The 56,172-nt window shown below is 69.7% G+C and carries 50 protein-coding genes (2 of these 50 only partly in view); 26 read left to right on the forward strand and 24 right to left on the reverse strand.

Annotation, left to right across the window (positions count from 1 at the left end; genetic code table 11):
- Together EPO51_RS12195 and EPO51_RS12200 are read left to right on the forward strand one after the other, a co-directional pair.
- A protein-coding gene (locus tag EPO51_RS12195) for a CaiB/BaiF CoA transferase family protein (RefSeq protein WP_293350745.1) crosses the window boundary here: on the forward strand, positions 1-368 show its 3' portion. 817 nt of this gene lie to the left of the window's left edge; 368 of the gene's 1,185 nt are visible here — the last part of the coding sequence; its start codon lies beyond the left edge, outside the window; it ends in the stop codon at positions 366-368.
- Positions 369-460: 92 nt separating this feature from the next.
- Positions 461-1,678: a TetR family transcriptional regulator gene (locus tag EPO51_RS12200; protein ID WP_293350748.1), complete on the forward strand. Its 1,218-nt coding sequence runs from the start codon at positions 461-463 to the stop codon at positions 1,676-1,678.
- A 9-nt stretch (positions 1,679-1,687) separates the two neighbouring features.
- Here EPO51_RS12200 and EPO51_RS12205 read toward each other — a convergent pair whose 3' ends face one another.
- The 3 genes from EPO51_RS12205 to EPO51_RS12215 are packed head-to-tail and all read right to left on the reverse strand — an operon-like array spanning position 1,688 to position 6,616.
- Positions 1,688-3,340, reverse strand: a complete 1,653-nt coding sequence (locus EPO51_RS12205) for an alkaline phosphatase D family protein (protein WP_293350751.1) — start codon at positions 3,338-3,340, stop codon at positions 1,688-1,690.
- Between the two features lie 34 nt (positions 3,341-3,374).
- On the reverse strand, positions 3,375-4,406 hold the full coding sequence (locus tag EPO51_RS12210; protein ID WP_293350754.1) for an alpha/beta hydrolase: 1,032 nt from the start codon (positions 4,404-4,406) through the stop codon (positions 3,375-3,377).
- Positions 4,406-6,616 (reverse strand): TonB-dependent receptor, encoded by a 2,211-nt coding sequence (locus tag EPO51_RS12215; RefSeq protein WP_293350757.1) that lies wholly within the window; start codon positions 6,614-6,616, stop codon positions 4,406-4,408. Before EPO51_RS12215 ends, EPO51_RS12210 begins: the two co-directional genes overlap by 1 nt.
- Positions 6,617-6,882: 266 nt before the next feature.
- On the opposite strand from EPO51_RS12215, the gene EPO51_RS12220 reads away from it, so the two are divergent.
- On the forward strand, positions 6,883-8,178 hold the full coding sequence (locus EPO51_RS12220) for a TetR/AcrR family transcriptional regulator (RefSeq protein ID WP_293350760.1): 1,296 nt from the start codon (positions 6,883-6,885) through the stop codon (positions 8,176-8,178).
- A 78-nt stretch (positions 8,179-8,256) separates the two neighbouring features.
- Here the strand turns inward: EPO51_RS12220 and EPO51_RS12225 are convergent, their stop codons facing one another.
- Positions 8,257-9,012, reverse strand: a complete 756-nt coding sequence (locus EPO51_RS12225; protein ID WP_293350763.1) for an SDR family NAD(P)-dependent oxidoreductase — start codon at positions 9,010-9,012, stop codon at positions 8,257-8,259.
- Between the two features lie 153 nt (positions 9,013-9,165).
- On the opposite strand from EPO51_RS12225, the gene EPO51_RS12230 reads away from it, so the two are divergent.
- Positions 9,166-10,068, forward strand: a complete 903-nt coding sequence (locus EPO51_RS12230; protein ID WP_293350766.1) for a LysR substrate-binding domain-containing protein — start codon at positions 9,166-9,168, stop codon at positions 10,066-10,068.
- A 121-nt stretch (positions 10,069-10,189) separates the two neighbouring features.
- Entirely contained in the window at positions 10,190-11,200 is a 1,011-nt protein-coding gene (locus tag EPO51_RS12235) for an AraC family transcriptional regulator (protein ID WP_293350769.1), read from the forward strand.
- Here the strand turns inward: EPO51_RS12235 and EPO51_RS12240 are convergent.
- Together EPO51_RS12240 and EPO51_RS12245 are read right to left on the reverse strand one after the other, a co-directional pair.
- On the reverse strand, positions 11,187-12,719 hold the full coding sequence (locus EPO51_RS12240; protein ID WP_293350772.1) for a tannase/feruloyl esterase family alpha/beta hydrolase: 1,533 nt from the start codon (positions 12,717-12,719) through the stop codon (positions 11,187-11,189). The genes EPO51_RS12235 and EPO51_RS12240 overlap by 14 nt on opposite strands.
- 125 nt (positions 12,720-12,844) lie before the next feature.
- On the reverse strand, positions 12,845-15,046 hold the full coding sequence (locus tag EPO51_RS12245) for a TonB-dependent receptor (RefSeq protein WP_293350774.1): 2,202 nt from the start codon (positions 15,044-15,046) through the stop codon (positions 12,845-12,847).
- A 335-nt stretch (positions 15,047-15,381) separates the two neighbouring features.
- Between EPO51_RS12245 and EPO51_RS12250 the strand changes: the two genes are divergently transcribed.
- From EPO51_RS12250 to EPO51_RS12280, 7 genes are all read left to right on the forward strand, one after another.
- Complete coding sequence (locus tag EPO51_RS12250; RefSeq protein ID WP_293350777.1) at positions 15,382-15,615, forward strand: hypothetical protein; 234 nt, start codon at positions 15,382-15,384, stop codon at positions 15,613-15,615.
- Positions 15,612-16,907 carry a TetR/AcrR family transcriptional regulator gene (locus EPO51_RS12255; RefSeq protein WP_293350779.1) on the forward strand — a complete coding sequence of 432 codons (1,296 nt, stop codon included), beginning with the start codon at positions 15,612-15,614 and terminating at the stop codon, positions 16,905-16,907. Before EPO51_RS12250 ends, EPO51_RS12255 begins: the two co-directional genes overlap by 4 nt.
- 269 nt (positions 16,908-17,176) lie before the next feature.
- Positions 17,177-18,013 carry a glutathione-dependent disulfide-bond oxidoreductase gene (gene yghU / locus EPO51_RS12260; RefSeq protein ID WP_293350781.1) on the forward strand — a complete coding sequence of 279 codons (837 nt, stop codon included), beginning with the start codon at positions 17,177-17,179 and terminating at the stop codon, positions 18,011-18,013.
- Between the two features lie 23 nt (positions 18,014-18,036).
- On the forward strand, positions 18,037-18,801 hold the full coding sequence (locus tag EPO51_RS12265) for an SDR family oxidoreductase (RefSeq protein WP_293350783.1): 765 nt from the start codon (positions 18,037-18,039) through the stop codon (positions 18,799-18,801).
- Between the two features lie 131 nt (positions 18,802-18,932).
- The gene (locus EPO51_RS12270; protein ID WP_293350785.1) at positions 18,933-20,150 is read left to right on the forward strand and encodes a serine hydrolase domain-containing protein; all 1,218 of its coding nucleotides are present in this window, start codon (positions 18,933-18,935) and stop codon (positions 20,148-20,150) included.
- A gap of 61 nt (positions 20,151-20,211) precedes the next feature.
- Entirely contained in the window at positions 20,212-20,826 is a 615-nt protein-coding gene (locus tag EPO51_RS12275) for a glutathione S-transferase family protein (RefSeq protein ID WP_293350788.1), read from the forward strand.
- A 138-nt stretch (positions 20,827-20,964) separates the two neighbouring features.
- Positions 20,965-23,190 (forward strand): TonB-dependent receptor, encoded by a 2,226-nt coding sequence (locus EPO51_RS12280; RefSeq protein ID WP_293350791.1) that lies wholly within the window; start codon positions 20,965-20,967, stop codon positions 23,188-23,190.
- Positions 23,191-23,272: 82 nt separating this feature from the next.
- Here the strand turns inward: EPO51_RS12280 and EPO51_RS12285 are convergent, their stop codons facing one another.
- Together EPO51_RS12285 and EPO51_RS12290 are read right to left on the reverse strand one after the other, a co-directional pair.
- On the reverse strand, positions 23,273-24,481 hold the full coding sequence (locus tag EPO51_RS12285; RefSeq protein ID WP_293350794.1) for an AraC family transcriptional regulator ligand-binding domain-containing protein: 1,209 nt from the start codon (positions 24,479-24,481) through the stop codon (positions 23,273-23,275).
- A 268-nt stretch (positions 24,482-24,749) separates the two neighbouring features.
- Positions 24,750-24,989: a hypothetical protein gene (locus tag EPO51_RS12290; RefSeq protein ID WP_293350797.1), complete on the reverse strand. Its 240-nt coding sequence runs from the start codon at positions 24,987-24,989 to the stop codon at positions 24,750-24,752.
- A 269-nt stretch (positions 24,990-25,258) separates the two neighbouring features.
- On the opposite strand from EPO51_RS12290, the gene EPO51_RS12295 reads away from it, so the two are divergent.
- Positions 25,259-25,462, forward strand: coding sequence for a hypothetical protein (locus EPO51_RS12295; RefSeq protein WP_293350800.1), 204 nt, complete (start codon positions 25,259-25,261; stop codon positions 25,460-25,462).
- Between the two features lie 25 nt (positions 25,463-25,487).
- Here EPO51_RS12295 and EPO51_RS12300 read toward each other — a convergent pair whose 3' ends face one another.
- Positions 25,488-26,309 carry a CBS domain-containing protein gene (locus tag EPO51_RS12300; protein WP_293350803.1) on the reverse strand — a complete coding sequence of 274 codons (822 nt, stop codon included), beginning with the start codon at positions 26,307-26,309 and terminating at the stop codon, positions 25,488-25,490.
- A gap of 217 nt (positions 26,310-26,526) precedes the next feature.
- Between EPO51_RS12300 and EPO51_RS12305 the strand changes: the two genes are divergently transcribed.
- Positions 26,527-27,489: an NAD-dependent epimerase/dehydratase family protein gene (locus EPO51_RS12305; protein WP_293350805.1), complete on the forward strand. Its 963-nt coding sequence runs from the start codon at positions 26,527-26,529 to the stop codon at positions 27,487-27,489.
- Positions 27,490-27,568: 79 nt separating this feature from the next.
- Positions 27,569-28,099 (forward strand): hemerythrin domain-containing protein, encoded by a 531-nt coding sequence (locus EPO51_RS12310; protein ID WP_293350808.1) that lies wholly within the window; start codon positions 27,569-27,571, stop codon positions 28,097-28,099.
- 38 nt (positions 28,100-28,137) lie between these two features.
- On the opposite strand, the gene EPO51_RS12315 is transcribed toward EPO51_RS12310, so the two are convergent.
- From EPO51_RS12315 to EPO51_RS12330, 4 genes are all read right to left on the reverse strand, one after another.
- On the reverse strand, positions 28,138-28,536 hold the full coding sequence (locus tag EPO51_RS12315) for a response regulator (protein WP_293350811.1): 399 nt from the start codon (positions 28,534-28,536) through the stop codon (positions 28,138-28,140).
- A 214-nt stretch (positions 28,537-28,750) separates the two neighbouring features.
- On the reverse strand, positions 28,751-30,640 hold the full coding sequence (locus tag EPO51_RS12320) for a PAS domain-containing protein (protein WP_293350814.1): 1,890 nt from the start codon (positions 30,638-30,640) through the stop codon (positions 28,751-28,753).
- Positions 30,641-30,872: 232 nt separating this feature from the next.
- The gene (locus EPO51_RS12325; protein WP_293350817.1) at positions 30,873-31,676 is read right to left on the reverse strand and encodes a potassium channel family protein; all 804 of its coding nucleotides are present in this window, start codon (positions 31,674-31,676) and stop codon (positions 30,873-30,875) included.
- A 27-nt stretch (positions 31,677-31,703) separates the two neighbouring features.
- Positions 31,704-33,071, reverse strand: coding sequence for an FAD/NAD(P)-binding protein (locus EPO51_RS12330; protein WP_293350820.1), 1,368 nt, complete (start codon positions 33,069-33,071; stop codon positions 31,704-31,706).
- 99 nt (positions 33,072-33,170) lie between these two features.
- Between EPO51_RS12330 and EPO51_RS12335 the strand changes: the two genes are divergently transcribed.
- Positions 33,171-33,353 (forward strand): DUF3008 family protein, encoded by a 183-nt coding sequence (locus EPO51_RS12335; RefSeq protein WP_293350823.1) that lies wholly within the window; start codon positions 33,171-33,173, stop codon positions 33,351-33,353.
- 11 nt (positions 33,354-33,364) lie between these two features.
- Here the strand turns inward: EPO51_RS12335 and EPO51_RS12340 are convergent, their stop codons facing one another.
- The 3 genes from EPO51_RS12340 to EPO51_RS12350 are packed head-to-tail and all read right to left on the reverse strand — an operon-like array spanning position 33,365 to position 36,762.
- Positions 33,365-34,501, reverse strand: a complete 1,137-nt coding sequence (locus EPO51_RS12340) for a serine hydrolase domain-containing protein (RefSeq protein WP_293350826.1) — start codon at positions 34,499-34,501, stop codon at positions 33,365-33,367.
- A 17-nt stretch (positions 34,502-34,518) separates the two neighbouring features.
- Positions 34,519-35,595, reverse strand: coding sequence for an acyl-CoA dehydrogenase family protein (locus EPO51_RS12345; RefSeq protein WP_293350828.1), 1,077 nt, complete (start codon positions 35,593-35,595; stop codon positions 34,519-34,521).
- Positions 35,596-36,762, reverse strand: a complete 1,167-nt coding sequence (locus EPO51_RS12350; RefSeq protein WP_293350830.1) for an acyl-CoA dehydrogenase family protein — start codon at positions 36,760-36,762, stop codon at positions 35,596-35,598. It lies immediately after the preceding gene.
- 113 nt (positions 36,763-36,875) lie between these two features.
- Between EPO51_RS12350 and EPO51_RS12355 the strand changes: the two genes are divergently transcribed.
- Positions 36,876-38,189: a PQQ-dependent sugar dehydrogenase gene (locus tag EPO51_RS12355; protein WP_293350832.1), complete on the forward strand. Its 1,314-nt coding sequence runs from the start codon at positions 36,876-36,878 to the stop codon at positions 38,187-38,189.
- Positions 38,186-38,743 (forward strand): hypothetical protein, encoded by a 558-nt coding sequence (locus EPO51_RS12360; protein ID WP_293350834.1) that lies wholly within the window; start codon positions 38,186-38,188, stop codon positions 38,741-38,743. The genes EPO51_RS12355 and EPO51_RS12360 overlap by 4 nt, the downstream gene beginning before the upstream one ends.
- A 4-nt stretch (positions 38,744-38,747) precedes the next feature.
- Here EPO51_RS12360 and EPO51_RS12365 read toward each other — a convergent pair whose 3' ends face one another.
- Both EPO51_RS12365 and EPO51_RS12370 read right to left on the reverse strand, forming a co-directional pair.
- Positions 38,748-39,314 (reverse strand): GNAT family N-acetyltransferase, encoded by a 567-nt coding sequence (locus EPO51_RS12365; protein WP_293350836.1) that lies wholly within the window; start codon positions 39,312-39,314, stop codon positions 38,748-38,750.
- Positions 39,315-39,686 (reverse strand): VOC family protein, encoded by a 372-nt coding sequence (locus EPO51_RS12370; protein ID WP_293350838.1) that lies wholly within the window; start codon positions 39,684-39,686, stop codon positions 39,315-39,317.
- A 119-nt stretch (positions 39,687-39,805) separates the two neighbouring features.
- On the opposite strand from EPO51_RS12370, the gene EPO51_RS12375 reads away from it, so the two are divergent.
- The gene (locus EPO51_RS12375) at positions 39,806-42,166 is read left to right on the forward strand and encodes a penicillin acylase family protein (RefSeq protein ID WP_293350841.1); all 2,361 of its coding nucleotides are present in this window, start codon (positions 39,806-39,808) and stop codon (positions 42,164-42,166) included.
- Positions 42,167-42,205: 39 nt separating this feature from the next.
- On the opposite strand, the gene EPO51_RS12380 is transcribed toward EPO51_RS12375, so the two are convergent.
- Positions 42,206-42,601, reverse strand: a complete 396-nt coding sequence (locus tag EPO51_RS12380) for a nuclear transport factor 2 family protein (protein WP_293350844.1) — start codon at positions 42,599-42,601, stop codon at positions 42,206-42,208.
- A 90-nt stretch (positions 42,602-42,691) separates the two neighbouring features.
- On the reverse strand, positions 42,692-45,232 hold the full coding sequence (locus EPO51_RS12385) for a TonB-dependent receptor (RefSeq protein ID WP_293350847.1): 2,541 nt from the start codon (positions 45,230-45,232) through the stop codon (positions 42,692-42,694).
- Between the two features lie 199 nt (positions 45,233-45,431).
- On the opposite strand from EPO51_RS12385, the gene EPO51_RS12390 reads away from it, so the two are divergent.
- Together EPO51_RS12390 and plsY are read left to right on the forward strand one after the other, a co-directional pair.
- Positions 45,432-46,037, forward strand: a complete 606-nt coding sequence (locus EPO51_RS12390; protein WP_293350850.1) for a DUF2087 domain-containing protein — start codon at positions 45,432-45,434, stop codon at positions 46,035-46,037.
- Positions 46,038-46,060: 23 nt separating this feature from the next.
- Positions 46,061-46,702: a glycerol-3-phosphate 1-O-acyltransferase PlsY gene (plsY, locus tag EPO51_RS12395; RefSeq protein WP_293350853.1), complete on the forward strand. Its 642-nt coding sequence runs from the start codon at positions 46,061-46,063 to the stop codon at positions 46,700-46,702.
- Here plsY and EPO51_RS12400 read toward each other — a convergent pair.
- Both EPO51_RS12400 and EPO51_RS12405 read right to left on the reverse strand, forming a co-directional pair.
- The gene (locus EPO51_RS12400) at positions 46,699-47,391 is read right to left on the reverse strand and encodes an SDR family NAD(P)-dependent oxidoreductase (protein ID WP_293350856.1); all 693 of its coding nucleotides are present in this window, start codon (positions 47,389-47,391) and stop codon (positions 46,699-46,701) included. The genes plsY and EPO51_RS12400 overlap by 4 nt on opposite strands.
- 75 nt (positions 47,392-47,466) lie before the next feature.
- Complete coding sequence (locus tag EPO51_RS12405) at positions 47,467-48,639, reverse strand: acetyl-CoA C-acetyltransferase (protein ID WP_293350859.1); 1,173 nt, start codon at positions 48,637-48,639, stop codon at positions 47,467-47,469.
- A gap of 209 nt (positions 48,640-48,848) precedes the next feature.
- Between EPO51_RS12405 and EPO51_RS12410 the strand changes: the two genes are divergently transcribed.
- A complete protein-coding gene (locus EPO51_RS12410; protein ID WP_293350862.1) occupies positions 48,849-49,055 on the forward strand; it encodes a hypothetical protein in 207 nt (68 codons plus the stop codon).
- Positions 49,056-49,100: 45 nt separating this feature from the next.
- Here EPO51_RS12410 and EPO51_RS12415 read toward each other — a convergent pair whose 3' ends face one another.
- Both EPO51_RS12415 and EPO51_RS12420 read right to left on the reverse strand, forming a co-directional pair.
- Positions 49,101-49,607, reverse strand: a complete 507-nt coding sequence (locus EPO51_RS12415) for a GAF domain-containing protein (RefSeq protein ID WP_293350865.1) — start codon at positions 49,605-49,607, stop codon at positions 49,101-49,103.
- A 52-nt stretch (positions 49,608-49,659) separates the two neighbouring features.
- Positions 49,660-50,076: a hypothetical protein gene (locus EPO51_RS12420; protein WP_293350868.1), complete on the reverse strand. Its 417-nt coding sequence runs from the start codon at positions 50,074-50,076 to the stop codon at positions 49,660-49,662.
- Between the two features lie 252 nt (positions 50,077-50,328).
- Here EPO51_RS12420 and EPO51_RS12425 point away from each other — a divergent pair, with 252 nt between their 5' ends.
- The 4 genes from EPO51_RS12425 to EPO51_RS12440 form a co-directional block, all read left to right on the forward strand.
- Positions 50,329-52,602 carry a TonB-dependent receptor gene (locus EPO51_RS12425; protein ID WP_465246604.1) on the forward strand — a complete coding sequence of 758 codons (2,274 nt, stop codon included), beginning with the start codon at positions 50,329-50,331 and terminating at the stop codon, positions 52,600-52,602.
- 174 nt (positions 52,603-52,776) lie between these two features.
- A complete protein-coding gene (locus tag EPO51_RS12430; RefSeq protein WP_293350874.1) occupies positions 52,777-54,816 on the forward strand; it encodes an alpha/beta hydrolase family protein in 2,040 nt (679 codons plus the stop codon).
- Positions 54,817-54,905: 89 nt separating this feature from the next.
- Positions 54,906-55,868: a hypothetical protein gene (locus EPO51_RS12435; RefSeq protein WP_293350876.1), complete on the forward strand. Its 963-nt coding sequence runs from the start codon at positions 54,906-54,908 to the stop codon at positions 55,866-55,868.
- Between the two features lie 159 nt (positions 55,869-56,027).
- On the forward strand, positions 56,028-56,172 hold the 5' portion of the coding sequence (locus tag EPO51_RS12440) for a helix-turn-helix domain-containing protein (RefSeq protein WP_293350878.1). Its footprint extends 299 nt past the window's final position; only the first 145 of its 444 coding nucleotides appear in the window; it begins with the start codon at positions 56,028-56,030; its stop codon lies off the right edge, out of view.

Here is a 56,172-nt window from a genome sequence, read left to right on the forward strand (position 1 = left end):
AGATCCGTTTGCGGCGCGCCGCCATCGCCGCCTTCCTCGCGGCCCTGCCCGATTGGGCCACGGTCACGACCGCCATGGACCGCATGAACCTCGCCTGGGGCGAGGTGCGCGAGGCCCGCGATCTCGAACGGCACCCCACGGTGCGGGCGCGCGGCGCGATCGCGCAGGTGGATGACGGCGCCGGCGGACGCCGCCCCATCCCGCAATCGCCCTACCGCTTCAGCGACGCGACCAGCGAGGTCCGAGGTCCCGCCGCCCGTCGGGGCCAGCACAACGGCGACGTCCTCGAAGACTGGTTGGGCCTGGGCGCCGCGGATGTGCGTCGGCTCGCGGACGCCGGGGTCCTGCTCTCGGGAGCGCCGCCATAGGGCGCCCGCACGATACCGAGGCCGCTCGTCACGGACGCGCCGAACCGCTAGGCTCGCCGCCGGTTTCGCACCCACGAGGAATGTCGTTGTCGGTGAGCGCAGTGGCTGATCCCGCGACAGGGCGGGAACGGGAGATCCTCACCGTCGCGTCCGCCCACCTCAACACCATGGGCGTGTCGGTGGAGTGGTTCTCCGATATCGCCGACACCCTCGGGCTGACCCGGCCGGCCCTCTACAACTATTTCGCGGATCGCGAGGACCTGCAGTTCCGCTGCTATTTGATGGCCTGCGACGAGCTCGGGCAGCGCTTCGACGTGGCCCAGGCGAGCCATGAGGATCCGGTCGACACCCTTACCGGCTTCCTCGCCATCAACCTCACCGCCGCCCCCGAACTGGCGGTGATGAGCGAGCTCGCGGCGCTGCGTCCGGAGCAGCGCGACGCGGTCACCGCCCGGCAGGACGGGCTCGTGACCCGGATCGCCGGCGAGATCCGGCGGGGGATCGACGCGGGCCGCATCCGCGACCTCGACGCGCGTCTGCTGGCGCGGACCCTGCTGGGCCTGGCGAGCTGGCCCTCGCTGCTCAGCCGCTGGGGCTCGCCCGCCGACCGCACGCTCCTGACGCGCGGCGTCCACAGTTTCCTGCTGCGGGGCCTGGCCACGCGGCCCGCGGAGGCGGCGCCGTTGCCGGAACGCCTCGCGCCGCTGGCGCCGGTGAGACCCGACCTCTTCTCCCGGGCGGACATCAGCGCGGCCCGGCGCGAGAGCGTCCTGATCGCGGCGTCCGCCCTGTTCAACACCCGCGGCATCGGCGCCACCCGCGTCGATGACGTCGCCGAGCGCCTGGGTCTGAGCAAGCGCATCGTCTACCACCACGTCGGCCAGAAGCAGGACCTGGTCGACGCCTGCGTCGAGCGGGCCTACCGCTACTCTGCGGCCCTGATGTCCGCCGCCGAGGCCTTCGAGGGTCCGCGGATCCAGGCGCTGACGACGGCGATCCGCGACATCGTCCTGGCCAACAGCGATCCGGCCGCCTGCATCATGGTCCCCTACGTGGGCTACGGCCAGGTCGGCGCCGCCGAGCAGGCGGCGGTCCGCGGCCACGTCGCCCGCATGATCGGCGGCTATCGCACCCTGATCACAGCCGGCATCGCCGAGGGCAGCCTGCGGCCCATCGACGTCGAGGCCGTCCTGCTCGCCTTGCCCGGCCTGTTCTGCTGGAGCGCCAACGCCCCCGACCAGTCCGCCGACGATGTCGCGAGCCGTGCGGAGCTCCTGGCCAGCATAGCCGCGCGAGGGATCCTGGCCTGACCGCCGGCGTCAGCCGGCCAGCGCCAGCCCGCCATTTCGGCGGACCACCCGGGCCCTCCGCAGGGTGACCGTCGCGTCCGCGGCGGACCGGGAGGTGTCGACCCCGATGAAGTCCGCGGTGGCCGCATCCGGTCCCAGCACCACCCGAACGTAGCCGCAGTGGTTGCTGTCGGTCCATTGGACCTCCGAATTGTGCCGTGTGTAGAGCCCGTCCAGCGTCCGGATCAGCTCGGGCTTGAACCGCGCCATGGCGAAGGAGGACGGCATGGTCACCCCCGCGGTCCCGAGCTCGACGCCCATCGCGACGCCCGCGTCGTCCGCCAGTCGGTTGCACCAGAACGCGTGGCTGTCGCCGGTGAGGACCAGCAGGTCCTTCGCTCCCGCGCCCTGGCAGAGTTCGTAGAAGGCTTGCCGTGCGCCGGCGTATCCGTCCCAGGCGCCGGTGGTGTCCGGCAGGTCGTTCTCCGCCAGCCAGAGGATGTCGGTGTACCGGTCAAGAAAGGCCAGTTCCGGATGGTCCTCCGGCCGCAGGCCACCTCGCCGCAGGTTCGGGACGAAGTTGCGGCCCAGCAAGGTCCCGTTGCCGATGATCCGCCAGGGCTGCTTCTCGGCCACGGACGCCTCTAGCCCGGCCTTCAGCGCCGCCTTGCCGCGCTGGGACATCATCTCGCGACTGCGGTCCCCCAGCACGTCGCGCAGGAAGGCCGCCCGCTCCGGCACGGTCCGCAGCCTGTCCTTCCACAACCTGTAGTCCACCGGCTGGCTACGGGCGGTCAGGCGCGTCTCCAGCGTGCACATCGTCGCCAGATCCCCGAACCGGTAGGTCCGCCAGGCCTCCAGCGGGTCACCGCCCGCCGCGGGATCGCGCACCGGCATCCACTCGTAATACGCCTGAATCGCAGCATCGCGACGCGCCGCCCAGGCGCCTTCGGTTCCCGGCTGGTGGTTCTCGGCGCCGCCCACCCAGCTGTCGTTGGCGACCTCGTGGTCGTCCCAGAGGGCGATCAGGGGATGGGCTGCGTGCAGGGCCTGTGACTGGGGATCGGCCTTGTGGCTCGCATGGCGGCGCCGGTAGTCTTCCAGTGTCACGGTCTCATGCGGCGGGTCCGCCGACTGCAGGAAGCGGTCCGACTGCTTCAGCAGGTCGTCGCCATATTCATAGATGTAGTCCCCGGTGTGGAGGACGAAGTCGATGGCCGGGTCCTTCGCGGCCGCGCCATAGGTATTGAAGTATCCCAGCGAGCGGCTGGCGCAGGACATCAGCGCGATCCCCAGACGATCCAGCCGTCCGGCGGGCAGCGTTCGCGACCGTCCGACGGCCGAGGCCTGCCCTGCGGCCCGGAACCGGTAATGATAGCGATCGCCCGGCGCCAGGCCGTCCGCGACCACCTTCACGGTGTGGTCGCGATCCCGGCGCGCGACGACGGTGCCCGAGCGCACCACGGACCGGAACCCAGGATCGCGCGCCACCTCCCATGCCACCGGCAGCGACGGCTCCGTGGTCGTCACCCGCGTCCAGAGGACCACGGAGTCCGGCGTGGGATCGCCGCTCGCGACCCCGTGGGCGAACAGCGTCCCGGCCGCTTCGGCGGCCCCTGTGGCGGCCAGGGCGGCGGCGCCCACGATCAGGCCCATCCCGGCGCGGCGCGTGACCTCGGTCATCTGGCATACCCTTCGTGGTCGGCGCCTGGTCTGCTCATGCGCGGCAGAAGCGGGCGAGGTCGGCGGCGGTGTCGCGGCTGATGTCGGGGCAGCAGAGGAAGATCTCCGTCCCGTGGGCCGTGCCCATCACCTGGCGGCAGCGCGCCGGCACGCCGGCCTTGAGCAGCAGGCGGTAGAACCCGACGCCCTCGTCGCGGAGCGGATCGCACTCGTTCACGCTGATGATCGTTTCGGGCAGCCCCTCGACGTCCGACACCGATGCGAAGCCCGGCCAGGCCAAGGGATCACGCGCCGCGAAGGCGTCGATCCCGTAGCCCACCCGGCCGCGATTGCTGTGCAGGTCGAGGACCAGGCCGTTGTTGGCGACCGAGGAGGGCAAGTGGTCCTGCGGCCAGAGCCCGGCGATGTAGGGGCACAGGGCATAGAGCCCGCGGACCAGCCCGGCGTCCCCCTCGCGCGCCAGCCGCATTCCGGTCGCCAGGGTCAGGTTGCCGCCGCCGCTCTCGCCCGCCACCACGATGCGGTCCGCGTCGATCCGCAGACGCTCCGCGTTGATCCGCAGCCAGCGCACACCCGAGACGCAGTCGTTGAGACCGGCCGGATAGGGCGCGACCTCCGGCGCCGAAGACGGCCGGACGCAGTTGCGGAAATCGACCATGACCACGGCCACGCCCTGGGCGGCGATGATCTTGCCCCAGCCCCGGTACATCCCGTTGAAGCACGACATGATCTCCATGCCGCCGCCGTGGATGTAGTAGACGCAGGGCAGGATGTCGTCGCCCTCGGGCCGGATCACCTGGACCTGGATTTCATTCCCATCCGGCGAGGAGACGAAGCGCTCCCGCGAGATCGACAATCCCTCCGAGGGAGCCACATCCTCGGTGTCCAGGGCGTCCCCCCAGGCCGCCTGGCCGGCGGCGATCATCTGCCCCATCTCGCTGGCCTCGAACGCCAGGATCTCGACGCGGCTCCCAACGTCCGCCGCCGGTGGAACCGGCGGCATCTGGGCGAACAGCGCCTTGATCCGCGGGTCGATGCGCGGATCTTCGGCCAGCTTGGACGCCATCAGAACCGCGCCCGCAGCTCGACGCCCATCTGCCGCGGCGGGGCGTAGGTGGAGAACCGCGCCCCATAGGCGTCGGTCGCCCCCAACTGGGCGAGGTAGTGTTCGTCGCCGGCGTTCGACACGAACCCGCGGGCCGTGTAGCGGCCATCGGGGCTGTCCCAGACCACGTTCAGGTTGATCACCTCATAGGCCTTCTGGCTGTCCAGGGCGGTGTTGAACTCCCGGAAGTAGATCCGCGACGAGGCGTAGATGTCCGCGCGCAGCGTCAGCCGGCCCAGGTCCGACATCGAGGTCCGGTACTGGGCGCCCAGGCTGCCGGAGGTCTTCGGCGCCCGGTTCAGCCGCTTGCCGTTCAGGTCCTGCACCCCGGCGGCCAGGTTCAGGGTGTCCGTATTTGTGAAGCCCGCGCCGTACTGGGCGTCCAGAGCGGTGAACGTCGCGTCGAAGGAGATGTGCTCGCTCGCCTGCCAGGCAGCCTGGATTTCCAGACCCTTCACCCGCGCCTTGGGCGCATTCACCACCGGGGAGCTCAGGCCTCGGATCTGGGTCACCTGGAAGTCGGTGTAGTCGTAGTAGAAGAGGGTCGGGTTGAAGGTCACCGAGCCGCCCAGGGCGCGCACCCGCAGGCCCGTCTCATAGGCGGTGATCTTCTCCGGCTGGTAGATGGTGTCGCAGCCGTTGACTCCGCCGTCCTTGAAGCCGCGCGAGACCGTGGCATAGGTCCCGACGTCGTCGCTGACGTCGTACTGCACCCCGCCGCGCGGGGTGAACGAATGGAACGTGGGGTCCGTCTCCACCACGTTGCAGCTGACGATGCTGGGGAGGATGACGCCCGGCGCGACCTGCACGCGGTTGATGATGGTCGTCGAGCGCGAGGTGACCTTGTCCTCCGAATACCGCGCCCCCGCCAGGAGACGCAGGCGGTCGGTGACGTTGAAGACGTTGTCGGTGAAGACCGCAGCCGACTTCACCCGATAGGGGAAGGACGCGCTGGTCAGGCGGGCGGCGGGCGCCAAGCCCGCGGCCGGGTAGCCCACCGGGAAGTCGAACTGGGTGAAGGCCTTGAGGTTGTCATTCATGTAGAAGGCGCCGACCAGCCAATCCAGACGCCCGGCGTCGCCGCTCAGGTTGAACTCCTGGGAGACCGTCGTGGACTTGGCGACGTCCAGCAGCGGCGAGAACGCGATGTTGGTGCCGTCCGAGTCGTAGAGCCCCTCATATGAGTACCAGGACCAGGCGGTGATCGACTTCAGCTTGGCGCCGGCGAAGTCCACCGTGGCCGTCGCCGATCCGCCGTAGGTTTCCAGCGTCGAGGACGGCTTCAGATCGGCGCTGAACCGCAGTGGTTTCAGCGGCGCGATCGCGCCCGCGAAAAAGGGATTGCCGGCGATCGCGCCGGCGCTCGGCGGCGAGTTCAGCTGCAGCCACGGGAACCCCCCTTCCCGCCGCAGGTAGTAGGCCGCCAGCTCGACCTCGGCATTCTCTGCAAGATCCGCCGCCACCTTGAAGCGCGCGCTGAGGGCCGATCCCTTGTCGGCCTCCGGGCCGCCCGGGACCACGTTCTTCACGAAGCCCTTGTTGCGGTCCGTGTAGTCGAGCACCAGCCGCGTGCGGACCTTGTCGCTCAGCGGCACGTTCAGCACGCCGTTCAGATGGTAGTCGTCGTAGCTGGCGTAACCGGCCAGCACCGAGCCCTCGAATTCGCTCGACGGCGAAGCGGTGACGAAGTTCACCGCGCCGCCGGTGGCGTTGCGCCCGTAGAGGGTTCCCTGCGGACCCCGCAGCACTTCGATCCGCGCCAGATCGATCTGGCCGAGCCCGCCGGTCAAGGTCCGCGACTGATAGACCCCGTCCACGTGAACCGCGACGCCCGGCTGGGCGGTCGCGCCATATTGGTTGAGGCCGACGCCGCGGATGCTCACGGCCGTCACCCCCGCCAGCTTCCCGGCGACCAGGCTGGGCACATGGAACTGCAGGTTGGTGGCGTCGGTGATCCCCTGGCGCTGGATCGCCTCGGCCCCCAGCGCCGAGATCGCGCCGGGCACGTCCTGCACCGACTGCTCGCGCTTCTGCGCCGTGACGATCAGTTCCTCGAGTTGCGCGCCGCCCTCAGCCCCGCCTCCAGCCTGGGCGAGCGCCATAGAGGGCGCGGCCAGGATCAACGCCATCCAGGACGCGGTGGCGGTCAGGCGATTCTGCGGCGTCGTCATGATCATCTCCCCAAAGACCGGCCCGCGGCCCTTCGTTGCTACATCGCCGCCTCTGCGGGTGGCTTATTTACGTATGCGTACATCTTGTACGTACGACGACGAATTTCTGTCAAGCCGCACTATTTCCGAGGCGCGGACACAGACCGGAGCCCTCGATCGCCGCTCGGAGCTAGGAGATCCGAGACTTCGCCTACGGATGCGTACCCAACGTCCTGCGGATGCCGAATGGCTTGGCGAAGGGCGCGCTTCGCCGTTATGTGGCCGGCATGGGGCGACGCACTGTCTCGGAAGATGACCTGGCCCGTCCGCCGGAGGCGCCGCCGCTGCGCGCGCGGTTCGAGGCCCTGCTCGACGAGGCGGCGCGCCAGTTCAACGACCATGGCGTCCTCCTGACCTCGCTCCCCGACATCGCCGACGGACTCGAGCTCTCCCGGGCGGCGCTCTACTACTACGTCGATGACCGGGAGGACCTCGTCTTCAAGGTCTACCGGCGGTCCGTCGAGGTGCTGGCCCGCAACCTCGAAGCGTCGGCGCAGACCGGCCAGACCGTGCTTGAGTCGATCAACGCCTTCGTCGCCGCGACCCTGTCGCCGGCAGCGCCCGAGATCGCCGCCCTGAACGAGATCGGCCTGCTGCGCGAGCCGGAACGGGCCACGATCCTGGCGCTCCACGCCGGGGTGATCGCGCGGCTCGGCGGCATCCTCGAGGGCGGGATCCGCGCGGGCGAGATACGGCGCTGCGACACCGACGTCGCGGCCCGCTGCATCGTCAGCATGGTCTACTGGCTGCCCCTCGCCCACCGATGGCGGGCTTGGCAGGCCCTGGACCGCCAGCGCCTCATCGCCTTGATCTGCGACCTCGTGGCCAACGGTGTCGCGGCGGATCGGCGCGAGATCCGCTCGCCGGTCCGCATGGACCTCACGCCGCTCCGGGCGGGCGAGACCGTCGCACTCGACCCGGCCGGGCTGCGCGAGGCGCGCCGGGAGACCATCCTCCGGACCGCATCGAGGCTGTTCGACGCCAAGGGCATCGACACCACCTCGCTCGAGGAGATCGCCGCGGCGCTCGGCACCAGCACGCGGACCCTCTACCGCAACGTGGGCGACAAGCCCTCCATCGTGAAGGCATGCTACGAGCGGGCCTTCCGCATCGCCCTCTACATCTCCGACGCCGCGGGGCTCCTCGACCTCTCGGCGGCCGAGGCCCTGGACGCGCAGCAACGGGCCCACGCGATCGCCCAGCAAGACCCCGCGATCGCCCCGCTTCGGCATGGCAGCGGGCTTGACGCCCTCGCGCCAGACGCCCGGGCCGTGGTCGACGACATGGCTGACCAACTGACGGTCGCGGCCCGCACGCGCATCCACCAGGCGCAGGCCGAGAACGAGATCCGCCGCCTGGACGCCGAGGAGTTTCTCGTGCTCGCCACCGGCCCCTCAGCCTGGCTCGCCAAGCCGTTCATCGAGACGACGCCCCAGCGCCGCATCGAGATCGCCGACGCCGTCGCAGACTTTGTGCGCCTTGGACTGACGGCGTTGGACGCCGGTTCCGAGCGCGGCCGCTGAACCAGGTTGATCTGTCCGCGGTGCGCCCGGAACGGTCGTCGGCCCACCGGGCCTCCATCGCCTGGCCGGGGCGCGCCGTCAGATGTTCTGGCCGCCCGAGACTTCGATCCGCTGCGCGTTGACCCAGCGGCTGTCCGGGCCCAGCAGGGTTGCGACCATCGGGCCGATGTCGTCAGGGGTCCCGACGCGGCCCAAGGCCGTCATGGCGGCGAAGGCGTCGTTGTAGGCCGGCGTGTCGCGCACCGCCCCGCCCAGGAAGTCGGTCTCTATGGCCCCCGGCGCGATGGCGTTCGCGGTGATGCCGCGCCCGCCCAGTTCCTTCGCCATATAGAGCGTCAGGACTTCGATGGCGCCCTTGGCGGCGGAGTAGGCCGAGAAGCCCGGATAGGTGACGCGGGTCAGGCCCGAAGAGAAGTTCACGATCCGCCCGCCGTCGGCCAGCAGCGGCAGCAGCGCCTGGGTGAGGAAGAACACGCCCTTCACATGAACGTCGAACAGCAGGTCGAACTGAGCCTCCGTTGTCTCCGCGAAGGCGGTCATCTCACCGTGGCCGGCGTTGTTCACGAGGTGGTCGAAGCGGTCGCGCCCCCACGTCCCCGTCAACACTGAGCGCACACGGTCGACGAACGCTGGGAATTCCGTGAGGTCCCCGACATCCAGCTGCAGCGCCACGGCCTTCCGGCCGAGCGCCTGGATCTCGGAGACGACGGCCTGCGCGCCGTCGGCGCCGCTCCGGTAGGTGAGGATGACGTCGCCGCCGTGGCGCGCGATGCTGAGGGCGGTGTTGCGGCCGAGTCCGCGGCTGGCGCCGGTCACGATCGAGATGGTGGTCATGGTGTGCTCCTTTGGTCACGAAGGCCTCCGCCACCGGGCGCCATGCCCGCGCGGCAGACATTCGTCTTCGACGCCCGTCTAGCTACAGAGGGGTGTGGGCCCGAAGAACGACCTTGTTTCTTTGGCAGCCATGCCTCACAGGCATGGATCGCCATGGAACTTCGCCATCTCAGGTACTTCGTTGCGGTCGCTGAGGAGGGCAGCCTCACCGTCGCGGCCGAGAAGCGGCTGCACACCGCCCAACCCTCGCTGAGCCGGCAGCTCCGCGATCTGGAGCACGAGGTGGGCGCCCAGCTTTTCGTCCGTAACTCCCGCGGCGTCGAACTCACGCCGGCGGGGCAGGCCTTCCTTGAGCACGCCCGGCTGTCGCTGCATCAGGCGGGCGAGGCGGTGGCCGCCGCCCGGCGCGCGGCGCGGCCTCCGAAGACCAGCTTCTCGGTGGGCTTCCTGACGGGCCAGGAGGTGGAGTGGCTGCGGCGCCTGACGGACCTGCTGCAGGACCAGCTGAAGGACATCGACCTCCGGGTCTCGAGCGACTTCTCGCCGCATGTGGCCGACGCGGTGGCGCGGGGCGACATCGATCTCGGATTCTCGCGGATCGAGCCCAAGCCCGAGGTCAGCTACAAGGTCATCGCCCACGAGCCGATCGTCGCGATCCTGCCTCGCGATCATCCGCTGGCCGCCCAGGCCGCGATCGATCCACGCGACCTCGATCCGCGCGCCTTCATCGGGTACTCGGACACGCCGCACGTACTGCGGGACGTCGTCGACCGATACCTGCGCGACCGCGGCGTCGCCGTCTCACCCACGCATTTCCTGGATGGGTTCGCGACGGGCATATCGCTCGTGGCCTCGACCGGAGGGGTCACCCTGCTGCCGGCCTATGTGGAGCCTCTGCTGCCGACGTCGGTCGTCAGCCGGCAGCTCACCGGCAACGCGCCCGTCATCGAGGTGGCGGCAGGCTATCGCGCCGACAACCCCTCGCCGGTCCTGAAGTTCTTCCTGGAAAACATCGACCAGCTCATCGCCGCCCGATCCGCGGGCGCTCCGCGCTGACCTTTGCTGCGCACAGCATGGAGGTCCGCGGCGGGCTATGACGGGTCGGGGCGCCCCAACGTGGCGCCCATCGCGTTGACGCGGCGCATCCGATTCTGTCCTGTGGTGCGCGGAGGCGCGAATGACCATCCCGATCGAATGGGTGCACAGGCGCTTTGAGTCGCAGAATGGAGGTCTGTTCGACGATCTCCTGCGGCGGACTGGCGTCGCGCCCGGGGCCGAGTTCCTCACGCGGGCGGAAAACACGCTCCTGATGCTTCACAGCATCATGGCGCTTCGCGATGAGGGCCATGCCCTCGGCAGCCGCCGCTTGCCGCCGGGTTTCGCCTCGGTCGGGCTTCGGGTGATGGGCAGCGCGCGCACGCTGGGCGCGGGCCTGGAGGCGCTCAGCCGATATTTCGCGGTGGCGAACGCGACCTTCCAACTCGACCTGAGCATCCACGGGGACGAGGCGGAAATCATCCTCCGTGCGACGGGCCCCGACCGGGTCCAGGCCGCCTTGCTGGAGGACATTTGGCTGGCGCCCCTCAACGCGTTCATGGCCTGGCACATCCGTGACCGGACGCCGGTGATTTCCATCACGACCGCGTGCCCGGACCATCCCAGCCTCGGCGGACGCCATTTCTGGGACAGCACGCCGGTCGTCGCGAACGGACGCACGGCGCTGCGCCTGCCGACCGCGTGCCTGGCCCTCGAGCGTCGCGCCGCCTCGTTCGAGGAACCGTTGTGGGACGCCTTACGGTTTTCGCTAAGCGACGATCGCGAGCCCGCCACGCTCTTGGATGGCGCGCCGATCGACGCCCACACGCCACGACAGGCCTTCATGATCCTGCCGCATCTCGGCGCGCGCCAGGCCCGCCGGCGGGTGCGAAAAGCCACCGGCGCCAGCTTCCGCGACCTGCGGGCCGAAGCGATCGTCGGGCGGGCCCGTGACCTCCTGTCGGAGACCGATCGCTCGGTGTCGGACATCGCCGCGGAGCTCGGCTACGCCGAGGAGCGCAGCTTCCGCCGCTTCCTGCGCGGGCGCACCGGCCTGTCCCCGAGCGCCATCCGAGCCGAGGGCAAGTCCGACGCACGCCTGACCGCTGTGCATCGTCAGATCCACGACCTCACGCGCATCATGGACGCGTAGGCGGAACTGCCCCGCGCCCCTGCCGCGACACGGCCGGGGCCGCACATGTGAAGCTCCCGGCCTGGCGGGGGTCGCCGATCCCGCGATACTGGATCCAGGTCGGAAAGGCGCAAAGCGGGCGTTGGCCCCGGGCCGTCGGAGATCCATCCTCGATGGTCAGGCCGTCCGGCGCCGTCCCGGCTTCGCGCCAGACATCGAGCGCCGCCAGCGGGTCCCAGATCGGCTCAAAGGCGCTGAGTCCCCCCGGTCCATGACCATAGCCCGGGATCGTGAAGAACCGCGCCGAGCGCACCAGGCGCGCCTTGCCGTTCAGGGCCTCGAGCCGGCGCCAGTACTCGTCGGTGGACCAGGGACTGACGATGGCGTCGGCGAGACCGTGGACGACGATCAGCTTGCCGCCGTGGGCGGTGAAGTCCGACAGGTCGATGGGCGGCGCGTCGAGGCTGCGAGCCGCGGCATCGAGAGCCGGAGCCAGGTCGCCGGGCGCCGTCGGATCGACCTTCAGCGCGTTCAGAGCAGGATCGCGCGCCGCGACGAAGCGCAGGAAGCCGTCCCAGAAGTGGCCGATGATCGGCATCTCGGGCACGGGCGGCGACACCGGCGCGGTCTGCCCAAGTTGCTGCGCGCCCCGAAGGTCGGCGCCCTGCAGGACGGGCCAGCCCGGATAGGCGCGCTCGCCCGACCGGCGATAGGCGAAGCGGACTGGCGAGGCGTAGCGGCGAAGGGCGGCGATCTGCGGCGGACTCAGACACGGGTGGGTCGCCGCGGCGGGCCCGCAGGCGATCGGCGCCAGGTCCGCCCGGCATGCGTCGGGATTGGAAACCAGCCGATCGGCGAGACCATCGAGCGCGTCGCACTGCGTCATCACCGTCTCGAAGAGCAGCGCCTGCAGGTCTGGCCCCACATAGGCGCCGGGCTTGGCAAAGCCGTGCATGACATGGCCGAACGCCAGGGCCGCTGTCCCTCCGTTCCAGAAGGGATACAGGGCGATGGCGCCGTCGAAGTCGCGCGGCCAGCGCGAGACGGCCACCAGGGCTTCGCGACCGCCGTTCGAGCCGCCTGCGAAATAGACGCTCTCCGCCTCGCGCCCATAGTAGGCCCGCGTGAGCGCCAGGCTGGCGTCGCGGGTCTTCTTGATCGCATCCCCGGCATAGTTCCGGAACGCCTCCTCGTTCAGCGCGAACTCGGCGTCGACGGCCGGGATCGGCGCGGAGGCGCTGTTCGACTGGTGACCGCTATCGCTGCCGAACACCACATAGCCGCGCTGCAGCGGGGTTGGCACCTTGTCGGCGGGCAGATCGAAGAGCGGGCCATCGGTGACCGGCATGACGCCATCGAAGCCGCCCCCGCCCAGCATGAGCGCCTTGCCGTTCCACGCGCTTGGCAGCGAGAGCGAGACGCGGATTTCAGGCGCATCTCCGATCGGCCGGATCGCCGCCTCGACCTTGCAATGGCCAGCGTCGCCGCCAGGCCGCCCCTCGACCGCTGCGGTGACGACGTAAGCACCGCGCGTCGGCAAGCCGATCGCCGAGGCCGGCGCGTTCCACCCCTTCAAGGCCGAACAGGCAGCGACGCCGGGCGTCTCCGCACATGCGGCCGAGGCGGCCAAAAGCCCCGCCACGGCGCCCAACACCCATGCTCGCATCAGAAGCGCGCCTTGAGCTCGGCGCCCACCTGCCGCGGCGCCCCGAACGAGCCGTCGCGGCTGCCGAAGCCATCCACCGCGAGCATGGACGTCCAGTAGCCCTTGTTGAACAGATTGGTCGCGAACAGGCGGACGCTGTAGGCGTCGTCCGGAGCGTCCCAGATGACGTTGGCGTCCACGACGGCGAAGGCGGACTGGCTCTCGGCCGGATCGTTGAACTCCCGGAAATAGAGCTTGGACCGATAGGCCACGTCGCCCCGCACCGTGAGCTGACCCCAGTCCTCGCGGCCCGTCATGTACTGCGCGCCGACGCCGCCCGAATACTTCGGGGCGTTCGGCAGGCGGTTGCCCCGCACATTCTGGGCGCCGAGGCTCGGGTTCAATGAGTCGACGCTGGTGAAGTCCAGGAACTTGGCGTCCAGGATCGACGCGTTGGCGTTGAAGCTCCAGTGCTCGACCGGAGCCCAGTTCGCTTCGACCTCGACGCCCTTCAGCCGGGCGGACGCCGCATTGGTGATGCGGCCGGCGATGCCCACCACCTGGGTGAGCTGGAAGTCGCTGTAGTCGTACCAGAAGGCCGAGGCGTTCAGGCGCAGGGTGCGGCCCAGCAGCTCGCTCTTGAAGCCCGCCTCATACGACTTGATGTACTCCGGCGCGAAGGCGTTGTTGCACCCGGAGTTGTTCACACCGCCAGCCTTGAAGCCCTTCGACACCGTCGCGAAGGTGTTGACGTTGCCGCTGACCTCGTACTGCGCGCCGGCCCGATAGGTGACGCCGTCGTACATCAGGTCGTCCACCTGCCGCGGGCAGGTGTTGAGCGTGGTGGCTCCCGTCACAAGGCTGCCGATGTAGTTGCGATGCACGACATCGATGTCGTCGCGCGAGTAGCGCAGGCCGCCGATCAGCTTCAGGCGCTCGGTGATTTTCACGGTCGCGTCGGCGAACGCGGCCCGCGACACCGTCTTGGCTTCCGGCATGTCCTGCACCAGGAACGAGTTCCGCGGCAGCGGGGCGAAACCGAGCGGGAAAGCGTAGAAGGTGACGATCGAGAGCTTGTCGCGCGCGTAGTAGGCTCCGGCCACCCAGTCGACCGGACCCGTCGCGCCGCCCAGGTTGAACTCCTGGGAGAAAGTCGTCGCGTGCTCGTCGGCGTGGGACTCCACGATCGTCAGGTCCACCCCGTCGCGGTCCATGTCGAACTGGTTGTCGTAGCGCTGGAAGGCGGTGATCGACTTCACCTGTAGCGCCTCCCCCTGCCAGGTCAGGGTGTTGCTGATCTGCTCGATGTTGCGCGCGCTACCGGTGACGCCAAGGGCGCTGGTCCGCAGCTTCTTGGTCGGCACGATCGCCGCCGCGATGAACGGGTTGAGCGCCAAGCCGGTGGCGTTGGGCCGGGTCGACGGCACATAGTAGTCGGCCGCCCCGCTGGCATGGATCGCGCTGAAGGCCAGATCGTTGGTCAGGCCCGGCGCGATGTCGACGCTGACCCGCAGGCGCGCCGCCGTCGTCGACAGCGTGTCGAGGTCCGGTCCGCCGGCGATATTCTTCACGAAGCCGTCGCTCCGCTTGTTGCGGTCGATGACCAGGCGGGCGCGGACGCGATCTCCCACCGGCGCGTTCAGCACCCCCTGGAGGTGGTATTCGTCGTAGGTCGCATAGCTGGCCAGCACCTGGCCGCCGAAGTCGGACTTCGGCGCGACGCTGAGGAAGTTGATGGCTCCGGCGTTGGCGTTGCGGCCATACAGCGTACCCTGTGGCCCGCGCAGCAGCTCGACCCGGTCCAGGTCGGCCTGGGCCAGCACCATGCTGGGGCTGCGCGGCTGGTAGACGCCATCGATGTTCACCGCCACCGAGGGCGCGCCGGTGGTCGTCGAGCGGCCGACGCCGCGGATCGCGATCTGGGTGGTGCCCAGACTGCGGCCGAACGTGACGTTGGGCACTGCGAACTGCAGGGTGGAGACGTCGTCGATGCCGCGGTTGGCCAGCGCCGCGCCACTCAGGGCGGTGATGGCGGCGGGCACGTCCTGGACCGATTCCGACCGTCGCTGCGCCGTCACGACCAACTCTTCGAGCTGGGCCCCCTGGTTGGGCTGAGAAGGTTCGGCGCCCTGTTGCGCCAGAGCGGCGCCGGAAAGGGCGCTGCTTCCGAACAGGACCGCGAGGCCAGGGATCACACACTGGCGGCGCTGCTTATGAATCATCTGAATTTCCCCCTCGGTATTGTTTGTTGAGGGGGACATCTGCGGAGAAACTGCGGACGCGGGGAGGTCCGGTTCGGACATCCGCGGGCGCCGTTCCGGTCGCAGGCGAATGTCGCGCGCGCCCGCCCTCCACGCGCCGGGCTGCCGGCGCCTCGCACCGGCGACCACGCGGCGGCGGGTGTGAAAGGAAGCAAGGCACGCACACCGGCCCTTGTCACCCAAGCGGAAGGCCTCTATCCGGCCCTTCGGCATAAACGGTACAGAAACACAAAAACTGGCGCCGGTGGCGGCCGCGGGCTGTCCGCCACCGAGGCTCATCGAGAAGGCCTAAGTCCATGATCAACCTGAACGACCGCGTCGCGCTGATGATGAGCCGCGCCCATGCGGAACGCCTGGCCCTGGTGGCGGAGGCCGAAGAGATCGCGGCGCGTTGGGCCGACTTGGCCGACACCACGGACCAGATCTTACCCCGGCAGGGCTGGGAGCAGAGCGCGCTCGAGCTCCGGAAGGCGGGCCTGTCCGGTCCGGCGTCGGCAGTTGTCGCAGGCTGGCGGCTGGGGGAGATGTGAAGAGCGTCGCGATCGAAAGACCTGTCCGCGGTCGTGCGCCGAAGCAGATGCGCTCGGAGCGCACGCGGCGCGCCATTACCGACGCGGTCATCGAGATCCTGGCGACGTCCGGTGCCGCGAACCTCACCCACCGGCAGGTCGCGAAGGCCTCCGGCGCGAGCCTGTCCGCCACAACCTATTACTTCGCCACCAAGGACGACCTCATCGCGGCGGCGTCAAACGACCTGCTTGCGGGGTACCTCGGCGACTTCGACCGCGTCATCCGCGCCCTCCGCGACGGTGGTCCGGACAGCCTGCCTCAGCGCGTCGTCCAGGTCATCGCCCTCGGCGTGAGCCGGCGCCGGACACGGACGCTGGCGTGGTGTGAGATCATGCTCGAAGGCGCACGCCACGTGCAGGCGCGCGTCCATGTGCGAGCCTGGTTCGAGCGACTGCATGAGCTTTGGGCGCAAGTCGCGCGTCTCTGCGGCGTGAGATCGGACGACGCCGCGACGGTGGCCACGGGGGCGATCGACCTCATCGTCGGCGGGCTGTTCTACGGATTGGCCCTGGATCTGGACGCCACCCAGGCCCGCAGCGCCTTCATCGGCGGCCTCGCGCCCCACCTGGACCTGGCGCGGGTGTCCGCCGCCGCCCCCGAACCCGCCCTCTCGCGGAAATCCGCCCAGACGCGCGAGCGCCTGCTCGCCGCCGCCGCCCGACTCGTCTCGACGTCTGGCGTGGGCGCCCTGACGTTGCGCGCGGTGGCTGCGGAGGCGGGGCTCTCGCCGGCGGCGCCGTCCTACCATTTCGCGTCGCCGCAGGCCTTGGCCGTGGCCGCGCAGCAGGCGCTTCTCCTGCGGTCACGCGAACGCTACCGGGCGGCCATGTCGCGCCCGCGCGATATCGTCGGCCATGCCGATCTCGCCGACCTCACCTCCATCATCCATGAGCGCGAGTTGACGGAGTTTGGGACGGAGAACATCGCGGGACTGTCGACCTGGCTCGAGACGGCGCGGCGTCCGGAGTTGCGGTCACCGCTCGTTCGCGCCGTGGATGTCCTGTCGGCAGGTTGGGCCCGCGCCTTCACACGTCTCCCCCCCGAGGCAGGCGCCGCCGCCGGGGCCATGGCGCAGTACCTCTTCGTCGGTTCGATGGTGCGCACCCTGGCGTGCGGCGCGACCGCCGCCGACCTGGCGGCGCTGCGGTCCGCCATGCGTGCGGACGTGGCCGCCCTGGCCCACGGTCGCCATTGGATGCAGACACCCGGCCTCCAAGGCGCCCCCGTCTCCCCCGGGCCGCGGCGCGTTTAACGGCTCTGCCACGAGGGGAGGCAGCGGGGTCGAAGCCAAGGGCCAGCCCGTTGCCGCTCTGCCGGCGCCTATCGTGCGCCGGGTACGCGGAAGCCCGCGTCGATGACGAGGCGCGGTCCGGTGGCGTCGCGCGCCCTTGCCGCGTGGGCTCTGCGAATCCGTCCCCGTCCCATGGCGAACCTGTCCTCCCCCGAACGTCCGACAGCGGCGATAGACGCCGACTTGCGACGCCGGCCAGCGCGCCGCCGGGCGCGGGAGGAGCGAGACAGATGTCCGATGGATCCGACTACACCCCGCCCAAGGTGTGGCGATGGGAAAGGCAGAATGGCGGACGCTTCGCCAGCATCAACCGGCCGCTCGCTGGCTCGACCCACGAGCAGGCCCTTCCCCTCGGCACGCACCCGTTCCAGCTGTATTCACGCGGCACGCCCAACGGCATCAAGGTGACGGTGCTGTTCGAGGAGCTGCTCGCCCTTGGAAAGCCCGCCGAATATGACGCCTGGATGATCGACATCGGCCAGGGCGAGCAGTTCGGTTCGGGCTTCGTCGATCTCAACCCCAACTCGAAGATTCCGGCGCTGCTGGACCGCTCGGACCCTGCCAGACCGATCCGCGTCTTCGAGAGCGGATCGATCCTGCTCCACCTGGCCGAAAGGTTCGACGCCTTCCTGCCTGCTTATCAGCCGATGCGGGCCGAGACCCTCTCGTGGCTGATGTGGCAGATGGGCGCCACGCCCTATCTGGGCGGCGGCTTCGGCCACTTCTACGCCTACGCGCCGACCAAGATCGAATACGCCATCGACCGCTTCGCCATGGAGGTGAAACGGCAGCTGGACGTCCTGGACCGCCGGTTGGCCGAGAGCGAGTACCTGGCCGGCGATGAATACACCATCGCCGACATCGCGGTCTGGCCCTGGCACGGCCTGCTGACCACGGACGGCGGCTACGACTCCTACGTGTTCCTGGACGTCGAGAGCTACAAACATGTGCGGCGCTGGACGCACCAGATCGCCGGACGGCCGGCGGTGCGGCGCGGCCGCGTGGTGAACAAGGATCTGGCCGAGCGCCACGCGGCGGGCGATATCGATGCCTTGCTCTGCGGTTGAGCAGGTGAGGGCGCGAACGAAAAATGAACCTTGAAGACAAGATCGTCGTGGTCACCGGCGCGGCCAGCGGGATCGGGCGGGCGCTTTGCGTGCGTTTCGAGGCGGAAGGGGCAAAGGCCATCGTCTGTGCCGACCGCGACCACGCGGGCGCGAAGGCGACGGCGGAGATGTGCGGCGGCCGGGCCTTTATGACCGATGTCTCCAGGGAAGCCGACATCCGGGCGTTGATCGAGACGGTGGAAGCCGAGATCGGGCCGATCGACCTGTTCTGTTCCAACGCCGGTATCGGTGTGGGCGGCGGGACCGAGACGCCCGACGTCGACTGGCAGCGGATATGGGACATCAACGTCATGGCCCACGTCTGGGCTGCGCGGCATCTGACGCCCCTGATGGCCGCCCGCGGCGGCGGCTATCTGATGAACACGTCCTCCGCGGCGGGCCTGCTCAGCCAGATCGGCTCGGCGCCCTACGCGGTGACCAAGCACGCCGCGGTGGGTCTGGCGGAGTGGCTGGCCATCACTCACGGCGACCAAGGCATCAAGGTCAGCGTGCTGTGCCCGCAGGCGGTGAAGACGGCGATGACCGCCGGCAACCCGGACGGCGTCGCCGCGATCGACGGGATGATGGAGCCGGAGTTCCTGGCGGACGTGGTCGTGCAGTCGCTGGAGAAGGAGGAGTTCCTGATCCTGCCGCACCCCGAGGTGCTGACATACATGCGCAACAAGACCGCCGACTACGACCGCTGGATCGGCGGCATGCGCAAGCTGAACCGCCGGTTCGCGGGCTAGGTCCGCGCGGACCCGCGCCCGAAGGTGCGAGCCCCGGGACGGGAAAAGCGGTCCCCCCTGACGCCGGAGGTGTCCTCGACGGCCTACGGAGGCGTCCCTAGGCCATCCTCTCAAATCAAGGGAGGGAAGCGATGGCGGCTCAGGGCATCACGATCCACGGGACCTGCGCGCCCCAGTTCGCCGAGGTGAGGGCGGAGTTCGAGCGCAACTTCACGGACCGCGGCGAGCTCGGCGCGTCGGTCGCCATCTGCCTCGACGGCGCGCCGGTGGTCGACCTTTGGGCCGGCCAGGCGGATGAGGGCGGCGAATGCCCCTGGGAGGAGGACACCCTCGCGGTCGTCTTCTCGACCAGCAAGGGCCTGGCGGCGATGTGCCTGCACGTCCTGGCCGATCGCGGAGCCGTGGATTTCGACGCACCCGTGGCCAAGTACTGGCCGCAGTTCGCCGCCAACGGAAAGGCCGGCGTCACCGTCGGAATGGTGATGAGCCATCAGGCGGGCCTGCCCTTCTGGATGGAGCCGCTCCCGGACGGCGCGCTGCTGGACTGGGAGCCGCCGACCGAGATGCTCGCCCGGTCGACGCCGATCTGGGAGCCGGGAACCGCCCATGGCTATCATGCGATGACGCTCGGCAATCTCGAGGGGGAGATCGTCCGGCGCGTCACCGGCATGTCCCTGGGTCGGTTCTTCCGCCAGGAGGTCGCCGAACCGCTGGGCGCCGACGCCTGGTTCGGCCTGCCGCCGTCAGAGGAACCGCGGGTCGCCACTCTGTACCTGCCGGACGCCAGCCCGAACTCGCCGATGGGCAAGAAGCTGGAGGTCGAACCGGACTGGGTGGGTCACATGCTGTGGAACAATGGCGGCGACACCGCCCCGGCGATGATCAATTCGGTCGAACGTCACGCCGCGGAAATCCCGGCGGCCGGCGCGATCACCAACGCGCGGGCCCTGGCGCGGCTCTACGCTCCCCTGTCGCGCGACGGCTCGGTGGACGGTGTGAAGCTGGTCTCTCCACAGGCCCTGCCCTACATGCGCCGAGTCCGGTCCGCCTCGGGTTGCGACACGGTCCTGAGGATCCCCACAGCCTTCACCCTGGGCTTCTCGAAATCGTGGGGCGATCGCCGCCTGGGCCCGGGCGAGCACGTGATCATCGGCGAGCAGGCCTTCGGCACGCCGGGCTTCGGCGGCAGCATCGGCTTCGCCGACGGCGAGGCCAAGATGTCGTTCGGCTACGTCATGAACCGTCTCGGCGGCGGCGTGGGCCTGAACGACCGCGCCCAGAGCATGATCGACGCCGCCTATCGCGCCTGCGGATACCGGGACTCCGCGCCCGGCATGTGGGTGCGCTGAGCCTCGACGCGCCCGCCGCGGATCCGCCCACCCTCCCCTCCCGCCGTCATGAGGTGACGAGATGCATCTGTACGATTCCCCGATGCCCGCCCCCAATCCGCGTCGCGTACGCACCTACCTGGCGGAGAAGGGATTGAGCCTTCCGACCACCATCATCGACCTCGCCAAGGGCGAGCATCGGACGGCCGAATACCGCGCCATCAATCCGCTCGGCCGATCGCCGGCGCTCCGGCTGGACGATGGTCGCGTCGTCGTCGAAAGCGTGGCGATCTGCCGGTACATCGAACACTTCCACCCGGACCCCCCGATGTTCGGCGTCGACCCTTTCAATACGGCGGAGATCGAGGCGCTGATCCGGCGCATCGAACTGCGCCTGCAGCGCGCCATCACCATGGTCTGGCTGCACACCCACGAGTGGAACGCCCCCCATGTGAAGCCGCAGTTCAAGGCGTTCGGCGAGAGCCAGAAGGGCGAGGCCCTGATCGTCATGAGGGAATTCGACGAACTCCTGGCCGGGCGCGAGTGGCTCGACGGCCAGCGCTACACCATGGCCGACGTCGTACTGCTGTCCTACATCGACTGGGCGGCGTTCGTGGGCGTCGCGTACCCCGCCGACTTCCGCAATCTACGGGCTTGGCACGCCCGCGCCTCCGCGCGCCCCAGCGCCGCGGCCTGAACCGCCGGAAAGAACTGTCCCTCCGGTCGGCCCAAGGTGTCCTCGACCCGATCCGCCGACTTTGAGAGTCAGGGCGACAATAGCCGAAGCCTCACGCGATCGGCCAAGCGGGCGCACAAGCCCTAGGGGAGGGGAAAGATGAAGTCCAAGCTAGAGGTTGGGGTTTCGCTGTCCGCGCTTGCCGGGGTGATCGCCTCGTTCACGGCGGCGGCTCCGGCCCGGGCCGAGGAGACTCCGCAGGCCACGACGACGGCGCAGGTCGAAGAGGTCATCGTCACGGCGGTTCGTCGGGAAACCTCGCTGCAGCGGACGGCCGAAGCGGTGTCCGTGCTGAATGGCGCGACGCAGCGGGAGCGCGGCGAGCAGCGGCTCGAGAACCTGCAGACCAACGTGCCGAACGTCAGCTTCAGCTCGACCAGCAACACGTCGCAGCTCTACGTCCGCGGCATCGGCAACACGTTCATCATCGCCGGCGGCGACCCTGGCGTGGCCATGTACCAGGACGGCGCCTATGTGTCGGACACCACCTCGAACAACACCAGCATGTTCGACGTGGCGCGGGTCGAGGTGCTGCGGGGACCACAGGGCGCCCTCTATGGGCGGAACGCCGTGGGCGGCGCGATCAACATCATCTCCGCGGCGCCGACAAGCAGCTGGCAGGGTCGGATCGACGGCGTGGTCGGTGACGACGGTCGCCGCGAAAGCGAGGGATACGTCTCCGGACCGCTCGGCGTCGCCGACACGGACGTACGGCTCTCCTATCAGCTGCGCGCTCTGGACGGCTACACGAAGAACCTCCTGAAAGGCCAGCCGGGAGCGCCGGGCCGGCTCGACGACCTCAAGTCCCAGGCCATCCGCTTCCAGACCCTCACCAGGCTGCCGACCGCGGGCGAACTCCGCGTCATCGCAAGCTACTTCCACGAGTCCGACAACGGCGCCGCGCTTGGGGTCAAGCCGACGCCGGGCTTCCTGTATCCGGCCGAGGCCATCTTCGGGGCCACGCCGGCGGCCGATCCGCGCCGGACCCAGGCCAATGTCGGCTCCAACAAGCTCGAGGTGGCGTCCTTCAACGCGTCATACGTCCAGCCGGTGGGAGACAACGTCCTGACGGTCCTCGGCGCCTACCGTGACGCCGAGCAGACCTACCTCAACGACTGCGACGGGACGAGCGCCCTGGCCTGCAGCTACTACCGGCACACAACCAGCCAGGACTACTATGGCGACATCCATCTCGCCTCTTCCGACGACAGCCGCCTGCGCTGGCTCGTCGGCGCGACCTACCTGCAGTTCAATCAATCTCAGCTGAACCAGGTGAGCTTCCTGAGCCGCCTGCCCTACTTCGTACCAGGGGCGGCGGCCAATCTGCCGTTCCCGGTCAACACCGCGGTCGGCGGACGGGTCCGCACCGAGGCGTTGGCCGCCTACGCCGATGTTCGTTACGCGCTCAACGACATCTGGGCGGTGACCGGCCAGATCCGGTATGGCGAGACCGACAAGCGCGCGCTCGAGAATTCGGTCTTCCCGGAGTTCGGGGTCTTCCTCTACGGCGTCCCGACCAACGCGGACACCAACAGCACCCCGTTCCGCGTCGGGATCGAGGGTCAGCTCAAGCCGAACCTCTTCGTCTACGCAAAGTACGGCACCGCCGTGAAGGACGCCGCCATCAACCTGGGGGCGGCGCAGGCCGCCCCGGTGCGGTCGGAGGAGGTGAAGAGCGCGGAGTTCGGTTGGAAGTCGTCCTGGCTGGAACAGCGTCTGCAGATCAACGGGGCTCTCTTCCACAGCAACTACACCCAGCTTCAGATCTCCCAGCTCGTCGACATCCAGGTCGGCCTGGCGAACGCCCCCAAGGCGCGCATCCAGGGGGCCGAGCTGGAGATCGTCGCGGCGCCCGCAGCGGGCCTGCGCCTAACCCTGAACGGCGGCTACCTGAAGCCCACGTTCCGGAAGTTCACCAATGGCCGCACCATCCCCGGGCCGGTCGGATCACCGGTTGAGAACCTGCGCGGCAACGACCTGCCCTACGTACCGCGTTGGACTGTGAACCTCGGCTTCAACTACAGCGCCCCGCCCATCGCGGGCCTCACGCCGGGCTTCGACGTGCAGTACGCATGGCGCGACCGCGTCTACTTCAGCGAGTTCAACGACAAGGGCAACTCGCAGAAGCCGGTCGGCCTGCTGAACATCGCCGCCTCTCTGGCTCCGGAAAACGGCCCGTGGCGGGTCTACGGCTTCGTGCACAACGTAACGGACGAGACCGTCATCAGCGGGACCACCGTGTACGCCGGCATCCTCGGCGCGGAAAAGGCCGTGAGCTACACACCGCCGCGCAACTTCGGAATCGGCGTCGCCCTGACCTTCTAGCGCGGGCGCCTCCCCGTCGTGCTCGCGCCTCGGCCCCTTCGCCGGAAGGGGCCGTTCCTTGTGCGGGCCGGCCGCGGGCCGACTACGCCATCAGGGCCATTTCGCTGCGCAGGTTCTGCACAAGGGCCGCGTTTACGGGAGAGGTCGGGCAGGCCACAGGCCTTCTCATCTCACCCAGGCTCATGCCGGTCGCGCCCTTGAGGGCTCGGCGAAGGCTGCGCGCGTCCGAGTAGCCGAGGCCGAAGGCCATATCGTCGGCCGTGACCTGAGCCTCGATATAGGGGCGTACCCGCTCGACGAGGGCGCCGCGCCGAAGGCGCCGATACGACGATCCCTCGGCGAACAGCGCGGCGCGGAGCGCCCGCGGCTGCAGGCCGATCACGGCGCAACAGTCCTGCAAGGCGAGGTCCTCGGAGAGCAGGGCCTCGTAGACGAGCGCGCTGATCTCCCCCTTAAGCGTGGGGTCGACCTCGCCTCCGAGGCCAGGCCCGAAACAGCCGAGCCAATGCAGCGCCGCGTCCAGAGGCCCCTTCTCCGAGAACACGGCCTTGGAGGGCAGATCGAGATAGGAGGCCGGGAAGGTCATCTGAGTGATCCGCCCCAGCACCACAGGCGCGCCGAGGTAGGGGTGGCGGGCCCCGAGACGGGGATGGTGGACCGACGTGGTGCTGAACTCGCTCAGCGGCAGGAAGAAGTCGAGGTAGCAGGAGAACAGCATGTGGAGATGGGTCGCCATCATCTCCTCGACCACCGTGGTGAGGTCGCTGAGCTCGCTGTCCGCCCGAATGCGAATGATCGCCTTGCGTTCGTCCCGCGCCAGTTCGGCGTGGCAGAACCCGCCGGCGATCTCATAGAAGCGGAACAGAGAGCCGATGGCCGTCCCCAGATTCGCCCCTGTGCCCAGAAGCTTGACGCCCAGGGCGGCGGTGCCCCGGCGCATGCGCGCCTGGGTGGCGCCATGCATCTCGTCATCCACCGCGTTGATGACGCGTACGCACATCAAGAGGTACTCTGCTGGGCTGATGGGCGTTTCCGGCCCGATCGACGCTCCACCGGCGTTAATGCCAAGCTGCAGGAGCTGACCCTCGATGTCGATGCCGCGTGAAGCGGATGCGAGGGCGGTCTGCCCAATCCACCCGAATGGAATGCTGGTCAGCGGGCGCTCCTCCGCGCCGAGGCAACGCAACATGGCTTCCTCCAAATTTTGAGCATTAGTACTGATTTTTTGCCAATGGAGTCCAGCGCTGGCGCCGCCGCGTCGCACCCACGTGCCGGAACGCCGGATCGACATCAGGGCGATCCAGGTGCTGCGGTCCGGCCTTAGGGCTTCGGGGCGATCCGATCAGGGATGGGCATTGGCCATGGCGGTCGAGGCCTGCCCGCCCAGGTCAACGTGGATGTTGGGCGCGCGCAGGTGACGATCGGGAATGGCCCCCCGGCGGGACGCCGGACGCCCGCGAACCAGGACCGCGCTCAAGCTGCCGGGGCGGGGTCCGCCGTTACACCGGCCCATGGCGTCTCGCGACCCGCTTCGCCAGGCCTTGAGTTCACGGCCCGGTCTAGGCGCCCAGCCGCGAGAGCAGCAGGCGGAGGCGAGCTTCGAGGCTGTCGGCCGGCGGGCTGCCCCGCAGCCAGGCGTCGGCGGCCTCGATCTCGCGTCGGGCCGCCGGTGGCCAGTCGTCGGCGTGCCGAAGCTCGGAGAGCACCGCCTGGGCGCGGCGCCGGGGATCGGGCGCCGACGCGAAGGTTCGGACCAGCTTGCGCGCATCGACAAGGGCCTGCTGGCGGCTACCGGACATCATGTCTTTCTGGCTTTGCTTGAGATGCGGGCGCCGCGCCTCGGGCAGAGGCATACTGTCCCGCAAGCTCCCTGCACAAGAGCTGCCGCCCCCCAAAGGGGAGCCGCAACGGATTTGCGATGACGATCAAACGAGGCGCCCGCGGAGAAGCACGATCCGCTGGAGGGACATTTGCGCCGCCGGAAAGTCCATGGGGGATCGCGAATTGAGCTGGGGATCAACCGAGACTGCAGCTTGGCGGATGGGGCATCCTCGCGCATGCTGCCGCGATGACCGCTCGCTTCGTCATCAGGCCCGACCCCGCAGGCCATAGCGTCATCGACATCTGGACGGGCGACGTGGCGGTGGTTGCGATGGCCGCCCAGTCGGGCCTCCCCGCGACCGACGCCGAACACATCGCCCAGCTGCTCAATCAACGTGCAGCCGCCGCGGACCGGCGGGGCGTCGCGGAACCTCCCGCAGCGCACCGCTGATTCGCGGCGAAGGTCCGGGCGCGGGTCAGTGCGCCGTCTGCGAATGCTGCCCGCCGGGCCGCGAGATGCCGCTCAGGGCCTCACCCGCAGGCCTGGCATGGCTGTCGGCCAGGTCGCCCAGCGAGACGATTCCCACCAACCGCTTCTCGTGGTTGAGCACCGGCATCCGGCGCAACTGGAGGTCGCCCATGTTGCTCAGGACGTCGTCGACCTCCTGGTCGTCGAAGCAGTATTTCACCTCGGCGTTCATCACCTCCGAGACCTTGGCGTCGGGCCCCTTGCCCTCGGCCACGGCGCGGATGGCGATGTCGCGGTCGGTGATCATCCCGACCAGCCGGTCGTTCGAGCTGACCGGCAGGACGCCGGCGTCCAGCCGCGCCATGAGGCGGGCGGCGTGGGCGATGGTGTCGTCGGGATCCGCGAGCTGGACGTCGCGGGTCATGCATTCGCTGATCTTCATCTGATCCTCCGCTGCAGGGGTTTCAGGTTCGGGGCCCGGCCGGCCGGGCCCTGCCGCGCCGGCGATCGGGAAAAGGGTCGGCCACAGCTGGTTGGCGTCGAGCCGCGCGGCGGCGCTGGCCGCCTCGAGGGCCTGGCGGACCTGGCCGCGCACCAGCGTGAGCTGGGCCTGGATGAGGTCGTCCAGGGCCTTGGAATCCGCCAGGGTGGCGACGGCCTTTCCCGCCACCTCGGCCCAGCCGAGCGCGAGCTGCGCCTGCTGCGCACAGAGGGTGACGATGCTCCAGGCGGTCTCCGAAGCGGCCTGCTGCGCCGGGACCAGGGCGGCGAAGTCGGCGCGGAACGGCGCCACGGCTCCATCCGGCGGCGGATCGTTGCTGACGGACATCTCCGTGCCTTCCATGGCTGGCGAAGCCCCCTCGGAACGCGTCCGGGCGCGCCCTCCCGCGGAGCGCGTGGACCCGACTGGTGAACCCTTCGCCGGCCGGGCGGGTTCACGGTCGCGCAAGCACATTGCGGTGAGCGGGCCACTCCCGGACCGGCCCATGGCGCGGAGCCCGTTGCTCGTCTAGATAGCGGCCACGTCCGCCCGACTCGAGGGTCCCATGCGCGTCCTTCTCACCGGATCGTCAGGCTGGCTCGGCCGCTTTCTCGCCCCGCGGCTCCGGGCGGCCGGGCACGCCGTGATCGGGCTGGATATCGCGCCCGGGGTCGACACCCACGTCGTGGGCTCGGTCGCCCATCGATCGACCGTCGAGCGGGTGTTTCAAGATCACGGCGTCGAGGCCGTCGTCCACGCGGGCGCGCTGCACAAGCCGGACATCGCCAGGTTTCCAACCCAGGCCTTCGTCGACGTCAACGTGACCGGCACGCTCAACCTGCTGGAGGCGGCCGTCGCGGCGAGGCACGACCGCTTCGTCTTCACCTCGACCACGTCGCTGATGATCTCGCAGGTCATCCGGGCCGAAGCCGGCGCCACGGCCGCCTGGCTGGACGAGACGACCGGCCCGCTGGCGCCACGCAACATCTACGGCGTCACAAAGCTCGCCGCCGAGGGCCTGTGCCGCCTGCATCACTTGGAGCACGGACTGAACCTCGTCGTGCTCCGCACCGCGCGCTTCTTCCCGGAAGAGGACGATACGCACCGTGACCTGTCCGGGGCGAACCTCAAGGCGAACGAGTTCCTGAACCGACGTCTCACGGTGGAGGACGCGGCCGACGCCCATGTGGTCGCGCTCGAGCGCGCGCCGTCGGTCGGCTTCGGCCTGTACGTCCTCGCGGCCCCGACCCCCTTCGCGCGGTCGGACGCCGAGGCGCTCAAGCGGGATGCGGCCGGGGTGGTGGCCCGCTACTTCCCCGAGGCCCCGGAGCTCTATGCCCGGCAGGGCTGGCGGCTGCCGGTCAGCCTCGGGCGCGTGTACGACGCCAGCTTGGCCGAACAGGCGCTCGGCTTCCGCTGCCGGACCGATTTCCGCACGGTGCTGGACGCGCTCCACACGGGCGATCCGCTGCCGTTCGCGCACGACCCGGCCTATGAGTCCCCTTCGGCCACGGCGGCGTCGGGCTAGCCGCCACTGTCGTCCCTCCGACTCAGGAACCGCCTTCGTTCCACGGTGTTTGCAGCAGCTGATCACCCTGGAGGGACACATGGCCACGACCGCGAAATCCACATCCACGAAGTCCGCCAAGGCGCGCCGCACGCGCCGCACCGGCCGCCGCGACCCGCTGGCGGTGAGCCTGCTGAAGAAGGACCACCGCGAGGTGGAAGGCTGGTTCGACGAGTACGAACAGCTTGAGGACGAGCGCGAAAAGCTGGCCCTCTTCAACCAGATCGCGCTGGCCCTGAAGGTCCACACCACGATCGAGGAAGAGATCTTCTATCCGGAGGAGCGCGGCGACGTGGAGGACGACATGCTCGACGAGGCCTACGTCGAACATGACGGAGCCAAGAAGCTGATCGCCGAGATCGAGGCGATGAAGCCCTCGGACGAGTACTACGACGCCAAGGTCAAGGTGCTGGGCGAGTACATCAAGCACCACGTGAAGGAAGAGGAGCAGCCGGGCGGCATCTTCGCCCAGGCCAAGAAGGGCGACGAGGACCTCGACGCCATGGGCGAGCGCATGAAGGCCCGCAAGGAAGAGCTGATGGCGCAGATGGGCGCGGCCAAGCCGAACTGATCGTGCGGGCGGCGCTTCGGCGCCGCCGGCCATCATCGTCAGGCGGGTGGCGAACCGCCTCGTCCGGCCGCGGATAGCGCGGCCGTAAGCATCCGCTCCAGCGCGCCCGCCTCATAGGGCTTGGCCAGCACGGGGACGTGCGAGAAGGCCTCGGCGACGCCGGCCACGCCATAGCCGGTGGCGAAGATGAAGGGGATGCCGCGGTCCGCCAGCACCTGGGCCACGGGAAAGACCTTCTCCCCGCCCAGGTTGACGTCGAGAATCGCGCCGTCGAGGGCCAGGGCGTCGTCGGCGGCCAGCGCCAGGCCGCGCGAAACGCTGCCGGCCACGTCGGCGACGACACAGCCGAACTCGGCCAGCATATCCTCCACCATCATGGCGACCAGCGTCTCATCCTCGACGAGCAAAAGGCGCAATCCGGACAGGGCGGCGATCATCGGGTCAGGCGGCGAACTGGATCGGGGAGGAAGGCGAAAGGTACATGTGGCGATTTAACCCGCCAGGGGTGAACGCCAGTTCAATGCGGCCGTCGAATTCCCAGGCCAGACCCTGAAATTCAAGCGCTCGCCATCTCGGCGACCTTGGCCCATTCATCCTGGGCGGATGGGCCTTCGCGGCCACGCCTCGCGCGGGCGAACGCCGGCCGGACGATCAGCCGGTCGCGGCGTCGAAGGACTCGGCGTCATCGATGGCCAGCACCTCGTTCATCGCCTCCAGCAGGCCGGCCAGGGTGACGGGCTTCTCCAGGTGGCGGTCGGCGCCGGCCGCGTGGCTGGCGGCCACATGTTCGGGCAGGGCGTTGGCGGTGAGCATGATCAGCGGGACCGGCCGTCGGCCGGCGGCGGCCTGGGTCTCGCGGATGCGGCGGGTGGCCTCCAGGCCGTCCATCACCGGCATCTGCATGTCCATCAGCACGATGTCGAAGATGTCGTTCCCCAGCGCCATCAGCGCCTCGGCCCCGTTCTCGACGCTGACCACCTCGGCCAGGTCCTCCAGCATCAGCTCGATGACCTTGCGGTTGGTGGGGTGGTCGTCGGCCAGCAGCACGCGCAGGGAGCGGTCCGGCGTCTCGGCCAGCGCAGGTTCCTCGGCCTCTTCCGTCATCTCGGCCGGGACCAGGGGCAGGTCGAACCAGAACGTGGCGCCCTCGCCTTCGCGCCCTTCGGCGTCCAGGCTGCCGCCCATCAGCTGAGTCAGCTCCCGGCTGATGGTCATCCCCAGGCCCGTGCCGCCGAACCGCCGGGTGATCGAGCCGTCCGCCTGGTGGAAACGGCCGAACAGCTGCTCCTTCATCTCCGGCTTGAAGCCGATACCGGTGTCACGGACGGTCACCCGCACGCCGCCGTCGGGCCGCATTTCGACCGCCACCGTGACCGAGCCGCGCTCGGTGAACTTCACCGCGTTCGACAACAGGTTCAGCAGCACCTGGCGGATCCGATAAGGATCGCCGTGGAAGGCGCGGTCGACGTCGGCCGCGATCTCCACCTTGACCGCCACGCCCTTCTCGTCGGCCTGCAGCTTGGCCAGGGCCGCGGTGGTGCGGACCAGCTCGCCGAGCTGGAAGTTCGTGGCCTCGATCGCGATCCGGCCGGCCTCGATGCGGGCCAGGTCCAGGATGTCGGTGAGCAGGCGCTCCAGCGTCGCGCCGGACGAGGCGATGATCTTCACCAACTCGCGGGCCCGGGGGTCCAGGTCGGCGCGAGCCAGCATGTCCGCCCCGGCGACGATGCCGTTCAGCGGGGTGCGGATCTCGTGGCTCATGTTGGCCAGGAATTCGCTCTTGGCGCGGTTGGCCTGCTCGGCCTCGGCAAGCGCGCTTCGCAGCGCCACGCCGGCCTCGCGCCGCTCGGTGACGTCCTCGCCCAGAGTCACCAGGTGCAGCGGCTGGTCGCCGTCGTAGGTGGCGAACTTCTTGGTGGTGAAATAGCGCACGCCGTCACGGGTGGTGATCGGCTCTTCCTCGGAGATGCGGGTGGCGCGCGAGGCGATCACCGCGGCGTCCTCCTCGGCGAAGCCACGCGCCTCGTTCTGTGGGAACAGCTGGTAGGCGTCCTTGCCGATCGTCTCTGCGCTGGAGAGCCCGAACGCCGCTTCGGCCGCCTCGTTGATCAGGACATAGCGTCCGTCGCGGGCGCTCTTGGCCAGGATCGGGTTGGGCAGCAGTCGGACCAGCGTCTCGAGGAAGGCCTCGGACTCCATGGCGCTGGAAATGTCCCGCGAGACCGCCAGCAGCCGGACCACCTGGCCCGCGCCGTCGCGAACCGGCGTGACGACGGTGTCGAGCCACAGGCGCTTGCCACCGTGGGAGAGGCAGACGCCGCGGAACTTGCCGACCTTGCCCGCCGCGGCCTGGGCGATGGCGTCCTGCATCGGGGCCCGGGTCTCGGGCGGCCACATGAGCGCCCACGAACGGCCGCGGACACGGTCCAGGTCCAGTTCGACGAGCGCCAGGCCCGCCGGATTGACATGAAGGATCTCGCCCGAGACGGAGAGCACGCGGGCGCACTCCGGCCACGCGTCCAGAACGGACGTCAGGTCCACCGACCCGCCCAACGCCGATGGTTGCGCCGCTTCCCCCGCCACCAATTGCCCCCTGCCCCCGCAGATGCGTGTCTAGGTTGTGATTGGGGCATGAAATTCTAAAGGCTTTGACAAAATTCTGTCGTACTCGCGCCCGCAGGGCCTCAACCCGGCAGGACATTACCTATTTCGGGCCAGCAGCGGGCCGGGCTGGCCGCGCAGCGTCGACAACCCGACGCCCCCTCGTTCGGGCCTACTCCTCGTTCGGGATGTTCAGCAGCCCGCCGCAAGCTTTGCAGTGTACGGCGTCCGGATCGTGGCGCATCAGGCCGCAGGCCTCGCAGGTGAAGCGCACCTTGTACGGCCGGATCAGGGTCTGGGCGAACCGCACGAAGAGGGTGATGCCGCTGATCATGATCACGATCGTCAGCAGGCGGCCCCAGACGCCCGGCAGGGTGATGTCGCCGAACCCGGTCGTCGTCAGCGTCGTCACCGTGAAGTAGAGCGCATCCACATAGCCGTCGATGCCGGGATGGTTGCGCGCGAAGCCGGCGTAGACGAAGCCCGTGGTGACGAAGACGAAGGTGACCAGGGTCGCCAGGGCCTTGGAGATGTCCTCCACCCGGGTGTCGTCATATCGCCGCCCGACGGTCGCCCAGAAGATCTCGCTGTGAAACAGCGACCAAAGCCGCAGCACCCGCAGGAACGCCAGGTTGAACAGCCACAGCGGAAACAGCAGGGTCATGAGGACGAAGAGGTCGATCCAGACGCTGAAGCGCCGGAAGAACGTCTTCACGCTGGTGTCGGCCAACGCCTTCGCGCCCAGCTCCAGCGCCAGGACGAAGGCCACCGCGTAGTCCACGAACAGATAGGCCGGGAAGCCGCGCAGGAACGGCGCGGCGATGAAGAACGCGATCAGCAGCAGGTCGATGGCGATGACCCACAGGCGGAAGCGGACCGCTTGCGGCGAATCGCCGTGATAGAGCTCCCGCAGGCGCACGCGCAGCCGAGGCAGCTTACGCCGCCGGGCCAGGTCCTCGCTCACCGGGTTCGCCACGCCGTCTCCTGCACCTTGGAAGACAGGCTATCCGGCGGCGGCGAGATTGGACAGGACCGCGCGGGCCGCCTGCGCCGTCTGGTTGCGCAGGTCGGGGACGGCCAGCGCCTCCCAGACCGCGGCGCGGGTCAACGGCCCCACCGCGAACAGGCCGGCGGTCGGCTTGCCGTCGGCGCCCACCACCTGCAGCTCGTCGGTGACGTCGAGGCCCAGGCCCAGCGGATCGCGCCGGATCGCGCGCCGCCGGCGCAGGTCCGCCAGCAGGCCGGCCGCCGCGGTCTCCGGATCGCCGCGAGGGCCGGTGCAGTTGATCACCACGTCGAACCGCCAGTCGTGCGGCTTGGTCTCGCCGCGGCCGCGGATGCGGGCGTGGAAGCCCGCGCCGTCCCAGGACAGGCGTTCCAGCTTCCCCGCCGCCACGGTGAGCTCGCCCGACGCCGCCAGGCTCGCCACCCGCGTCGCCACGGCGGGCGCCATCCGGTGGCGATGCACCTCCCACCAGGGTCGCGCGTGGCGCAGGAACCGCCGCCGCTCGGCGGGCGGCCAGCCCCGCCAGATGTCCGCGGTGATCGGCCGGATGGCGTCGACCGCACCGCGCCAATCCGCGGATCTGGCCAGGCGGCGCAGTGTGCGCAGCGCCTCGACGGGCGTGGCGAAGCCGCCCTGCGGCGCCGCGGCCGGCCGCACGGCGCCGTGGCCACGCGACACCAGGCCGTGGCGGGAGACGGCCAGCAGCCGGCGTCCCTGCCCAGCCAGGCTCAGCGCCACGTCCACCATGGTCAGGCCCGAGCCCAGCAGCAGCACGTCGCCCTCGGGCGCGGTCGCCGGATCCAGCCGCCAGGGCTCGGCCACATAGCCGGCGGCGGCGTCCACGGTCTCGTCGGCGCCGGGCAGGGGCGCGGGCGGCAGCAGTCCCACGGCCAGCACGCAGGCGTCGGCCCGGAAAGCCCGCCCCAGCGCCAGCTCCACCCGCCAGCCGCCGTCCTGCGAGATCAGCGACACCGCCTCGTCGGCCTCCAGCAGGAGCCGGCCGGCCGCGTCCGGATCGACGATCTCCTCCCGCAGCAGGGCCTGCAGATAGTCGCCATACCGCGACCGGCTCACGAAGGCGTCGGGCCCGGCGGCCTCGCCCTCGGCCGCCAGCCATTCGACGAAATGGCCGGGCCGGTCGGGGAACGCGCTCATGTTGGCGGCGCGCACGTTCAGCACATGGTCGGCGTGCAAGGCGCTGTAGGCCCGGCCGCGGCCGAACCGCGGCGCACGCTCCACCAGCCGCACGACCACCGACGGGTCGCCCTGCAACAGATGGATCGCCGTCAGCAGGCCGCTGAAGCCTCCGCCGATCACCGCCACCACCGGCCGGCGGCCGGCGTCGTCCTTCTTGCGAGAAGCCATGCGGCCTTATGTCTACAAGAACACTAGGAATTCAACTCTTGAAACCCGCGCGCGCCTCGCGGGTTGCGTCAGCGCAGTCCGGAAAGAGGAGTTGACCCGATGCCTGCCAAGTCCGCCGCCCAACAGAAGGCCGCCGGCGCGGCCCTGTCCGCCAAGCGGGGAGACACGCCCAAGAGCAAGCTCCAGGGCGCCTCGAAGTCGATGATGTCGATGTCCGAGAAGGAGTTGGAGAAGATGGCCCACACCAAGCGCAAGGGTAAGCCCGAGCACGTGAAGCAATAGGCCGGCGGCGCCTAAATCGCCCCCATCGCCGTCCACATCGCCATGGCCAGGCCCAGGGCGCGCATGTCGCCCTGGGTCGTCGCCGCCATCTTGTTCATGGCGTAGGCGAAGGTGGTCCTCGCATCCATGTCGATGATCACCAGCGAGCCGCCGTAGCCACCCCAGTAGATGGTGTTCGGGTTCGGGAATGGGACCGCGCCCCCCGCCAGGCCGAAGCCCATGCCGAACCGGGCCGGCATGCCCAAGACCAGATCCTGACCCTCGACCTGAAGTTCCAGCGCCTTGCGGCAGCCGGCCTCCGACAGAAAGCGCCGCCCCTTGGCGACGCCCCCGTTGGCCAGGATCGCGTGGATCTCGGCCACCGAGCGGGCGTTGCCGGTTCCGCCTGCCGCCGGGATCTCGGCGCCGCGCCAGGCCCGGGTCTTCGTGGCCGAGACGTCGATGCCGGGGTTGTCCCACATGTTGATCATCAGCGCGCTGGCGTTCGGGTCGCGCGGTCCCGGCGGCGGCGGGAGCAGCTCGGCCACGCGACCGTCCTGCGAGGCCGGCAGGCCGATCCAGAAGTCGGCGCCCAGTGGCTCGGCGATCTCCTCGCGGAACACCGTCCCGAGCGACTTGCCGGTGATCCGCCGCACCACCTCGCCCACCAGGTAGCCCTGGGTCAGCGCATGGTAGCCCGACGCGGTCCCTGGCTCCCAGTACGGCGCCTGGGCCGCCAGCAGGGTGGTGACCTTGTCCCAGTCGTACAGGTCCTGCGCGGTGATGGGCTCCTTCCAGCCCGACAGCCCGGCCGAATGGCTCATCAGGTGGCTGACCTTCACGTCCGCCTTCCCGTTGGCCGCGAACTCCGGCCAGTAGCGGGCCACCGGCGCGTCGAAGTCGAGCTCGCCGCGGTCGGCGATCAAGAGCGCGGTCAGGGCCGTCATCGTCTTGGTGGTCGAGTAGACGTTGACGATGGTGTCCTTCTCCCAGGGCCGGGTGCGCGCCGGATCGGCGAAGCCGCCCCAGAGGTCGACCACCGTCTCGCCTTCGACCGTGGCGCAGTACGAGGCCCCGATGTCCTCACCGCTCGCCAGGCCGGCCTCGAACGTCGTGCGCACGTCCGCGTAGCGGTCGTGGGCGTGTCCCTGCACCGAGCCGTCAGCCATGGTCGTGGTCCTTCCCGTCAGGCCGCCAGGCCCTGCATCCGCGCCGCGATCTCGCGCACCTTTTCCGGCCCGCCCAGCAACTGGCGGTTCTGGCCGATCCGCTTGAACCAGAAGTGCAGGCCCAGGAGGTCCGTCATCCCGATGCCGCCGTGCACCTCGGTCGCCGTGCGCGCGATGAAGCGGCCGATCTCCGAGGTGTGCGCCTTGGCGTGGGCCGCCATCAGCGGGGCCTCGTCCGGAGCATGGTCGAAGGCGTAGGCGGCGTACCAGACCAGCGCGCGCGCCGGCTCTAGCTCCGCGGCCATCTCAGCGCAGAGGTGCTTGACGGCCTGGAAGCTGCCGATCGTGCGGCCGAACTGCTTGCGCTCCTTGGCATAGGCGACGGCCTTGTCGAGCATCGCCTGAGCCGCGCCCAGGGTGTCGGCGGCCAGCAGGATCCAGGCCGCGTCGCGCAGGCGGTCCAGCGCGCCGTTCGACGCCAGGGCCTCGGCGGGCGTGTCCTTGAAGGTGAGCGCCGTCAGCCGCCGCGTAACGTCGATGCTGGGCATCGGCTCGGCCGCCTCGGCGATGTGCGTCAGGTGCAGGCCCCCGTTCTTGTCGGCCACCACCAGCAGGTCCGCCCCCGTGGCGTTCAGCGCGAACAGCGCCTGGCCCGTCAGCCGCCCATCCGCGGCGGTGACGCCCGCGCCATCGCGCGCGCCCGCGATGGGCTCGGAGATCGCCACGCCGGCGGTGACCGCGCCGGTCGCCAGCTTCGGCAACCAGCGGCGGCGCTGCTCGTCGGTTCCCGCCAGCTTCAGGGCCAGGGGCGCCAGCACCGCCGAGCCCAGGAACGGGGCCGCGGCCGCCACCTTGCCCAACGCCTCGCTGGCCAGGGCGGCCTCCAGCATGCCCAGGCCCAGCCCGCCCTGCTCCTCGGGAATCATCAGCCCCGGCAGGCCCATCTCGGCCAGCCGCATCCAGATGTCGGACACCTGCTGCGGACCCTCGTCGTCGGCGAACCGGCGCACCCGCTCCAGCGGCACGAGGTCGGCCAGGGTGCGGTTCAGGCTGTCCTGCAGCATCGTCTGGTCCTCGGAGAGCGCGAACCGCATTCAGGCCTCGACCGTCTTGGGCTCGCGCGGCATGCCCAAGCCCCGTTCCGAAATGATGTTCTTCTGAATCTGGGCGGTGCCGCCGCCGATGATCAGGCCCAGGTCGAACATGTAGTTCCACTGCCAGCGACCCTTGGCGCGCAGGTGCGGCCCGTCCTGGTAGAGGATTCCCAGCTCGCCCAGGGCGTCGATGGCCAGGGCCGCCACCTGGTGGTTCAGCTCGCAGCCCTGCAGCTTCACCACCAGCCGCGCCAGCCCCGCCGTGTCGTCGGTCATGGTGCGCAAGCCGTTGAACTTCATCGACAGCACCCGGGCCTGGAGCTGCATCAGCCGGTCGCGGAAGATCGGATTGTCGATAATCCGCTGGCCGTCGACCGTCTCCGATTTCATCAGCTCGATCAGCTGCTTCAGACGGGCTTCCGTCGCGTTGGGATCGCCGAGCATGCCGCGTTCATGCTTAAGCGTGGTGTTGGCCACCTGCCAGCCGCGCCCCCGTCCGCCGACCACATTGGTCTTGGGCACGCGCACATCGGTGAAGAACACCTCGTTGAACTCCGCCTGGCCGGTCATGGTCTTCAGCGGCCTGACCTCGATCCCCGGCGTGTCCATGGGGAACAGGATGTAGGAGATGCCCTCGTGCTTCGGCTTGTCGGGCTCGGTCCGCACCAGGCAGAACATCATCTGCGCCTGAGCGGCGGTGCTTGTCCAAATCTTCGAGCCGCTGATGAGGAAATCCTCACCGTCCTCGACCGCCTTGGTCTGCAGGTTGGCGAGGTCCGATCCGGCCCCCGGCTCCGAATAGCCCTGGCACCAGATGATATCGCCGCTCAGGGTTGGCGGGATCCAGCGGGTCTTCTGTTCTTCCGAGCCCACCTCCAGCAGGGTCGGGACCAGCATCGAGATGCCCTGCCCGCTCATGCCGCGTGGCGCGCCGGCGTCGATGAAGGCCTCGGCGATGATCCGGGTCTTGAGGCCGTCCGGCGCAGCGCCGAAGCCGCCGTAGGCCCGCGGGATGGTGCGGGCGGCATAGCCGTTGTCGATCAGCAGCCGCTGCCAGGCCTTCGGGTCCTTCGGCGCGCCGGCCTCGTATTCGCCCCCGTGAGCCTCCAGGAACGCGCGCACCTCCTCGCGGAAGGTCGCCAGCTCCGGCGTCAGCGTCAGGTCCATGGCCTGTCCCGTTTGCGTTTCCCTGGGTTGAACCACTGCACCCCTTTGCGGCATGGACGCAACGGCGCCGTCGCGTCAGCGTTGAGCCTCCAGTCGCACGAAGGAGCGGGCCCATGAGACCGTCATGGCTGATCGGGGCGGCCGCCCTTCTGCTGGCGAGCTGTTCATCCGGGTCCGGCGACCCGTTCGTCGGGTTCGGCCCGAACCCACCGCTGAAGGGGCCGCATGCCGGCCTGATCCCTACGGTCGGCGTGCCCGACGTCGTCGGCTGGCCGGCGGGCGCCGCGCCCCGCGCCCCGGCGGGCTTCACGGTGACCCGCTACGCCGAGGGGCTGGACCACCCGCGCTGGCTGCTCGTCCTGCCCAACGGCGACGTCCTGGCCGCGCTCTCGGCTTCGGAGCCCAGCAAGGCCGACAAGTCCAACCAGGGCGTCAAGGGCTTCTTCCAGAAGATGCTGATGAAGAAGGTGGGCTCGTCCAGGCCCAGCCCGAACAGGATCGTCCTGCTGCGCGACGCCGACGGCGACGGCGTGGCCGAGACGAAGACCGACTTCGCCACCGGCCTGAAGCAGCCGTTCGGCATGACCCTGGTGGGGGGCCTGCTCTACGTGGCCAACTCCGATGGCGTGGTGGCCTTCCCCTACCAGCCGGGGGCCACCGCCGTGCCGGGAACCGGAACCAAGGTGTTCGACCTGCCCGGCCCCCCGATCAACCATCACTGGACCAAGAACGTCGTGGCCAGCCCCGACGGCGCCAGGCTCTACGCCACGGTGGGCTCGAACTCGAACATCGGCGAGAACGGCATGGAGAACGAGCAGGGCCGCGCCGCGATCTGGGAATACGATCTGAAGACCGCCAAGGCCCGGGTCTTCGCCAGCGGCATCCGCAACCCGAACGGCATCGACTTCGAGCCGGCCACCGGCGTGATGTGGACCGTCTCCAACGAGCGCGACGAGATCGGCAACGACCTGCCGCCGGACTACCTCACCAGCGTGAAGGACGGCGGCTTCTATGGCTGGCCCTATAGCTACTGGGGCCAGAACGTGGACAAGCGGGTGAAGCCGCAGAACCCGGCGCTGGTCGCCTCGGCCCTGAAGCCGGACTACGGCCTGGGTCCGCACACGGCGTCGCTGGGCCTGACCTTCTACCGCGCCGACGCCTTCCCCGCCGCGTACAAGGGCGGCGCCTTCATCGGCCAGCATGGGTCATGGAACAGGAAGCCGCTGAACGGCTATCGCGTGGTCTTCGTGCCCTTCGCGGGCGGACGGCCGCAGATGCCGCCGCAGGTGTTCCTCACCGGCTTCCTCAACGCCGACGACAAGATCCAGGGCCGGCCGGTCGGGGTCGCGGTGGACAGCAAGGGCGCCCTGCTGGTGGCCGACGATGTGGGCGGCGTCGTTTGGCGCGTGGCGGCCCAAGGGCGGTGAAGCGGTTCGGCTCGAGGCTCGGGGCCGTCGCGGCGCTCGCCCTGGCGTCCGGCGCGGAAGCGGCGCCGAAGGTCTCGCCGGTCTGCGCCGCGGCCGAGGCGGCGTTGCGGAACCTGGCGGTTCAAGGCGGCGATCCCTTGCTCTTCAGCACCGAGTTTCCGCGGAAATGGACCGGCATGTTCGCGACCGCTCACTCCGGCAGCGTGGGCATTCCCGTCGGGCCGCAAGGGACCGCGGCGCTGGTGCGGTTCGACCACCGGCGGCTCGGCCCGGCGCTGGCCTGCGCGAACGCCCGGGCGCGAGCCGCCACCCTTGGCGAGGTCGTGGATGAAGCGGCCGGCGAACCCCGCATCCGCGGCATGGGCCTGAACGGCAAGACCGGCTTTCTCTGGCGCATCGCCATGCCGGTGCTGGACCGCACGGGCATGGAAGCCGTGGTCGCGGCCTTCACCTGGAGCAACCAGCTCGCAGGTGGTTCGCAGCTCGTATTTCTGGCGCGTCAGCGTGACGGATCGTGGAAGGTAACGGGCAGCCGCATCCTGTCGATGTCCTGAGCCGTCACAGCCCGATGCGGTACCGAAGCTTCACGCCCTCGCCGCCATAGGCCGGCGGAACCGCGAAGGTTTCGACGAGCATCCCGCCGTTGGCCTCGATCACCCGCTTCGACGCGATGTTCTCGTCGTCGGTCGTGAGCTCGACGTACGGCAATCCCATCGCCCTGGCCGCGGGCAGGATCAGGCCCAGCGCCCGCGTCGCGTAGCCGAGGCCCTGCTTCCACGGCACGACACCATAGCCGAGGTGTCCGAAGACATGCTCGGGCAGTTCCGCCGTGCCCGGCGCCCAGCGGAACCCCACCGTGCCGCAGAACTCGCCGTCCCAGATCCAGCGGTAGTAGCCGGGAAGCCGCGGGACTTCGGACCCGTCGGGCAGCCGGATCGGCGGGCCGCGGGCCTCCGGGTCGTCCTGCGAGGCCACGAAGGCGGCCGGATCCTCGGCGATGCGGACAAGCTGCTCCTCGGCCGTCTTGCGCCCGTGGATGTTGTCGGGAGACCAGCCCCGCCGGAGCGCGTCCGCATACTGCGGCAGCGCCTCCAGCGAAGGCGGCTTCAATTCCAGATCGGCCATTCAGCCCATCTTGAAGACGCAGACCTTGTTGCCGTCCGGGTCGCGGAAATAGGCGCCGTAGAAGGTCGGCAGGCGCTGGCCGGGCGCGCCGTCGCAGACGCCGCCCGCGGCCATGGCGGCGGCGTATGCCGCGTCGACCTGTTCCTTGGACGCCGCCGGCAGGCCGAACATGCTGCCGTTGCCGACGGTGGCGGGCTTCTCGTCGTAGGGCTTGCTGACGGCGATCATGCCGGGCGTGTCCTTGCTACCGTAGAACTGCATGCGCTCGCCGTTGGCGAAGGTGCGCTTGCCGCCCAGCGGAGCGAGCACCGCGTCGTAGAACTTGGTCGCCCGCTCGAGGTCGTTGGTGCCGATGGTGGCGTAGCCGATCATGTGGAATTCCCCTTCCTAATACGGCGCAGCCTAATGGGTGACCTGCGCGGAAGCGCAAGCGCCGCGTGACGCCGGGCCCGGCGTCGGTCCACAATCGTCGCGACGATGGAGGGTACGGTATGATCGGGCGTGTCTTTTTGGGCGCAGCGGCCGCGCTTCTGGCCGGCGCGGCGCAGGCGGAGGTCTCCACCGCGGTGCGCCAGGAGGCCCGGGCGGTCCAGGGCTTGAACGCCCCAGCCGAGCTGATCGTCGACCGCTGGGGCATCCCGCACATCTACGCCGCCTCGTCCCGCGACGCCTTCTTCCTACAGGGCTACAATGCCGCCCGCGACCGGCTCTGGCAGATCGACCTGTGGCGCAAGCGCGGCCTGGGCCGGCTGTCGGCCAGCCTGGGCCCGGCCTATGTGGCGCAGGACCGCGCCGCGCGCCTCTTCCTCTATCGCGGCGACATGGCCGCCGAGTGGGCCGCCTACGATCCCGGCGGCAAGGAGGCGGCGGAGGCCTTCGCCGCGGGCGTGAACGCCTATGTGGCCGAGGTGCGGGCGGGCAAGCGCCCCCTCCCCGTCGAGTTCAAGCTGACCGCCAGCCAGCCGGAGGACTGGAAGCCCGAGGAGATCCTGCGGATCCGCAGCCACGCCCTGGTCTCCAACGTCACCTCCGAGGTCGCCCGCGCCCGGGTCGTCTGCGCCGGCGGCGTGGAGGCCGACGCGCTCCGCCGCAAGCTGGAGCCGGCCCACAAGTTCGCCGTGCCCAAGGGCCTCGATCCCTGCGACGTGCCCGAGAACGTACTGGCCGACTATGTGCTGGCCACCGAGCCGGTGAGTTTCAAGCCGCTGGCGCCCCGGACCCTGGCCCAGGTGATGGACGAGCGCTCGGCCGAGGGCTCGAACAACTGGACGATCGCCGGATCCCGCACCGCCACGGGCCGTCCGATCCTGGCCAACGACCCGCACCGCCCGGTGGGCGCGCCGTCCCTGCGCTACATCGCCCACCTGGACGCGCCGGGCCTCAGCATCATCGGCGCCGGCGAGCCCGCCCTGCCCGGCGTCTCCCTGGGCCACAACGGGACCACCGCCTTCGGCATCACCATCTTCTACATCGATCAGGAGGACCTCTACGTCTACGAGACCCGGGGGAACGCCTATCGCTACAAGGGCGGCTGGGAACCCATGAAGGTGGTCCGCGAGACCATCGAGGTGAAGGGCGAGGCGCCGCGCGAGGTGGAATTCCATTTCACCCGCCACGGCCCGGTGGTGAACCAGGACGACGCCAAGGGCCGCGCCTTCGCCATCCGCACGATCTGGAACGAGCCCGGCCTGGCCGGCTATTTCGGCTCCTCGCGGATGTGGCGCGCCAAGGGCTGGGACGACTTCCAGACCGCGCGCAACAGGTGGGGGGCCCCGCCGCTGAACCTGGTCTACGCCGACACCAAGGGCGAGATCGGCTGGTCGGCCGCGGGGCGCACGCCGGTGCGGCCGGGCTGGGATGGCCTGATGCCCGTGCCCGGCGACGGGCGCTACGAGTGGAAGGGCTTCGTCGAGGACGGCGGCCTGCCGGTCAGCCGCAACCCCAAGGCCGGCTACTTCGGCACGGCCAACGCCATGAACATCCCGGCCGAGCCTGAGTATCCACGCCACGCTCGCAAGCTGGGCTTCGAGTGGGCCGACCCCACCCGCGCGATGCGGGTCCAGGAGGTGCTGTCGTCGCTCCCGAAATCGACCCTGGCCGACTCCGTGGCGCTGCAGACCGACAGTGTCAGCCCGCAGGCCCGCCGCGGCGTGGCCCTGGTCCAGGCGCTGAGCTCTACCGACCCCGACGTCGCCCGGGCGCTCGCCCTTCTGAAGGTCTGGGACGGCAACGAGACCACCGACAGCGCCGCCGCCGCCATCTACGAGACCTGGGCGGTGAAGCACCTGGGCCGCCACGCGGTCGGCGCATCCGGCGTGACGCCCGCCGCCCGGAAGCTGATCGGCGCCAGTTCGCCGGACCCGATCCTGACCTGGCTCGAAGCCGCGCCCGCTGGGACGCGCGATCCCATCCTGCTCTCCAGCCTGGCCGACGCCGTGGGCGAACTGAAGGTCCGGCTCGGACCCGACATGGCGACCTGGACCTGGGGCCGCCTGCACCAGGCGAAGTTCGTCCCCGCCATCGCACCCCTCGCCGATCCGCAGCTTGCCGCCCAGATGACGGTGGGCCCGCTCCAGGTCCCCGGCTCGTCGTCGACCCCCCGCGCCGCCACCTGGAGGACCGAGGACTTCAGCCAGGCCGCCGGCGCCTCGGTGCGGATCGTGCTGGACGTGGGCGCCTGGGACAACTCCATGGCCATCAACACCCCCGGCCAGTCCGCGGACCCCGCCAGCCCGCATTACCGCGACCTCTTCCCCCTCTGGGCGGCCGGCTCCTACGTCCCTCTGCGCTTCAGCCGCGCGGCGGTGGAGGCCGACGCCGAGACGGTGATGAAGCTGACGCCCGCGCCGTAGGGCGCCCGGGCAGGCGATCCCGCCCGGACCCGGAAGACGCTAACCGGCCGCCTTGGCCAGTTGCTCGCCCATGAGGCGGTGCAGCAGGTTGATCGCCTTCAGCGGGCGGACCATCACCTTGAAGTGGACGATCCGGGCGCCGTCGTCGCTGAAGGTGATGATGTCGACACCGTTGATCGTGATCCCCTCGATCTCGTTCTCGAACTCCAGCACCGCGCCGGTGTCGCTGCGCCATTCTCCGACGTATCGGAACCCTGGCCCGCCCAGCACCTTCTCGGCGCTCGCGAGGTACTTGAAGGTGATCTCGCGCCCACGCTGCGGCGTGTGTACGACGGGGCTCTCGAACACCGCCTCGGGGTCCAGCAGTTCCCACAGCGCGGCGCGGTCGTGGGTCTTCATGTAGTCGCGCCAGCGGTCCAGGGCGGCTATCGGCATCGGGAATCTCCACGCCGGCGCTCGATCGCCGGCGACGCCCAGAATGAGCGGCGCCGGCGGAAGCATCCAGCCCGGATGTGCCGACAGGCCTCAGTAGCGGTAGGTCACCCCGACGCCCACCATCCGCGGCGGCCCGGCGATGAAGGTGGGCAGGCCCAGGCTGTCGCCCGTATTGCCCGCGTCGATGATGTAGTCCTCGTCCGCCAGGTTGGTGGCGAAGGCCTCCAGGGTGACCGGAGAGTCCTCGGCGCTCCACGACACCCGCAGGTTCACCAGGCCATAGGCCTTCTGGAACTCGTCCTGGACCTTGTCGGGCACGAAGTTGCCGGTCTGGAAGGCCGGCAGATCGTTGGTGTCGTCAAAGAAGGTCTTCGACTGCCAGGTGTAGCTGGGCCGGATCTCGATCTCGCCGTTGAAGGCCGGGATCCGGAAGGACGCCGCAACCGACGCCGAGTGGTCGGGCGACAGGCGGAAGCGGTTGCCGTCATAGGCGCCCGCGGCGAACCGGGCGTGGCTGTAGGCATAGGTGGCCAGCAGGTCGAAGTTGGACGTCACCGCCCAGTCGGCCTGGCCCTCGAACCCGTACGCCTTGGCCTTGCCGGCGTTGGTGATCACGAACAGCGTGCCCTGCTGCTCGACCGTCTGGAAGTTGTCGTAGTCGTAGCGGTAGGCCGAGGCGTCCAGGCGCAGGCGGCGGTCCAGCAGGGCCAGCTTGGCGCCGACCTCATAGCTGTCGACCGTCTCGGCCTCCACCCGGCCGAAGCGCGGCGCCGTCCCCGGCGCCGCCGGGCCCGAGGCGGCCAGCACCTCCGGCCGCCGGCCGCGGGCGAACGAGGCGTAGAGGTTGGCGTCGTCGGTGGCGGCGTAGCGGGCCACGACCCGCCAGGTCACGCCGTCGTCCTTCAGGTCCTGCTCGAAGATCTGGCCGTTCCCGGTCGTCGGCTGGAACGTCACGCCGAACAGCGGCAGCTGGTTCTCCGGGATCTGCTGGACGATCGGCAGCGAGAGCGCGCCCAGGATCGCCTGGGCCTGCGCCAGGGCGGCCGGCGAGCCGGACGCCGCGATCTGCGCCGCGCCGATCGCCCCGCCCAGCACGCTGCGCCCGCCGACCACGCGCGAGCCGAAGCCCGTGGTCTTGTCGTCGCGGGTGAAGCGGACGCCGGCCGAGACTTCCAGCTTGTCGGTCACCTTCAGCGTGCCGTCGGCGAACACGTCGAACGAATCGAGGTCGCTGGTGCTGGAGGTCTCCTCCACGTGGTTGGCGCGCAGGTTTGCGGCGATCGCTGTGGCCTGGGCCGCGCTCAGCACGACCCGGTTGCCGCTGAGCCCGGCCACCAGGCCGCGCAGCAGCGCGCCCGTGAAGGCCGTGTTGCCGAACACCGCGGCGGGCGCCGGCACGTCGGCCGGCAGGCCCAGGCCCGCCGCCCCGGCGTTGAGCTGGCCGGTCACCACCGCCAGGCCGATGCGTTCGTCGAACTGCAGCGGCACGCGCTGCCGGTCCTTGGCCTTGAAGAGGTCGCCGCCGACGAAGCCGCGGAAGCGGCCGCCGTTGTCGTAGTTGAGGCGGAACTCCTGGCTCCACTGCTCACCGCGCGCGTCGTTGAGGCCGGTGAGGATCGCCAGCGACGTGCCGTCCGGATCGAACATCTCCTCGCTGTCGTAGCGGCGGTAGGCGCTGATCGAGTTCAGCGTCAGGCTGTCGGTCAGCTTGAACTCGGCGATGCCGGTGTAGCCGGTCACCATCCGGTCGACGCCCAAGGCGCCTTTCTCGAAGTTCGCGGGCGCCGCCAGGGCCGCGGCGCTCTGCGGCCGCGTGTCGCCCAGCACCTGGCCGGTGGCCGGATCGGTCGGCCGATAGCCGCCCGACTTGAACGACGTGCCGGTGGGTTCGTCCTTCTGGTAGTTGGCGATGAGGTCGATGGAGACCCGGTCGCTGGGCTCCAGCCGCAGGGCGGCGCGGAAGGCGCTGGTGTCCACCGACTGGAAGGCGTCGCCGCCCAGGGCGTTCTTCACATAGCCGTCGCGCGCCTTGATCCGGCCCGACAGGCGCAGCGCCGCGCGCTCGCCGATCGGCGCGTTCACCGCCGCCTCGCCCAACTTGTACTCGTGGCTCCCGCCCTCGACCTTGAAATAGGCGTCGAAGCCCTCGGTGGAGGCCTTCTTCTGGATGATGTTCACCCCCCCGATCAGGGCGCCCCGGCCGAACAGGGTCGATTGCGGCCCCTTGGCCACCTCGACTCGCTCCAGGTCGAACAGCTCCACGTACGAGCCCTGGGCCTTGGAGATCGAGACCCCGTCCTGGAACACCGAGACCCGCGCCTCGGAATAGCTGTCGGTCGAGTCCGAGGTGATGCCGCGCATCACGAAGCCCGGGTTGTTCGGCGACTGGTCCTGGACCTCGAAGCCCGGCGTGAACAGCGACAGGTCGGCGAAGTCCTGGATGCCCAGCGCGTCCAGCCGCTCCGCGCCATAGGCGGTCAGCGAGATCGGGACGTCGATGGCCGCCTGCTGGGTCTTCTGGGCGGTGACGACGATCTCCTCGATCGCCGCGGCTTCCTGGGCCATCGCCGGAGCGGCGCACATGGCGAAGGCGCTCGCCGCGGCCAGCAGCCGCGCACGTGACATGGTCATGATCTATCCCCTACGCAGAACGCGTGGGGCCGCCCCTAGCGTGACTGTGCGACGGTCGCATGACGGTCCAGGCTCCTCCGGCCGGGCCGGGCGCACATCGCCCGGATATGCGGCGCCGAAGCCTCAATCCCTTACGCAGCAACGTATTGTCGTTATCTCAGAATTCATCTAATTAGATGAGCATCTAAGGAGACGCGCGATGTCCGACGCCGATCTGCTGGCGTTCTTCAAGGCCATGGCGAACGAGAGCCGCCTGCGCATCGTGGGCCTCCTGGCCCAGCGCGAGCGCACCGTGCAGGAGCTGGCCGAGACCCTGGTGCTCAAGGAGCCGACGGTCTCGCATCATCTGGCGGTGCTGAAGGAGATCGGCCTCGTCACCGTGCGGCCCGACGGGGTCATGCGCTGGCATGCCCTCGACGCCGGGGCGCTGGCGGCCATGAACCGGCGGCTGGTCAGCCAGGAAGAGGTCGCGGCGCTCGTGCCCGAGGAGAGTTGGGAAAGCCGCGTGCTGTCCGGCTTCCTCGACGCCGAGGGCCGCTTGAAGGCCTTGCCGGCCAGCCGCCGCAAGCGCTGGGTGATCCTACAGTGGCTGGTCGAGCAGTTCGACGAGGACCGGCGCTACCCGGAGGCCGAGGTCAACGCGACGCTCCAGCGCCGCCACTGGGACAGCGCCACGCTCCGGCGCGAACTGATTGGCGCCGCGATGATGGCGCGTGAAGCTGGCGTCTACTGGCGCCTGCCGCGGTCCGCCTGGCGCAGCTACGACGACGCCCGGCTCGAGCCGAGCCAGGCTATGACCGCCTGAGCCGGAGCGCCGAGACCGACCCGATGATGTTCTTGATCGCAAGTCTGGCCGGCCTGACGGTCGCCTATCTTCTCGGCGCCACGCCCACGGGCTACCTGGCGGGAAAGTGGCTCAAGGGCGTCGATATCCGCGAACTCGGGTCCGGATCCACCGGCGCGACCAACGCCTTGCGGACCCTGGGCAAGGGGTCCGGAGCCGCGGTGCTGTTGCTCGACGTGCTGAAGGGCGTGGCCGCCATCCTCTTCGCCCGCTGGTTCTACGCCTGGCCCTCGGTCACGCCGCCCGACCTGCAGGCCTGGACGCCCTGGCTGGTCTGCCTGGCCGGGCTGATGGCGCTGTTGGGGCACAGCCGTTCGGTCTGGCTGGGCTTCACCGGCGGCAAGTCCGTGGCCACGGGGTTGGGCGTGCTCTTGGCGCTGTCCTGGCCGGTCGGCGTGGGCGGTCTGGCGGTGTTCGGCGTGGTGGTGGCCGCGACCCGTATCGTGTCCCTGGGGTCGATGCTCGCGGCCGTGACCGCGATCGCCCTGGTGTGCGGCCTGGAGCATCCGCTGCCCTACCGGCTGATGGTGATCGCGGGCGGCCTCTACGTGCTGGTCCTGCATCGCGCCAACGTCCGGCGGCTGCTGGCCGGGACCGAGCCGCGCCTGGGCCGCAGCCGCGTCTAGACCCGCCCGGTCACCGGCATCAGCGCCCCGGTCACCGCCCGCGCCGCCTCGCTGGCCAGGAACAGCATCACGGCGGCCAGATCGTCCGGCGCCACCCACGTCGCGGGGTCCACGCCCGGCATGTCGGCGCGGTTTTGCGGCGTGTCGATGATCGAGGGCAGCACCGCGTTGACGGTGATGTCGTCGCCCTTCAGCTCCTCGGCCAGCGCCTGGGTCAGGCTGTGAACCCCTGCCTTGGCCGCCGCATAGGCGCCCATGCCCATGGCCGCCTTCAGCGCCGCCGACGAGCCGACGTTGACGATCCGCCCCGCGGCGCTGCGCTTCAGGTGCGGGATGGCCGAGCGGCTGGCGTTGGCGGCGGTCAGCACGTTCAGCCGGTACATGGCCGGCCAGCTGCCGATCGAGCCCTCCTGCAGCGTCTCCCAGGTGAAGCCGCCGGCGACGTTGAGCAGGGCGTCGATCCCGCCGAAGCGGTCGGCCGCGGCGTCGAGAGCCGCGCCGGCCTGGTTGGCCTCGGTCAGGTCCACGCCCGGCAGAACCAGCACCTCCGGCCCGGACGGCAGGCCCGCCGGCGCATCCTTCGCGAAATCGATCAGCGCCAGCCGCGCGCCCTGCCCCGCCGCGGCCTTGGCCACAGCCTGGCCCAGGACCCCGAAGGCTCCGGTGATCACCACGACGCGTCCGGCCATCCGCCAACCCTCGAAACGAGAAACGGCCAGGGGTCTCCCCGGCCGTCCCTCAAAACCGTATTTCGGATCGAAGAGCTAGAGGCGCTCGACGATCGTGACGTTGGCCATGCCGCCGCCTTCGCACATGGTCTGCAGGCCGTACTTCTTGCCGCGCGCCTTCAGCGCATAGAGCAGCGTGGTCATCAGCTTGGCGCCCGAGGCGCCCAGCGGATGGCCCAGGGCGATCGCCCCGCCGTTGACGTTGACCCGCTCCGGATCGGCGCCCAGCTTCTGGATGAAGGCCACCGGCACCGAGGCGAAGGCTTCGTTCACTTCGAACAGGTCGATGTCGTCGATCGACATGCCTGCGCGCTTGAGGGCCCGCTCCGTCGCCGGGATCGGCGCTTCCAGCATGATCACCGGGTCGTGGCCCAGCAGCGACAGGTGGTGGACGCGGGCCAGCGGCGTCAGGTTGTGTTCCTTCAGCGCCTTCTCGGAGACCACCATGACGCCCGCGGCGCCGTCGCAGATCTGGCTGGAGGTGGCCGCCGTGATCCGGCCGCCCTCGCGCAGCAGCTTCACGCCGCGCATCCCGTCCAGGCTGACGTCGTAGCGGATGCCCTCGTCGCTGTCGTGGCGCACCGTATTGCCCTCGGCGTCGATGCCGTCGATGGCCAGGATCTCGTCCTTGAAGGCGCCGCCCTGGGTCGCCGCGATGGCGCGCTGGTGGCTGTGGTAGCCGAACTCGTCCAGCTGGTCCTTGGTCAGGCCGTACTTCTCGGCGACCATCTCGGCGCCCATGAACTGGCTGAACTGGATGTTCGGATAGCGCTCTTCCTGGCGCGGACTCTTGGGGATGCCGAAGCCTTCCTTGGCCGGCAGCGAGACCGACAGGCCCATCGGCACCCGGGTCATGCTCTCGACGCCCGAAGCGATGACGATGTCCATGGTGCCGCTCATCACGGCCTGGGCCGCGAACTGCAGCGCCTGCTGGGAAGACCCGCACTGGCGGTCCACCGAGGTGGCCGGCACGCTTTCCGGCAGCTTGGACGCCAGCACGGCGTTGCGGCCGATATTGGTGGACTGCTCGCCCACCTGCATCACGCAGCCCATGATCACGTCCTCGACGGCCGCCGGGTCGACCCCGGTGCGGTCCATCAGTTCGTTCAGCACCGCGGCGCCCAGGTCGGCGGGGTGCCAGCCGCGGACGCGGCCGCCCTTGCGGCCCCCGGCGGTGCGGGTCGCGGCGACGATATAGGCCTCGGCCATCTCGATAACTCCGATATTGGCGCCGCCTCCGGCGCTTCGGATCGATATGTAGCCGGGGCGCCCTTGCGTAAGACAACTTGGGTGACGGGGGCGTCATCCCGGAGCCGCCCCTCGCAGATTTGTAAGGCGCGGCATGGGCCGCTGAAAGCTGGCCGCGCGATTCATCGGCGCATGGGTCGCTCGTGACCCGCAGCGCAAAGGATCACACCATGAAGCTCCGCCTCGCCGTCTCAGCTCTCACCGCCCTGGCGATCGCCGCCGGCGCCCCGGCCCTGGCGCTGGCCCAAGGCATGTCCGGCAATGTCGAGGCCTCGACCCCGGTCCCCAACCCGCCCGCAAAGACGGCGCACAAGGCCGCCCATCACGCCAAGGCCAAGGCCACGCACCGCAAGGCCGCCGCGACCACGGCCAAGTAGACCTCGGGACGGAGCGGGGCGCTGCCCCCGGCGCCCCGCACGCTCCTAGGCCGCGCGCGACGAGAACGTGCGCGCCAGGATCCGCTCCAGCCATTCCTGGTCCACGCCGTCGAAGGCCGCGGGCCGATCTGAATCCACGTCGAACACAGCGATCAGCCGGCCGTCGGCGCCCACCACCGGAACCACGATCTCGCTGGCCGAACGTCCGTCGCAGGCGATGTGGCCGGGGAAGGCGTGGACGTCCGCCACCACCTGGGTCCGCCCCGTGGCGGCCGCGGTCCCGCACACGCCGCGCCCAAACGCGATGCGCATGCAGCCCAAGGTGCCCTGGTAGGGCCCCACCACCAGCTCGTCGCCCTTGGCCTCGTCGACCACGTAGAAGCCTGTCCAAAAGTAGTGCGCGAAGCTGTTCGCCAGCATCGACGACACCGTCGCCATCCGCGCCACGAGGTTCGGCTCGCCCTCCAGCACGGACGCGATCTCGGCGGAGACCGCCGCATAGCGCTCCGCCTTTTCCGCAGGCAGGGTGATCTCGTTGAAGGCTTCGGCCATGGGTGGGATGTAGCGAGCCGCAAGCGCGGCGGCCAGCCCCGCTGGCGGCGTGTCAGTCCGCCGTGGCGAGGCGCAGCGCAGAGCCCGGCGGCGGGGCGGTTCCCGCCCGCCAGGCGGCGGCGGTCGCCTTGACCTCGGGCGCGCGCAGGGCGGCGGCGAGCGAACGGCCCTCGGCGCGGCAGGTGGCGCCGGCCTCGCCGACGACGCAGACCACATCCCTGCCGAAGCCGACGCTCATCAATTCGGCCCAGCTGGCGGCGGCCGGCGCATCCTGAAGCTCCAGCCGCACCCAGCCGGACGGGTCGGCCGCAGTGGCGACGCAAAGGGTGTGACCGTCGATGACGTGAAGCACCGGTCCCCGGACCTGCTGTCCGGCGGCAGCCTGAGGGGCCCGGCATGGGGCCTCTTGCGCCTGCGCCACGCCGTTGGCCAGCACGCTCAGTCCCAGTGCGAGAAGGGTCCGCTTCATGGCGTGCTCCTCCGCAAGGCCCGTGCCGCCAATCCGTCAATGCGCATCGCGGCGATTGGCTGCGTGGCGGTGCGTCTTTCCAGCCACAGGCGGTCCGTCTTTCACCGGGGCGCCTTCCAACTGTCACGCAGCGCTCGTAGTAGGCGCCCGTCCGGCGGTGGCGGGGATTCCCACGAAACGCCCCCGACCGCCGTCCGCCTTCGGGAGCCGATGTCGACGCGGCTGCCCACCTATCGAGAATTGGGGATACCAGTGCCTGTATTTGGCCTTCGTAAGCATGCGCTCCTGGCGGCGGCCGCCGTTTCCACCCTGGCCTTCGCGACCTCCGCGTCCGCCCAGGACGCCGGCGGCGAACTGAGCGAAGTCGTGGTCACGGCCGAGCGCCGGTCCGAGAACCTGCAGAAGGTGCCGCTGTCGGTTGCGGTCATCTCGGCCGAGACCGTCCGCGCCGCTGCGGCCGGCGGCGACGACACCCTGCTGTCACTTTCGGGCAAGGTCCCGAGCTTCTACGCCGAGACGACCACGGGCCGGATCTTCCCGCGCTTCTACATCCGCGGCCTGGGCAACATCGACTTCTACCTCGGCGCCTCGCAGCCGGTGTCGATCATCCAGGACGACGTGGTCCTCGAGCATGTGGTGCTGAAGTCGAACCCGGTGTTCGACGTCCAGCAGGTGGAAGTGCTGCGGGGCCCGCAGGGCTCGCTCTTCGGCCGCAACACTACCGCCGGCATCGTCAAGTTCGACACGGTGCGCCCGACGCAGACCCTGCAAGGCCGCGCCCAGGCCACCTACGGCAGCAAGAACACCTTCACCTTCGACGGCGGGATCGGTGGGCCGATCGTGGCCGACAAAGCCGCCTTCCGGATCTCGGCGCTGTACCAGCATCGCGACGACTGGGTGGACAACACCTTCGCCGGCGCCAGCGCCGACGGCACCGTGACGCCCAAGAAGGACGCCATGGGCGGCTTCGACGAGAAGGACGTGCGGGCCCAGCTCCTGCTGACGCCCAGCGAACAACTGACCGTCCTCGCCTCGGCCCACGCCCGCGACTACGAAGGCACGTCGACGCTGTTCCTGCGCAACGCCCTGGTGAAGGGCTCGAACGACCCGGTCGCCCCGCGTGATCGCGTCGCCTACGACGAGGCCCGGAACAACCCGCAGGCCTACAAGACCTACGGCTCGTCGCTGAACATCGCCTACGACTTCGGCCCGGTGACCCTCACCTCGATCAGCGCCTACGAGACCAGCGACGGCTACAGCCGCGGCGACACGGACGGCGGCGCGGCCGCCAACTTCGGCGGCATCGGCTTTGGCCAGTCGATGGGCCAGCTGCGTGACCTGGACCAGTACACCCAGGAACTGCGCCTCGCGAGCAACGGCGACGGCCGGCTGAAGTGGCAGGTCGGCGGCATGCTGTTCGACAGCGAGGACCTGACCGACTTCTACCAGCGCGCCTACTTCCTCAACACGGCGGCCCGCAACCCGAACAATTACGTGCGTCTCAAGAACATCAACATGTCCTGGGCGGTGTTCGGCCAGGCCAGCTATCGGGTCACCGACCAACTGACGATCACGGGCGGCCTGCGCCAGACCGAAGACACCAAGAAGACCAAGCTGATCCAGACGGCCAACACCGCCGCCGGCGTGGTCACCTATACGGGCCGACGTTACGTCCGCCTGTCGGACAGCAAGCTGTCCTGGGACCTGAGCGCGCTCTATCAGGTGAACGATGACTTCGGCCTCTACGCCCGCGTCGCCAAGGGCTTCCGCGGCCCGACCATCCAGGGCCGTTCGGCGGTGTTCAACGCCGACTTCACGACGGCCGACTCCGAGACGATCCTGTCGTACGAGGCCGGCTTCAAGTCGATGCTGTTCGACAACACCCTCCGCCTGAATGCGACGGCCTTCGCCTATGAGGTCAACGACATCCAGCTGAACGGCAACGATTCCAACGGCAACGGCGTGCTGTTCAACGCCGACAAGGCCAAGGCCTATGGCCTGGAAGCCGACGCCGAGTGGCGGCCGATCCAGAACCTCACCCTGACCGGCGGCGTCAGCCTTCTGCACACCGAGATCCAGGACAAGCGGGTCTACGCCCAGGTCTGCGCCCTGAACGGCATCGTGGTCTGCACCGTGGAGAACCCGACGATCAAGGTGGGGGCCAACACCTTCGCCCAGATCGACGGCGAGCCGCTGCCCAACGCGCCGAAGTACAACCTCAGCTTCACGGCCCGGTACGACATGCCGGTCGGCGAGGATGGCAAGGTCTTCGTGGCCACCGACTGGAACGTCCAGGGGTACACCAGCTTCGTGCTGTACAAGACCCAGGAGTTCACCGCGAAGGGCAACTTCGAGGGCGGGGCCCGGATCGGCTACGCGGGGGGCGACGGCGCCTATGAGGTCGCACTCTTCGCCCGGAACATCACGAACGAGAAGAACCTCAAGGGCGTGATCGAGAACTATATGGCCGCCGTCTACAACGAGCCCCGCATCGTCGGGGTCTCGCTGAGCGCCAAGCTGCGCTAGTCGGGGTCTGCGACCGACGCCGCCTCGCGCAGCGTCGGTCGCGGCATCCGCCGGAAACCCACGGGGCAGGATCCATTCGCCCCACCTTGCACGACGCCCGGTCGCCGGCTGCCGCTGGACAAAGGCCGCGCGCCCGCCTTTCCTGCGCGACCTGTTCAGCTTCGGGAGTTCGGGATGCGCTTGGCGGTACTGGCGACGGTGATGGCTCTGGCGACCGCGGGCGCGGTCTCGGCCCAGGCGCCGGACGGTCCCTCGAGGATCTTCGGGGCGCGCGACCTGTTCGGCCTGCAGATGGCCAGCGATCCGCAGGTGCGCCCGGACGGCGGCGCGGTGGCCTATGTGCGGCTCGCCAACGACATCATGACCGACCGGGCGCGGCGCTCGATCTGGCTGGTGGACACAGCCACCGGCGTCCAGACCCCGCTGGTGGTGGACGACGCGGCCAACATGTCGCCCCGCTGGTCGCCGGACGGCTCGCGCCTAGCCTATGTGGCCGCGGGGCCCGACGGCGCGCAGCTCTACGTCCGCTGGATCGCCTCGGGCCGCTCGGCGAAGGTGGCCAGCCTGGAGCAGGCGCCCAACGACATCGCCTGGTCGCCGGACGGCAAGACGCTGGCCTTCACCATGCTGACCCTGGACGAGGGCCGGCCCCTCGCCCCGCCGATCAAGCGGCCCGAAGGCGCCAAGTGGGCCGAGCCGCTGAAGGTGATCGACCGCATCACCTACCGCGCCGACGGCGAGGGCTTCCTGAAGTCGGGCTACCGGCACGTCTTCGCGGTCTCCGCCGACGGCGGCCAGCCGCGGCAGCTCACCTTCGGCAAGTTCGACGACGCCGGCCCGATCGACTTCAGCCGCGACGGCAAGTCGGTGCTGTTCTCCACCAACCGCGCCGAGAACTGGGAGCGCGACCCGCAGGAGTCCGAGGTCTATGCCGTCAGCGTCGCCGACGGCGCCTTGGCCCGCCTGACCAACCGCGTGGGTCCCGACGGCGCCCCGGCCGTCTCGCCGGACGGTTCGAAGATCGCCTATGTGGGCTTCGACGACGCGCGCAAGCGCGGCTACGAGAACCAGCGCCTCTACGTCATGGACCGCGACGGCAAGAACAGTCGCGTGCTGACCGGCGCCCTGGACCGCAGCGTGGGCGCCCCGCAGTGGGCCGCCGACGGCAAGAGCCTCTACGTCCTCTACGACGACCAGGCCGTGCCGAAGGTGGCCCGCGTGACCCTGGACGGGAAGATCGAGACGGTGGTCTCGGGCCTGGGCGGCGGCGGGCTGGACCGGCCCTACACCGGCGGCGCGTTCTCGGTGGGCCGGAACGGCGTGGTGGCCTTCACCGACGCCTCCACCGCCCGGCCATCCGACCTCGCCATCTGGCGCGGCGGCAAGGCCCAGCGCGTCACCGACCTGAACGCCGACCTGTTCGCCACCAAGACCCTGGCCAAGGTCGAGGTCCTGCCGGTGACGTCCAGCTACGACAGGAAGCCGATCGGCGCCTGGATGGCCCTGCCGCCCAACTTCGACCCGGCGAAGAAGTACCCGCTGATCCTGGAGATCCACGGCGGCCCGTTCTCGGCCTACGGCCCGAGCTTTTCCACCGACGTCCAGCTCTATGCGGCGGCCGGTTACATCGTGGTCTATTCGAACCCGCGCGGCTCGACGGGCTACGGCGACGCGTTCGCCAACGAGATCGACCGCAACTACCCTAGCCACGACTACGACGACCTGATGAGCGTGGTGGACGCCGCCATCGCCAAGGGCTCGGTGGACGACAAGCGGCTGTATGTCACCGGCGGATCCGGCGGCGGCGCGCTGACCGCCTGGATCGTCGGCAAGACCGACCGCTTCCGCGCCGCGGCCACCCAGAAGCCGGTGATCAACTGGACCAGCGAGGTCCTGACCACCGACGGCTACAACTTCATGGCCGCCTACTGGTTCGGGAAGATGCCGTGGGAGGATCCGCAGGGGTACTGGGCCCGCTCGCCGCTCTCGCTCGTGGGGAATGTGAAGACCCCGACCCTGGTGGTGGTGGGCGAGCAGGACGACCGCACGCCGCCGTCCGAGGCCGACCAGTATTTCGCCGCCCTGCAGCTTCGCGGCGTGCCCACCGCCCTGGTCCGGGTGCCGGGCGCCAGCCACGGCGGCATCGCCGCGCGACCCTCGCAATCGGCCGCCAAGGCCGGGGCTATTCTCGCCTGGTTCGAGCGCTACAGGTGAATTGACGTCGCGCCGCGGTTGCGCGCGGATGCCAAGCTTCACAGAACATGGTTTATTGCCGCCCCATGTCGAGGCGGGTCACATAGGGCATGGCGCGAGACGCCCCCAACAGCAGCATCCGCGTCGCGGCGCGCCTGGCCAACGGCTTCGCGCTCGACCTGGCGAAGCTGGGCGGGTTCGGGCGCGACGTGATCGACGGCCTGTTGATGGTGGCGATCAGCCAGGCCAACGTCGCCCAGATCACCCGCAACGCCGAGCTGCAGCGCCGCTACGCCACCCTGGACCAGCCGCCGCCGGACGACATGCGCCGGCCGGTCAGCATCAGCGCCATCGCCAACTCGCTGCGGATCCCGTTCGAGACCGCGCGCCGCCGGATCTCCGCCTTGGTGGAGGCCGGCGTCGTCCGCACCGCCCCGCGCGGCGTGGTCATCCCGGCGGCCCCGCTCAACTCGCCCTTCTACCGGATAGGAGCCGAGGCCAACTACGGCCTGGTCCGCGCGCTGTACTTCCGGCTGCGCGGCGTCGGCCTGCTTGAGGACCTGCCGCGCCCCAGCGGGCCGGCGTTCGATCCCGACCATCCGCCCGTCCGGCTGGTGATCCGCCTGTCGTCCGACTACCTGCTGCGCCTCGCCGAGCCGGTGAGCCTCTACATGGGCGACCTGGTCTCCGGCCTGATCCTCATGGACATGATCCACGCCAACACCGAGCACCTGCCCGACACCGAGGCCGGCGACGCGGACGGCGACTGGTCAGCCGAGGGCTTCGTGCCGGACCACATGCGGCGGCCCGTCCGCGCCACGTCGCTGGCGGACCGCCTGGGCATTCCGCAGGAAACGGTCCGGCGCCATCTCCAACGCCTCATCGCCGCCGACCAATGCGAACGAAAGGAGGACGGATACCTGGCGTCGGCCCGCATCCTGGCCCGCGCACCGTTCGTCCAGTACATGCTGGACAATCAGTCGCACCTTCACCGGTTGTACGCCGGACTCGCGGATTTCGGTGTTCTCTCCGAGTGGGAACGCGAAATTCTTGCCCTTCGCGGGGCAGCCTGACCGAAACGGGAACGCGGCATGCCCCCAAAATGGGTAGGCGGTCGTTTCCAAGCTGGGCCACGCTGCCTCAACTTATAGACGTACCTCGGGGGAGGTACGGGCGCGGGGGCTGCATCATCGGGGGGTGATGCGGCTCCCGCATCACCGAAGTCGGGGAACATGACAAGGCCATTGGAACGAGAGATCGAAGGTTCGCCCCTGCCGGGCGTGACCGAGATCGGGCGGGGTGACGGGCCCCATCCGGTCGACCGACACGTGGGCCTGCGCATCCGCATGCGCCGGAAGGAAATGGGGGTCAGCCAGG

The sequence above is a fragment of the Phenylobacterium sp. genome, from assembly GCF_004297125.1.
GTDB lineage: Bacteria > Pseudomonadota > Alphaproteobacteria > Caulobacterales > Caulobacteraceae > Phenylobacterium.

Coding starts and splice junctions, on each gene's coding strand:
- EPO51_RS12205 (WP_293350751.1), bottom strand. CDS start 3,340: ATGACCGAGGTCACGCGCCGCGCCGGGATGGGCCTGATCGTGGGCGCC.
- EPO51_RS12210 (WP_293350754.1), bottom strand. CDS start 4,406: ATGGCGTCCAAGCTGGCCGAAGATCCGCGCATCGACCCGCGGATCAAG.
- EPO51_RS12215 (WP_293350757.1), bottom strand. CDS start 6,616: ATGACGACGCCGCAGAATCGCCTGACCGCCACCGCGTCCTGGATGGCG.
- EPO51_RS12220 (WP_293350760.1), top strand. CDS start 6,883: ATGGGGCGACGCACTGTCTCGGAAGATGACCTGGCCCGTCCGCCGGAG.
- EPO51_RS12225 (WP_293350763.1), bottom strand. CDS start 9,012: ATGACCACCATCTCGATCGTGACCGGCGCCAGCCGCGGACTCGGCCGC.
- EPO51_RS12230 (WP_293350766.1), top strand. CDS start 9,166: ATGGAACTTCGCCATCTCAGGTACTTCGTTGCGGTCGCTGAGGAGGGC.
- EPO51_RS12235 (WP_293350769.1), top strand. CDS start 10,190: ATGACCATCCCGATCGAATGGGTGCACAGGCGCTTTGAGTCGCAGAAT.
- EPO51_RS12245 (WP_293350774.1), bottom strand. CDS start 15,046: ATGATTCATAAGCAGCGCCGCCAGTGTGTGATCCCTGGCCTCGCGGTC.
- EPO51_RS12250 (WP_293350777.1), top strand. CDS start 15,382: ATGATCAACCTGAACGACCGCGTCGCGCTGATGATGAGCCGCGCCCAT.
- yghU (WP_293350781.1), top strand. CDS start 17,177: ATGTCCGATGGATCCGACTACACCCCGCCCAAGGTGTGGCGATGGGAA.
- EPO51_RS12265 (WP_293350783.1), top strand. CDS start 18,037: ATGAACCTTGAAGACAAGATCGTCGTGGTCACCGGCGCGGCCAGCGGG.
- EPO51_RS12270 (WP_293350785.1), top strand. CDS start 18,933: ATGGCGGCTCAGGGCATCACGATCCACGGGACCTGCGCGCCCCAGTTC.
- EPO51_RS12275 (WP_293350788.1), top strand. CDS start 20,212: ATGCATCTGTACGATTCCCCGATGCCCGCCCCCAATCCGCGTCGCGTA.
- EPO51_RS12280 (WP_293350791.1), top strand. CDS start 20,965: ATGAAGTCCAAGCTAGAGGTTGGGGTTTCGCTGTCCGCGCTTGCCGGG.
- EPO51_RS12285 (WP_293350794.1), bottom strand. CDS start 24,481: ATGTCGATCCGGCGTTCCGGCACGTGGGTGCGACGCGGCGGCGCCAGC.
- EPO51_RS12290 (WP_293350797.1), bottom strand. CDS start 24,989: ATGTCCGGTAGCCGCCAGCAGGCCCTTGTCGATGCGCGCAAGCTGGTC.
- EPO51_RS12295 (WP_293350800.1), top strand. CDS start 25,259: ATGACCGCTCGCTTCGTCATCAGGCCCGACCCCGCAGGCCATAGCGTC.
- EPO51_RS12300 (WP_293350803.1), bottom strand. CDS start 26,309: ATGTCCGTCAGCAACGATCCGCCGCCGGATGGAGCCGTGGCGCCGTTC.
- EPO51_RS12305 (WP_293350805.1), top strand. CDS start 26,527: ATGCGCGTCCTTCTCACCGGATCGTCAGGCTGGCTCGGCCGCTTTCTC.
- EPO51_RS12310 (WP_293350808.1), top strand. CDS start 27,569: ATGGCCACGACCGCGAAATCCACATCCACGAAGTCCGCCAAGGCGCGC.
- EPO51_RS12315 (WP_293350811.1), bottom strand. CDS start 28,536: ATGATCGCCGCCCTGTCCGGATTGCGCCTTTTGCTCGTCGAGGATGAG.
- EPO51_RS12330 (WP_293350820.1), bottom strand. CDS start 33,071: ATGGCTTCTCGCAAGAAGGACGACGCCGGCCGCCGGCCGGTGGTGGCG.
- EPO51_RS12335 (WP_293350823.1), top strand. CDS start 33,171: ATGCCTGCCAAGTCCGCCGCCCAACAGAAGGCCGCCGGCGCGGCCCTG.
- EPO51_RS12340 (WP_293350826.1), bottom strand. CDS start 34,501: ATGGCTGACGGCTCGGTGCAGGGACACGCCCACGACCGCTACGCGGAC.
- EPO51_RS12345 (WP_293350828.1), bottom strand. CDS start 35,595: ATGCGGTTCGCGCTCTCCGAGGACCAGACGATGCTGCAGGACAGCCTG.
- EPO51_RS12350 (WP_293350830.1), bottom strand. CDS start 36,762: ATGGACCTGACGCTGACGCCGGAGCTGGCGACCTTCCGCGAGGAGGTG.
- EPO51_RS12355 (WP_293350832.1), top strand. CDS start 36,876: ATGAGACCGTCATGGCTGATCGGGGCGGCCGCCCTTCTGCTGGCGAGC.
- EPO51_RS12365 (WP_293350836.1), bottom strand. CDS start 39,314: ATGGCCGATCTGGAATTGAAGCCGCCTTCGCTGGAGGCGCTGCCGCAG.
- EPO51_RS12370 (WP_293350838.1), bottom strand. CDS start 39,686: ATGATCGGCTACGCCACCATCGGCACCAACGACCTCGAGCGGGCGACC.
- EPO51_RS12375 (WP_293350841.1), top strand. CDS start 39,806: ATGATCGGGCGTGTCTTTTTGGGCGCAGCGGCCGCGCTTCTGGCCGGC.
- EPO51_RS12380 (WP_293350844.1), bottom strand. CDS start 42,601: ATGCCGATAGCCGCCCTGGACCGCTGGCGCGACTACATGAAGACCCAC.
- EPO51_RS12385 (WP_293350847.1), bottom strand. CDS start 45,232: ATGACCATGTCACGTGCGCGGCTGCTGGCCGCGGCGAGCGCCTTCGCC.
- EPO51_RS12390 (WP_293350850.1), top strand. CDS start 45,432: ATGTCCGACGCCGATCTGCTGGCGTTCTTCAAGGCCATGGCGAACGAG.
- plsY (WP_293350853.1), top strand. CDS start 46,061: ATGATGTTCTTGATCGCAAGTCTGGCCGGCCTGACGGTCGCCTATCTT.
- EPO51_RS12400 (WP_293350856.1), bottom strand. CDS start 47,391: ATGGCCGGACGCGTCGTGGTGATCACCGGAGCCTTCGGGGTCCTGGGC.
- EPO51_RS12405 (WP_293350859.1), bottom strand. CDS start 48,639: ATGGCCGAGGCCTATATCGTCGCCGCGACCCGCACCGCCGGGGGCCGC.
- EPO51_RS12410 (WP_293350862.1), top strand. CDS start 48,849: ATGAAGCTCCGCCTCGCCGTCTCAGCTCTCACCGCCCTGGCGATCGCC.
- EPO51_RS12415 (WP_293350865.1), bottom strand. CDS start 49,607: ATGGCCGAAGCCTTCAACGAGATCACCCTGCCTGCGGAAAAGGCGGAG.
- EPO51_RS12420 (WP_293350868.1), bottom strand. CDS start 50,076: ATGAAGCGGACCCTTCTCGCACTGGGACTGAGCGTGCTGGCCAACGGC.
- EPO51_RS12430 (WP_293350874.1), top strand. CDS start 52,777: ATGCGCTTGGCGGTACTGGCGACGGTGATGGCTCTGGCGACCGCGGGC.
- EPO51_RS12435 (WP_293350876.1), top strand. CDS start 54,906: ATGGCGCGAGACGCCCCCAACAGCAGCATCCGCGTCGCGGCGCGCCTG.